Annotated in this window: 54 protein-coding genes (1 of these 54 running past the window's edge); 16 read left to right on the forward strand and 38 right to left on the reverse strand. The window is 30.4% G+C overall.

Annotation, left to right across the window (positions count from 1 at the left end; genetic code table 11):
- Positions 1-33 precede the first annotated feature (33 nt).
- From N5D46_RS04150 to N5D46_RS04160, 3 genes are all read right to left on the reverse strand, one after another.
- Positions 34-1,524 carry a RagB/SusD family nutrient uptake outer membrane protein gene (locus N5D46_RS04150; RefSeq protein WP_280049259.1) on the reverse strand — a complete coding sequence of 497 codons (1,491 nt, stop codon included), beginning with the start codon at positions 1,522-1,524 and terminating at the stop codon, positions 34-36.
- A 6-nt stretch (positions 1,525-1,530) separates the two neighbouring features.
- Positions 1,531-4,560 carry a SusC/RagA family TonB-linked outer membrane protein gene (locus tag N5D46_RS04155; RefSeq protein WP_280049260.1) on the reverse strand — a complete coding sequence of 1,010 codons (3,030 nt, stop codon included), beginning with the start codon at positions 4,558-4,560 and terminating at the stop codon, positions 1,531-1,533.
- A 604-nt stretch (positions 4,561-5,164) separates the two neighbouring features.
- Positions 5,165-5,884 (reverse strand): GLPGLI family protein, encoded by a 720-nt coding sequence (locus tag N5D46_RS04160; protein WP_125349305.1) that lies wholly within the window; start codon positions 5,882-5,884, stop codon positions 5,165-5,167.
- A gap of 327 nt (positions 5,885-6,211) precedes the next feature.
- Here N5D46_RS04160 and N5D46_RS04165 point away from each other — a divergent pair, with 327 nt between their 5' ends.
- From N5D46_RS04165 to N5D46_RS04175, 3 genes are all read left to right on the forward strand, one after another.
- Positions 6,212-6,838 carry a peroxiredoxin gene (locus N5D46_RS04165; RefSeq protein ID WP_125349304.1) on the forward strand — a complete coding sequence of 209 codons (627 nt, stop codon included), beginning with the start codon at positions 6,212-6,214 and terminating at the stop codon, positions 6,836-6,838.
- A 159-nt stretch (positions 6,839-6,997) separates the two neighbouring features.
- Positions 6,998-7,315: a thioredoxin family protein gene (locus N5D46_RS04170; protein WP_038336696.1), complete on the forward strand. Its 318-nt coding sequence runs from the start codon at positions 6,998-7,000 to the stop codon at positions 7,313-7,315.
- Positions 7,296-7,547, forward strand: a complete 252-nt coding sequence (locus N5D46_RS04175) for a hypothetical protein (RefSeq protein WP_038336694.1) — start codon at positions 7,296-7,298, stop codon at positions 7,545-7,547. Before N5D46_RS04170 ends, N5D46_RS04175 begins: the two co-directional genes overlap by 20 nt.
- A 76-nt stretch (positions 7,548-7,623) precedes the next feature.
- On the opposite strand, the gene N5D46_RS04180 is transcribed toward N5D46_RS04175, so the two are convergent.
- Both N5D46_RS04180 and N5D46_RS04185 read right to left on the reverse strand, forming a co-directional pair.
- On the reverse strand, positions 7,624-8,244 hold the full coding sequence (locus N5D46_RS04180; protein WP_219034359.1) for an L-threonylcarbamoyladenylate synthase: 621 nt from the start codon (positions 8,242-8,244) through the stop codon (positions 7,624-7,626).
- Positions 8,245-8,306: 62 nt separating this feature from the next.
- Positions 8,307-9,182, reverse strand: coding sequence for a DUF808 family protein (locus tag N5D46_RS04185; protein WP_115000953.1), 876 nt, complete (start codon positions 9,180-9,182; stop codon positions 8,307-8,309).
- Positions 9,183-9,379: 197 nt separating this feature from the next.
- On the opposite strand from N5D46_RS04185, the gene N5D46_RS04190 reads away from it, so the two are divergent.
- The 7 genes from N5D46_RS04190 (at position 9,380) to N5D46_RS04220 (ending at position 15,072) form a co-directional block, all read left to right on the forward strand.
- On the forward strand, positions 9,380-9,964 hold the full coding sequence (locus N5D46_RS04190; protein ID WP_115000954.1) for a Crp/Fnr family transcriptional regulator: 585 nt from the start codon (positions 9,380-9,382) through the stop codon (positions 9,962-9,964).
- Positions 9,965-10,018: 54 nt separating this feature from the next.
- Positions 10,019-10,453 (forward strand): carboxymuconolactone decarboxylase family protein, encoded by a 435-nt coding sequence (locus N5D46_RS04195; RefSeq protein WP_038335884.1) that lies wholly within the window; start codon positions 10,019-10,021, stop codon positions 10,451-10,453.
- A 93-nt stretch (positions 10,454-10,546) separates the two neighbouring features.
- The gene (locus tag N5D46_RS04200) at positions 10,547-11,260 is read left to right on the forward strand and encodes an ATP-binding protein (protein WP_280049261.1); all 714 of its coding nucleotides are present in this window, start codon (positions 10,547-10,549) and stop codon (positions 11,258-11,260) included.
- A gap of 74 nt (positions 11,261-11,334) precedes the next feature.
- A complete protein-coding gene (locus N5D46_RS04205; protein ID WP_260392513.1) occupies positions 11,335-11,757 on the forward strand; it encodes a GNAT family N-acetyltransferase in 423 nt (140 codons plus the stop codon).
- A gap of 79 nt (positions 11,758-11,836) precedes the next feature.
- Positions 11,837-12,874, forward strand: a complete 1,038-nt coding sequence (locus tag N5D46_RS04210; RefSeq protein WP_280036134.1) for a sulfite exporter TauE/SafE family protein — start codon at positions 11,837-11,839, stop codon at positions 12,872-12,874.
- 81 nt (positions 12,875-12,955) lie between these two features.
- Positions 12,956-14,239 (forward strand): MFS transporter, encoded by a 1,284-nt coding sequence (locus N5D46_RS04215; protein WP_280049262.1) that lies wholly within the window; start codon positions 12,956-12,958, stop codon positions 14,237-14,239.
- A gap of 68 nt (positions 14,240-14,307) precedes the next feature.
- Entirely contained in the window at positions 14,308-15,072 is a 765-nt protein-coding gene (locus N5D46_RS04220) for an Eco47II family restriction endonuclease (RefSeq protein ID WP_280049263.1), read from the forward strand.
- Here N5D46_RS04220 and dcm read toward each other — a convergent pair.
- Positions 15,048-16,292 (reverse strand): DNA (cytosine-5-)-methyltransferase, encoded by a 1,245-nt coding sequence (gene dcm, locus N5D46_RS04225; protein ID WP_221408243.1) that lies wholly within the window; start codon positions 16,290-16,292, stop codon positions 15,048-15,050. The two genes, N5D46_RS04220 and dcm, sit on opposite strands and share 25 nt — an antisense overlap.
- A 115-nt stretch (positions 16,293-16,407) precedes the next feature.
- Positions 16,408-18,792 (reverse strand): outer membrane beta-barrel family protein, encoded by a 2,385-nt coding sequence (locus tag N5D46_RS04230; RefSeq protein WP_280049264.1) that lies wholly within the window; start codon positions 18,790-18,792, stop codon positions 16,408-16,410.
- A gap of 164 nt (positions 18,793-18,956) precedes the next feature.
- Here N5D46_RS04230 and N5D46_RS04235 point away from each other — a divergent pair, with 164 nt between their 5' ends.
- Positions 18,957-19,511, forward strand: a complete 555-nt coding sequence (locus N5D46_RS04235; protein ID WP_219034351.1) for a DUF4303 domain-containing protein — start codon at positions 18,957-18,959, stop codon at positions 19,509-19,511.
- Between the two features lie 37 nt (positions 19,512-19,548).
- Here N5D46_RS04235 and rpoN read toward each other — a convergent pair whose 3' ends face one another.
- From rpoN to N5D46_RS04290, 11 genes are all read right to left on the reverse strand, one after another.
- Complete coding sequence (rpoN, locus tag N5D46_RS04240) at positions 19,549-21,021, reverse strand: RNA polymerase factor sigma-54 (RefSeq protein ID WP_280049266.1); 1,473 nt, start codon at positions 21,019-21,021, stop codon at positions 19,549-19,551.
- A gap of 82 nt (positions 21,022-21,103) precedes the next feature.
- Complete coding sequence (gene asnS, locus N5D46_RS04245; protein WP_219034349.1) at positions 21,104-22,552, reverse strand: asparagine--tRNA ligase; 1,449 nt, start codon at positions 22,550-22,552, stop codon at positions 21,104-21,106.
- Positions 22,553-22,711: 159 nt separating this feature from the next.
- A complete protein-coding gene (locus N5D46_RS04250) occupies positions 22,712-23,041 on the reverse strand; it encodes a hypothetical protein (RefSeq protein WP_280049267.1) in 330 nt (109 codons plus the stop codon).
- Positions 23,042-23,099: 58 nt separating this feature from the next.
- Entirely contained in the window at positions 23,100-25,511 is a 2,412-nt protein-coding gene (locus N5D46_RS04255) for a DUF5686 family protein (RefSeq protein WP_115000988.1), read from the reverse strand.
- Positions 25,512-25,587: 76 nt separating this feature from the next.
- On the reverse strand, positions 25,588-26,142 hold the full coding sequence (gene frr, locus N5D46_RS04260) for a ribosome recycling factor (RefSeq protein ID WP_115000990.1): 555 nt from the start codon (positions 26,140-26,142) through the stop codon (positions 25,588-25,590).
- A gap of 8 nt (positions 26,143-26,150) precedes the next feature.
- The gene (gene pyrH / locus N5D46_RS04265) at positions 26,151-26,861 is read right to left on the reverse strand and encodes a UMP kinase (protein ID WP_115000992.1); all 711 of its coding nucleotides are present in this window, start codon (positions 26,859-26,861) and stop codon (positions 26,151-26,153) included.
- A gap of 50 nt (positions 26,862-26,911) precedes the next feature.
- On the reverse strand, positions 26,912-27,679 hold the full coding sequence (locus N5D46_RS04270) for a TatD family hydrolase (RefSeq protein ID WP_280049268.1): 768 nt from the start codon (positions 27,677-27,679) through the stop codon (positions 26,912-26,914).
- Entirely contained in the window at positions 27,669-28,658 is a 990-nt protein-coding gene (locus N5D46_RS04275) for a GSCFA domain-containing protein (protein WP_280049269.1), read from the reverse strand. Before N5D46_RS04275 ends, N5D46_RS04270 begins: the two co-directional genes overlap by 11 nt.
- A 3-nt stretch (positions 28,659-28,661) precedes the next feature.
- Positions 28,662-29,633: a polyprenyl synthetase family protein gene (locus N5D46_RS04280; RefSeq protein WP_280036151.1), complete on the reverse strand. Its 972-nt coding sequence runs from the start codon at positions 29,631-29,633 to the stop codon at positions 28,662-28,664.
- Positions 29,634-29,672: 39 nt separating this feature from the next.
- Complete coding sequence (locus N5D46_RS04285) at positions 29,673-30,170, reverse strand: hypothetical protein (RefSeq protein WP_280049270.1); 498 nt, start codon at positions 30,168-30,170, stop codon at positions 29,673-29,675.
- On the reverse strand, positions 30,171-31,160 hold the full coding sequence (locus tag N5D46_RS04290; RefSeq protein WP_280049271.1) for an LLM class flavin-dependent oxidoreductase: 990 nt from the start codon (positions 31,158-31,160) through the stop codon (positions 30,171-30,173).
- Positions 31,161-31,521: 361 nt separating this feature from the next.
- Between N5D46_RS04290 and N5D46_RS04295 the strand changes: the two genes are divergently transcribed.
- A complete protein-coding gene (locus N5D46_RS04295) occupies positions 31,522-33,234 on the forward strand; it encodes a hypothetical protein (protein ID WP_280049272.1) in 1,713 nt (570 codons plus the stop codon).
- 54 nt (positions 33,235-33,288) lie between these two features.
- Here N5D46_RS04295 and tyrS read toward each other — a convergent pair whose 3' ends face one another.
- On the reverse strand, positions 33,289-34,491 hold the full coding sequence (gene tyrS, locus N5D46_RS04300) for a tyrosine--tRNA ligase (protein WP_125349288.1): 1,203 nt from the start codon (positions 34,489-34,491) through the stop codon (positions 33,289-33,291).
- 301 nt (positions 34,492-34,792) lie between these two features.
- On the opposite strand from tyrS, the gene ybaK reads away from it, so the two are divergent.
- Positions 34,793-35,284: a Cys-tRNA(Pro) deacylase gene (ybaK, locus tag N5D46_RS04305; protein WP_280049273.1), complete on the forward strand. Its 492-nt coding sequence runs from the start codon at positions 34,793-34,795 to the stop codon at positions 35,282-35,284.
- 1 nt (position 35,285) lies between these two features.
- On the opposite strand, the gene N5D46_RS04310 is transcribed toward ybaK, so the two are convergent.
- The gene (locus tag N5D46_RS04310; RefSeq protein WP_280049274.1) at positions 35,286-36,407 is read right to left on the reverse strand and encodes a redoxin family protein; all 1,122 of its coding nucleotides are present in this window, start codon (positions 36,405-36,407) and stop codon (positions 35,286-35,288) included.
- Positions 36,408-36,587: 180 nt separating this feature from the next.
- Here N5D46_RS04310 and N5D46_RS04315 point away from each other — a divergent pair, with 180 nt between their 5' ends.
- Positions 36,588-37,358, forward strand: coding sequence for a hypothetical protein (locus tag N5D46_RS04315; protein ID WP_125349286.1), 771 nt, complete (start codon positions 36,588-36,590; stop codon positions 37,356-37,358).
- 291 nt (positions 37,359-37,649) lie between these two features.
- Here the strand turns inward: N5D46_RS04315 and N5D46_RS04320 are convergent, their stop codons facing one another.
- The 7 genes from N5D46_RS04320 to N5D46_RS04350 form a co-directional block, all read right to left on the reverse strand.
- Positions 37,650-37,988 carry a cysteine-rich CWC family protein gene (locus tag N5D46_RS04320; RefSeq protein ID WP_038331257.1) on the reverse strand — a complete coding sequence of 113 codons (339 nt, stop codon included), beginning with the start codon at positions 37,986-37,988 and terminating at the stop codon, positions 37,650-37,652.
- 274 nt (positions 37,989-38,262) lie between these two features.
- Positions 38,263-39,552 carry a branched-chain amino acid transport system II carrier protein gene (brnQ, locus tag N5D46_RS04325; RefSeq protein ID WP_221856936.1) on the reverse strand — a complete coding sequence of 430 codons (1,290 nt, stop codon included), beginning with the start codon at positions 39,550-39,552 and terminating at the stop codon, positions 38,263-38,265.
- Positions 39,553-39,772: 220 nt separating this feature from the next.
- Entirely contained in the window at positions 39,773-39,973 is a 201-nt protein-coding gene (locus tag N5D46_RS04330) for a hypothetical protein (protein ID WP_125349284.1), read from the reverse strand.
- A gap of 592 nt (positions 39,974-40,565) precedes the next feature.
- Positions 40,566-41,969, reverse strand: a complete 1,404-nt coding sequence (gene creD / locus N5D46_RS04335) for a cell envelope integrity protein CreD (RefSeq protein WP_280036165.1) — start codon at positions 41,967-41,969, stop codon at positions 40,566-40,568.
- Between the two features lie 65 nt (positions 41,970-42,034).
- Positions 42,035-42,334 carry a transcriptional regulator gene (locus N5D46_RS04340; protein ID WP_280036166.1) on the reverse strand — a complete coding sequence of 100 codons (300 nt, stop codon included), beginning with the start codon at positions 42,332-42,334 and terminating at the stop codon, positions 42,035-42,037.
- A 9-nt stretch (positions 42,335-42,343) separates the two neighbouring features.
- Entirely contained in the window at positions 42,344-42,976 is a 633-nt protein-coding gene (locus tag N5D46_RS04345) for a hypothetical protein (RefSeq protein ID WP_280036168.1), read from the reverse strand.
- A 121-nt stretch (positions 42,977-43,097) separates the two neighbouring features.
- Positions 43,098-43,817, reverse strand: a complete 720-nt coding sequence (locus N5D46_RS04350; RefSeq protein WP_038331245.1) for a 3-ketoacyl-ACP reductase — start codon at positions 43,815-43,817, stop codon at positions 43,098-43,100.
- A gap of 146 nt (positions 43,818-43,963) precedes the next feature.
- Between N5D46_RS04350 and N5D46_RS04355 the strand changes: the two genes are divergently transcribed.
- Entirely contained in the window at positions 43,964-44,233 is a 270-nt protein-coding gene (locus N5D46_RS04355) for a DUF1294 domain-containing protein (RefSeq protein WP_125349280.1), read from the forward strand.
- 5 nt (positions 44,234-44,238) lie between these two features.
- Here the strand turns inward: N5D46_RS04355 and arfB are convergent, their stop codons facing one another.
- The 8 genes from arfB to N5D46_RS04395 form a co-directional block, all read right to left on the reverse strand.
- The gene (gene arfB, locus N5D46_RS04360; RefSeq protein WP_221856281.1) at positions 44,239-44,631 is read right to left on the reverse strand and encodes an alternative ribosome rescue aminoacyl-tRNA hydrolase ArfB; all 393 of its coding nucleotides are present in this window, start codon (positions 44,629-44,631) and stop codon (positions 44,239-44,241) included.
- Positions 44,631-45,812, reverse strand: a complete 1,182-nt coding sequence (locus N5D46_RS04365) for an MFS transporter (RefSeq protein ID WP_125349278.1) — start codon at positions 45,810-45,812, stop codon at positions 44,631-44,633. Before N5D46_RS04365 ends, arfB begins: the two co-directional genes overlap by 1 nt.
- 1 nt (position 45,813) lies before the next feature.
- Complete coding sequence (locus N5D46_RS04370) at positions 45,814-46,767, reverse strand: aldo/keto reductase (RefSeq protein WP_280049275.1); 954 nt, start codon at positions 46,765-46,767, stop codon at positions 45,814-45,816.
- A gap of 260 nt (positions 46,768-47,027) precedes the next feature.
- Positions 47,028-50,060 (reverse strand): histidine kinase, encoded by a 3,033-nt coding sequence (locus N5D46_RS04375; protein WP_280049276.1) that lies wholly within the window; start codon positions 50,058-50,060, stop codon positions 47,028-47,030.
- Positions 50,047-50,841, reverse strand: coding sequence for a LytTR family DNA-binding domain-containing protein (locus N5D46_RS04380; RefSeq protein ID WP_280049277.1), 795 nt, complete (start codon positions 50,839-50,841; stop codon positions 50,047-50,049). Before N5D46_RS04380 ends, N5D46_RS04375 begins: the two co-directional genes overlap by 14 nt.
- An 80-nt stretch (positions 50,842-50,921) precedes the next feature.
- A complete protein-coding gene (locus N5D46_RS04385) occupies positions 50,922-52,076 on the reverse strand; it encodes an MFS transporter (protein WP_115000887.1) in 1,155 nt (384 codons plus the stop codon).
- Positions 52,077-52,084: 8 nt separating this feature from the next.
- Positions 52,085-52,474, reverse strand: a complete 390-nt coding sequence (locus N5D46_RS04390; protein ID WP_125349274.1) for a VOC family protein — start codon at positions 52,472-52,474, stop codon at positions 52,085-52,087.
- Between the two features lie 3 nt (positions 52,475-52,477).
- Complete coding sequence (locus N5D46_RS04395; protein WP_280049278.1) at positions 52,478-53,557, reverse strand: NADH:flavin oxidoreductase/NADH oxidase; 1,080 nt, start codon at positions 53,555-53,557, stop codon at positions 52,478-52,480.
- A 297-nt stretch (positions 53,558-53,854) separates the two neighbouring features.
- Here N5D46_RS04395 and N5D46_RS04400 point away from each other — a divergent pair, with 297 nt between their 5' ends.
- Positions 53,855-55,189 (forward strand): NAD(P)/FAD-dependent oxidoreductase, encoded by a 1,335-nt coding sequence (locus tag N5D46_RS04400; RefSeq protein WP_115000890.1) that lies wholly within the window; start codon positions 53,855-53,857, stop codon positions 55,187-55,189.
- 71 nt (positions 55,190-55,260) lie between these two features.
- Here N5D46_RS04400 and N5D46_RS04405 read toward each other — a convergent pair whose 3' ends face one another.
- From N5D46_RS04405 to N5D46_RS04415, 3 genes are all read right to left on the reverse strand, one after another.
- Entirely contained in the window at positions 55,261-55,914 is a 654-nt protein-coding gene (locus tag N5D46_RS04405) for a hypothetical protein (RefSeq protein WP_219034331.1), read from the reverse strand.
- Between the two features lie 143 nt (positions 55,915-56,057).
- The gene (locus N5D46_RS04410) at positions 56,058-56,843 is read right to left on the reverse strand and encodes a hypothetical protein (protein ID WP_125349270.1); all 786 of its coding nucleotides are present in this window, start codon (positions 56,841-56,843) and stop codon (positions 56,058-56,060) included.
- 2 nt (positions 56,844-56,845) lie between these two features.
- Positions 56,846-57,671: the 3' portion of a Nif3-like dinuclear metal center hexameric protein gene (locus N5D46_RS04415; RefSeq protein WP_185144134.1), read on the reverse strand. The gene runs 269 nt beyond the window's last position; the window shows 826 of its 1,095 coding nt (coding positions 270-1,095); its start codon lies off the right edge, out of view; its stop codon occupies positions 56,846-56,848.

Consider the following 57,671-nt stretch of genomic DNA (forward strand, 5'->3'; position numbering starts at 1 on the left):
AAAAAGAACTTCAATTAAGAAGTTCTTTTTTAATTAATATCCTTTATTTTGAGTTAAGTTTTCATTTCTATTTATCGCTTCTTTCGGAATTGGTAATTGCCATCTATAATCTGATTCTTTCAATTCTAATTGGACAGGTGCCGTTCCACTTCCATCTGCTCTATAGCCATTTCCAGAACGTTTGATTCCTTTACTATATTTTAATGGAATGTTTTTTACTCCTAAAAGTCTTTTTAAAGTAAACCATCGATCTCCATTCTCAAAGGCTAACTCCTTTCTTCTTTCTGTAATAATTGCTTCAAATAATTCTTCTCCTTTTTCCTCTCCTTTAAAATTAGAATATCGCTGTGCTCTTTCTATGTTTAATGTTTGAAGAGACTGTACTAAATCACCTTTCAAATAATAAGCTTCTGCCAAATTAAAAATAACTTCCTCTACTCTCAAATACCTTGCATGATTGATATAATTTTTAATTTGACCCGGATAATATTTATTGATAACAATATTTGCATTATTCGCATCTCCCGCTAAATTATAAATCTTAAAATATGTATTTTTTCGTTCCGGTTCTGTTGATCCATTATACAAATCATACAAAGCTTTATCAGCAGAGAATTCCATCACCATATTATTTGCATTGGTTCCATAACCAAAATTAGAGCCTATTGACGGATCATTGGCTTGTAAATAAGGAATTTCAAATAAACTTCCTTGGCTTGTTTTTGACGACCAGAAACTCGCAATTTCATTTTTAGAAGTTGGCTGAATTTCATTTACAACTTTTTGTCCATACTTAATAACTTTATCATAGTTACCATTATACAAATAAACACGACTTAAGAAAGCACTTGCTGAATATTGATTCAAACGATTAATATCCTGATAATTACCTGGTAAATAATTGATAACACTTTCTATATCTTGAGTAATATTATCATAAACTTCTTTTATTGTTTTTGTACGACTTGACTGAAATTCAGGGTTATAAGTTGTTAGGTAAGGAATCCCTATCGAAGAAGCTGATGTTGCACTTTGAGTTGGAATTTCAGCATAATGTCTGGCGATTTCAAAATGTGCAATTGCCCGAATCAATATCGCTTCTGCTTTTATTCTATTTTTGAATTCTCCTTCTTTTAAATTATTAATTTTAGAAAGGATAAAGTTGGCATCTGAGATCATTCGATACGCGGCTACATAAATATCTGTAGGTGTTTGACTAGAATCATATGTCCAGTTATTTGCAGCTCGATTAGATCCTCTACCTCCATAATTGGACAATAAATTATCTGACAAGATATCTCCAACAACCACTAAATCTCTGGAATAGCCACTTCCTCCATAAAACCCGATTTGTTTAAAATCTTGGTACAATCCATAAATTGCTTTTGTAAAATCTTCTTCTGTCTTATAAAAACCATCAACCAATACATCGTTTGGTGATTCTTTTTTTATGTCATCATCTGAACAAGAATTAAATAGTGTCAACAGTCCTAAAACTGTAAGTAGAATTATATTTTTTTTCATAATTTCTTAAAATGTAATGTTAAAACCAAGTGAGTAAGTACGAACTTGAGGATATGTAAATAACGAATATGAGCCCGAAACATATCCCGCATCACCGACACTCATCATACTCTGAGAACCTGTAGCTGAAACCGGATCTCCATGATATTTTGTCCACAATGCTAAATTCTGTACTTGTGCATAAAGCCTCAGATTTTTAATAAACGTATTTTTCAACAACTCCGTGAATGTGTAACCAATAGAAAGATTTCTGAACATTACATAATTCGATTTCTCAAGATATTTTGTTGATTCTTGTTCGCCTAGAGTAGTTGGTCGACCAAACTTTGCATGATCTCCTGGATTTCTCCAAAAATCGTTTGCTTCCACTACCTGATTAAAATTCATAGGAGCATTTGTTAAATCTCTATATGTATAATTGTACATATACGCGCCTAAACTATACGTAAAATCTGCACTGATATCAAAACCGTAAAAGTGAGTATTTAATCCAAATCCTCCATACAATTTTGGAAGAGGAGTCTTTCCTGTTGCTACGGCATCTTCAGCTCTATACTCTTCTGTGATATGGCCATCTTTATCTAAATACAAGTTTTTTCCATTCTCAGGGTTAATACCTACATAGCGGACCAAACGAAACTGATAAGGCGATTGTCCTTTTACATGAATCATGCTTGGTGAAATCTCATCACCTGTGCCAATTAATAATTCATCTTTTCCATTTAATTCATTGATTTTATAATTTACCGAAGTTAAATTTCCATAAAATGATAATTTAAAATTCTTTTGAGAAATTGCTGCAATATTAAGATCCAATTCTATTCCTTTGGATGTTATTTCTCCTGCATTAACGGTTTTACTTAAATCTCCTGATTCTATTGGTAACAACGTTCTGAAAATAAAATTCTTTCTGTTGTCATTAAAATACGCGAAAGACCCTGTGACAATGTGTTTGAAAAAATCAAACTCGGCTCCTACATTTAATTTTCGATTGGTTTCCCATGTCATCTTAGGATCAATTGCATATCTCGGAGGAATTGCAGTTGTATTTCCGCCATAATTTCCTTTCAGATTAACATACGCCTGATTGATGTACCTTGCAATAGATGAATCATCTCCGACTTCTCCATAGGATGCTTTTAACTTAAGACCCGTTAAATATTGATTACCTTTCAAAAAATCTTCTCTTGCAACATCCCATGTTACCGAAGCTCCCCAAAAATTTCCATATTGTTTTTCTAGTCCTGCTAATGAAGACCCATCTCTTCTAAAATAAAAATCTAAAAAAAACTTTCTGTTGTAATCATAAGAAACAGCTCCTAAATAACCAAATCTCGCTTCTTCCCATCTATTTGTTAAAGAAGAATTCAAAATTCTATTGGCCAAAGATTGAACACTTTTATCTCCACTTGGATACCCCTCACTACGTAAAGTGACGTTATAGTTTTTTTCGTTGGAATATTCAGAAGCTAACGTAAAACGCAAAGTGTGTAAATCAAACTTATTTATATAATTGAATTCATTTCTCCAATTGTAAGCAAAACGATCGTCTCCTATATCAGCTTTACTTCCACCTGTACCACGGTTTTTAGAAACAAAAGCCAAAGGGGAAACGAAACTTTCAAACTGATTTCGGTTATATCTCGCTCCAAAAGTGGTTCTAAAAGTTAACTTTTCAGTTAAGTCTGCCTCTAAAAATCCAGAACCGAAAAGCCTAAAATTTCTATATTCTGCATCAGTATATTTCATTTGATCCAAAACTGGATTTTGTAAAATATTTACATTTGAATTGTATATAGGAGCGCCTGTTTCATCTAATTTCACATTTCCTGCTTCATCCAGCTCATAAACAGATGCGTATGGATAATTTAAATAGATATTGGTAAAAGGACTAGAAAAATTATACACGTCCGATGGTAAATCTCTTTTTGTATAAGCTCCATTAATATCAATACCGTATCGTAACCAATCTTTCATTTTTGATGAAATGTTAATGGAAGAAGTAATACGTTCAAAGCCTTTGTAAAACTCTACAGTACCATTGTCCTGATCATAACCTAATGAAAAAGATTGCGCTGTTTCGCCATCATTTTTATTGAAAGTCAAATAATGTGAACTAATTACACTTCTTTTAAAGATATCATCTTTCCAATTATGAGCATATTGAGACAATCGGTTAATTTCCTCTTGGCTTCTTGCTACACCTAAACCTAAACTACGCCCTGTTTCCAGATCTTTTAATTGACTTATTTCATTCTGAAAATTTAAAAACTGATGCCCATTCATTAGGTTGATGTTCTTAAATCCTAAATTTTCACCAAATCCTACACGTGAAGAATAAGAGATTACTCCTTCATTTTTTTTAGCGCGTTTTGTTGTGATTAGAATCACTCTATTTGCGCCTCGAGAACCATAAATAGCTACCTGAGAAGCATCTTTTAATACTTTTACTTCCTCTACATCATTAGGGTTTAAGGCAACAATATCCGCAGCAGACAAATAGGTTCCATCAACTACATAAAGTGGATTTTTAACACCACCATTCAAACCAATAGCTCCCCTTATCACAACATTTGCGTTACTGCCCGGCGCACCATTCTGTGCTTGAGAAGATAGTCCTGAAACTTTACCCGACAACAATTGATCTATCGAAGTTGAAGGATTTAAGTTTTTCAAATCATCACCTTTCAAGGTTGTTGTACCTGCAGATTGAGGTGCCTCGAAAATACTTTTTACAACAACTATATCCAAATCAATATTTTCTGATTTGGATTTCAAATCAATTATACCCAAATCATAGTGATCAACTTTATATTCTAAACCATTAATGATTAATATTGTTCCCAAAGGAAGATCGATTGAAAAATGACCATTTTCATCTGTATAAAATGTTTGGTCTTGATTTTTCACTTTTATTTCCACATCCTGTGATGGAAAACCTAATTCATCATTCACCTGTCCTTTGATCTGAGCATATGTTAGAGAACTTAACAGCAGCAGACCTATGAAACTTAACTTTTTTTGAGCTTTCTTCATTCATAAATTTTTATACTGCAAATCTCTATATTTAAAGAATATTATACTATAAAATATATTTTTAACACCTTGTTTTAGAATATATTTCTGTAAAATAAAAATATTTATTGTGTTAATAATCGTTAAAATATTAAATAATTATTAAAATTTTAACATAAAATATAACAAATTATAAAACAATACAGGAATCTAATTAATCAAATGAAATTATCAGGAAGTAATAGCGAATAGAAAAAAAATCCTATTTTATTAAAGTCTATGGAATTAATAGATTTTAAAAATATAAATAATAGAAATTTGTTAAAACCGATCATAAAAACACCTTACAAACTGTTAATCAATCACATAATTAAAAACGAAATAAATTAATGAATAAAACAATAATATATTAAAGATAATATTTTGGCGTATTTTAATAATTTTTAAAAAAAAATATTAATCACTCTCTTATCTGAGAATATAAATCTAATACATGTTTTTTAGCACAAAATCTCTTACCATTCTGTATAAATTTTATACTAATAGTAGAAAATTAAAAACTTTTGTTTCTAATTATCCTGACAAAAAAAGTTAGTGAATTCACTAACCTTTTTCGTTTTATCTCTTAATCTTTCTCTACACCTTGATTAATCATTCCTCCAGATTTCCCCATCGATTTCTCAATCTCCTTGTCATATTCTTCCTTGGTTACTTTCTTCGATTTATTTGGTATTTCTATTTTCCCTGCGTATGGTTTTAAATCAATTGCCGTAAAACTAACATTTGTATCCATATCACTTGTAAATGGTAATTTGAATTTAATTTTTAAAATTAAACCCGGTAATCCGTTAAAACGAGAAGGTCCGTCACGAAAAGGTAAATCTGGTGCATACCACGCTTCCACAGTTTGTGTAGAATTGGTATATATTGCTTTTTTTACTTTATATCCCAAAATCGTTGCTTCATCTTTACTCAAAATCCATGGAAAAGACTGAATTGAATCTTTAATAAACAACTTCGGTTTCATTATACTATTTTCATATAACTCTTTTGCATTGAAATCTTTAAAAATAGTTGCGCTTATATTAGTTGTCAATCCAAAAGAAGTTCCTCGATTTTGTTCATTATTGATCCGTTCAATTTCTGTAAAATTAGAATTTGTAGCATTTACAAATAACTCAAAATAATATCGTTTATTTTCTGAATTGACAAGCATTTCTTCCATTCTAGCAGATGTTTGTTTTAAATTACTTCTATCAAATTCTTGACGAACTTCATATTCTACACGAACAGCATCTTGGGCAAATCCAATTATTGGAAGTATTAAAAATAAATATTTTAGCATTCTATAGTGTTTATTATTCTACTAATATAGAAATAAAATTTAATTCATTTTAAATAATCATCAACATAAGGAATATCATTCTTTAAGGTAAATAATCTTCGTAAATTAGCGTAGAGGTAAGATAAAAAGGCTTGTTGTATTGAATTTCAATAAATTATTATTAATCATATATCATAAATATAATTTATAGTTTAATCTATATTTGAAATTGAAAATATATGGACAGTTTAAAATATCAATCTAAATTTGCATCAGTAAAAGAGATAAAAACTGTAACAAGTTTTATCAAATCGAGAAGTAAAAAACAAAATATAAAAAATTAAAATTATGTCATTAGTAGGAAAAAAAGCGCCTTTATTCACAGCGCCAGCAGTAATAGATGGAGACGAAATCGTTGAAAACTTTTCAATGCCAATCGGAGAGAAAAACATCGTTTTATTCTTCTATCCAAAAGATTTTACATTTGTTTGTCCAACAGAATTACACGCATTCCAAGCTAAATTAGCTGAATTCGAAAAAAGAGATGCTGTTGTAATCGCTGCTTCTTGTGATTCAGAAGAAACGCACTTAGCGTGGTTAAACACTGCAAAAGATAACGGAGGTATCGAAGGTGTTACTTACCCAATCGTTGCAGACTTTGCTAAAACTATCGCTATGGATTATGGTGTATTAGCAGGTGAATATGTTTACAACGAAGAAAACGATTCTTTAAAATTTGAAGGAGCTCCAGTTGCTTACCGTGGTACTTTCATCATCGACAAAAACGGTGTTGTTCGTCACGAAACAATCAACGATTTACCATTAGGACGTAACATCGATGAGTATGTACGTTTATTAGATGCAATTTTACACGTTGAGAAATATGGTGAAGTTTGTCCAGCAAACTGGGAAGAAGGAAAAGATGCTATGAACGCTACTAAAGATGGTGTAGCTTCTTACTTAGCTTCTCACTAAAAATAACTTGAAAATCTTTTGATTTTCAAAATTCACGAAGAGGCTGTCTAAAAAATTTGACAGGAGATTTTAACGAATTCATTTTCAATAAAAATCACTAAGCTCAACACTTAGACAGCCTTTTTTATACCCAATTTTTAACTTATAAAAATTAATAAAATGTTTGCAGAATTAGAACAAGATAACTTAGCACAAGTAGTTGCTGATAACAATATAGTAATTGTACAATATGGTGCTGGATGGTGTGGAAACTGCCGTTTAGTAAAACCAAAATTCAAAAAATTAGCGGCTGAATATGAAGGTCAAGCTGAGTTTTTATATGTTGATGCTGAAAAATTAGTAGAATCAAGAAAATTAGCTGAAGTTCCAAATTTACCAACTTTCGCGGTTTTCAAAGGAGGAGAAAATGTAGGACAAGTAACTGCGTCTAAAATTGATGCTGTAAAAGAATTGATCAATGAAGCTGCCGGTATTTAAGAATTTAGCAAAAAACGTTTCTATTGAAGCAATGGAAACAGCTTTAGAAGTTTTGGAAGTTTATGCTGATTCTCCAGCTGTAAAGGAGCCAGAACAAGAAGTAATTGGAGAAATGATTTCTAACATTTGTGGAGCTATGGAAATGAAGCAAATGATGGAAGAAGAAGGATTGGACGAGCGTACTGCTGCCAATACTTTTATGCAACGCGTAATGGGTTCGATTGATAAATAATTTTATCAATTAGTTAGTATAGAAAAAGGATTTCAATTGAAATCCTTTTTTGGTTTTATATAATTAATGTTGAATCTTATAAATAATCTTCAATATCACCCTTACCTTCACGTAAAACCTCTACTCCATCCGTCATATCAACAACAGTAGACGCAATATTATCTCCATAACCACTATCAATGACAGCATCTACAAGCTTCTCCCATTTTTCAAAAATCAATTCAGGATCTGTTGTATATTCTACAATTTCATCTTCATCATAAATAGAAGTTGAAGCAATAGGATTTCCTAATTTTTCGACAATCATTTGCGGAACAGCATGATCTGGAACACGAATACCAACCGTTTTTTTACCTTTGTAAGCGACAGGTAAATTGCGCGATGCATTCATGACAAATGTAAAAGGACCTGGTAAAGCGCGTTTCAAAATTTTGAACGTACTGTTATCAATCGGTAAAGTATATTGTGACAAATGGCTTAAATCATTACAAACAATAGAGAAATGAGATTTTTCAAGTTTAACACCTTTCAATCGAGCAAGTTTCTCCATTGCTTTAATATTCGTAATATCACATCCTAATCCATACACAGTATCGGAAGGATAAATAATTAAACCTCCATTTTGTAGAATCTTAACCACTTGATCAATCGCTTTTTCTTGTGGATTTTCTGGGTGAATTCTGATATAATCTGCCATTTGTAAATCTTTATTCAAAGATACGAAATAGTTAACAATTCTTTTCGAAATCTATCTATCTCCTAACCTTTAGCTAAACCTATTATTTTCTTAACTATTGTGACAAGTACCACAACCAATAATCCTGCAATCAAAGCAATCAAAGCTTCACTAATCATCATTGGAATTGCTGTAGGTAAATGGTGATGAATATAATCGATGTTATGAACAAATATCCCACCTGAAACCAATAAAAGTGCAACAGTCCCTACAAATCCTAAAATTTTGATCACATAAGGTAATGCGTCAACCAAAAAATGTCCTAATTTAGAAACAGCTCCTTTGTCATGTGATGCTTTTATAAGTTTAAAACCAGCATCATCCATACGAACAATTAAGGTTACAATCCCGTAAACACCAATGGTTGCTAAAATTGCAATAAACGAAACTGTAAAAACTTGTGTCAACATTGGTTGTTCCAAAACTGTACTCAATGCAATAATCACAATTTCTATCGAAAGAATAAAGTCCGTAATAATTGCAGATTTCACTTTTGATTTTTCCGAGACTTGCTTCTTATCTTCTACTTTATCTTCATGAATAACTTCTGAACCTTTTTTTGGACGGTGAAAAATAAACTCGATTATCTTCTCTACACCTTCAAAAGCTAAATAAAAACCTCCCAAAATCAAAACATATTTTATGACCTCTGGCATGTAATGATTTAGTGTCAAAACAATTGGAACAATGATCAATTTATTGATAAAAGAGCCTTTTGTAATTGCCCATAAAACTGGTATTTCGCGCGAAGATAAAAATCCCGTTGCTTTCTCAGCATTTACAGCCAAATCATCTCCTAAAATCCCTGCTGTTTTACTCGCTGCTACTTTACTTGTAACCGCTACATCATCCATCAATGCTGCAATATCATCTAAAATTGCAAATATTCCTGAAGCCATATTATTGTTATTTTTTGGTTCGTAAAAGTAAAAAATAATGTCAAATCTTTATAGATTATTTTTATGTTCTTTCGACGATTCATTTCAAGCAAATTGCACTCCAAATTCTGACTATAAACCTGATTAATTTTAAACTAAATTAAGTCCTTTCGGAAACTAATCATTAATTTTAAAGAGAAATATATTAAGCTTATAAAATGGAAAATTCTTTCGGTCAGTTAAAGAAACATATTCAAATTTTCACTTCAATTTCTGAAGAAGAATTTCACGATTCAGTCCAATATTTTGAAAAATTTTCGGTGAAGAAAAAAGAAATGATTCATAAAGCTGGAACAGTTTGTACGTACAATTATTTTATTATTTCTGGATGTATTCGATTATTTTTCATCAATGAAAAAGGTGTAGAACAAACCATTGATTTTGCTATCGAAAATTGGTGGTTGACAGATTCGTTTTCTTACATTAATCAACAAATTTCTGAGTTTTATATTCAAGCTCTAGAAAATGCAATTATTATGAAAATGAGTAAAACAAACGAAGAAATTTTATGCGAAAAACATCCTATTTTCAATTCGTATTTCAAACAAATTTATCAAAAAGCAAATGCTGCTGCTCAAATGCGTTCCAAATATTTGAAAGAGTTTTCGAAAGAGGAGTTTTATCTTCACTTCAAGAAAAATTTTCCTGAGTTTTTACAACGTGTTCCGCAATATTTATTAGCTTCTTATTTAGGTTTCACACCCGAATATTTAAGCGAAATCCGAAAGAAAGAGTTTTCTTAAACCAGTTTAATTTTTTTGAATAAATAATCGACGAACTTTGTTAAAAATTAAGAAATGAAATCACGATTAAACATTCAAAAATTAGAACCAAAAGCTTACGAAGCAATGTATGGTCTAGAGAATTATTTAGCAAATTCTGAATTAGATAAATTACATTTAGAACTTATTAAAATCAAAGCTTCACAAATCAATGGTTGTGCTTTTTGTATTAATATGCACACCAAAGACGCGATGAAATTAGGCGAAACAAATCAACGTATTTTTTTGTTGAATGCGTGGCGAGAAACGACACTTTTTACAGAAGAAGAGCGTGTGATATTGGCGATGACAGAAGAAATTACAAATATTAGTCAACATGGTTTATCAGAAGAAACTTATCAAAAAGCATTAACACTTTTTTCTGAAAATTATATTGCGATTATCATTATTGCAATTACCACGATTAATGCTTGGAATAGAATTGCAATCAGTTCTCATATGACGGTTTAAAATTTTAGCTTCAGAAATCTGAAGCTTTTTTTGTGCTAAAAATCGGCTTTCGGATTAAAATAGTTTATTTTTGAGTCTTGAAGTAAAATTGATATGAATATTTACGATTTAATTGTTGACGATAAGGAAGAAATTTCTTTGAATGATGTTTTTTTAGATGATCAAAATCTTGCTCAAGTAAAACAACTTATCAAAGAACATAGATATATAGAGGAATTGAGTAAATATAATTTACCTGTCAATAATAAAATTTTGTTGCATGGATTTTCAGGTTGTGGAAAAACAACATCTGCAAAAGCAATTGCAAATGAAATCGGAAAACCTATATTGATTTTGAATTTAAGTAATATTGTTTCATCAAGAATTGGTGAAACTTCGCAAAATATTCGAATGCTTTTTGATAAAGCTGCTCGTGAAAAAGCAATTCTATTTTTGGATGAGTTTGACCAAATCGGAAAAGCGCGTGGAAATGATGACAAAGATGTTGGCGAAATGCGTCGTTTAGTGAACACAGTAATTCAATTAATTGATTATTTGCCACAAAATTCGTTGTTGATAGCCGCAACAAATCATCCACATATTATTGATGTTGCATTATTGAGAAGATTTCAGTTAAAAATTGATTTCAAAATGCCAACATCTGAAATGTTAGATGTTTATTACGATAAACTTTTAAACGATTTACCAAAAGATATTCAATCTCTTAAACGAAAATACAACGTTTCATTTGCAGAAGCTAAAGATTATGCGCTTACAAATGCAAAAGCATTATTGATTGAAAAATTAGAACGTCAAGCAAATTCTTAAAACCAAAATATGGAAGACGAATTAATTTATTTCAGAGAACTTTTGGACACTGATGTAGCACACGGCTTTTCGAAATTTATTCGAATGCAAAAGCCATGAAATACCGCGAAACCGCATCAATGAAAACGATCAAAGATTCGTACAAAATGCTAGAAAGAGATAAAGAAAAAAAGAATTCTGGATATGAATTTCGCTTTGCTGTTATCGAAAAATCTTCTGAAACCTTGATTGGTACTGTAATGTTTCAACCTGTTCATGACAAAGCGATTATTGGCTATTCCATTGATGAACAATTTTGGAACAGAGGTTACGCAACACGAATCATCAATCTGATTTCGAAAGAGTTGAAATTGAGAAAATATATGCTGATTGAAGCTTGGGTGAAAAAAGAAAATATCGCCTCGTCTAAAGCCTTATTAAAAAATAATTTTCAGCAAATTTCGCAAACAATTTATCCGAAAAATCATCTTTTTCAATTAAGATTTACTTATTCTTAAGTTTTACTTAAGATAAGTCTTTAGACATTTATTTCTAAAATCATCGTCCTAATTTTGTAACAGAATAAAATTTCTGATCATGATTTTTACTATTTTTCTCCTATTTATTGGAGCAATTTTAGCATTTTGGATAAGTGCAATTTGTGGCGGTGGCGCAAGTTTAATCTTAATTCCAATCCTCAATCTTATTATTCCAACTTCGTTAGTCCCTTTTTCGTTAACAATCGGAACATTTACAAGTTCTGCCTCTCGAATAGCGGCTTTCAGAAAATCTGTACATTGGAAAATCTTCTTTTGGTTCGTGCCATTTTCGATTCCAGCAGTTTTAATGGGCGCTTATTTAATCAAATTTATCAACCCAATTTATTTACAAATTATTGTAGCTGTATTATTGATTTCAAATGTTCCACAATTATTTCTAAACAAAAAACAACAAGATAATGAAGAAAAACCTTCATCAAAATATATTTTAGCCATTGTTGGTTTTTTAGCTGGATTCGTTTCTGGAATAACAGGAGCAATAGGTTTATTATTCAATAGATTTTATTTAAAATATGGATTAACAAAAGAAGAAATTATTGCAACGCGAGCTGCCAACGAAATTATACTTCATATCATAAAATTAATCATTTATATTGTTCTTGGTTTATATTCAAAAAACGCGTTATTACTTGGATTGACGATTGCAGTTGCTTCAATTATTTCTTCTTATACGGTCAAATATATTTTACCTTATTTTAGCGATTTTATTTTCAGAAAAGTTGGTTATGCGGCGATGGTTATTTCTGGAATTACACTTTTTTATACAAGTTCCCAAAAAATCATTCAAGAAGATAAAGTTCAACTTACAACAACAAGTAAAGGTGACGAAAATAAAACAACTTTAAAATGGCGAAACAGCGATTTTGTGATGGAATATTCGTTAGATGGTGAATTTGAGATTGAACGTCCAATTCAACCGAATGAATTACCTGAAAATTTATTAAAGAAATACAATGAGATTTTACCTAATTACGATAAAATCCATCTCGAAAAAGTATTCAGAATTGGAGAAGATAGTTATGAGTTTTATTGTTACAAAGACAATAAACTGACCAAATTTGAACTGAAAGAATAGAAGATTGAACAATTAATTTTTACGAAACATTATTTTTGATAAATTATTCTTAAGTTTAACCAACATTACTATAAAAAATTTATGAATACAAAAGATAATCCCAAACTAATACGAGCTTGGATTTCTTACGATTGGGCGAATTCTGTTCATTCTTTAGTTATTGCCTCTGCTATTTTTCCGGTTTATTACACTTTAATGACCTATGATGCGAACGATCAACCAATTAAATTCTTAGGATTATTACCAGAATCCGCATTCAATTTTTCATTAGCAATTGCTTTCTTTTTTGTGATTGTTTTGTCGCCAGTTTTGTCTTCAATTGCAGATTTAATCGGAAATAAAATCAAATTTCTTCGCTTTTTTTGTTATTTAGGATCTTTCTCATGCATCGGAATGTTTTTCTTTACATCAAGCGATTTAGTTTGGTTAGCTTTATTACTCAATATCACCGCAAGCATAGGTTTTTGGGGAAGTTTAGTTTTTTACAACGCCTATTTACCAGAAATTGTCTCAGACGAAAAAATGGACAAAGTTTCCGCTCAAGGTTATATGTTTGGTTATATTGGTTCTGTCATTTTATTGACGATTTGTTTGGCAATGATACAATTCGCCCCAGAAGAACAACAAGCAATGTTTACCCGAATAAGTTTCTTATTAACAGGAATTTGGTGGTTAGGATTTGGACAAATTGCATTAAGTAAATTACCAAATCACAAATATGATCGCGAAATTCCGAAAGATATTATCAAATCGAGTTTTAGAAATTTAAAACATACCTTCAAAGATCTGAATCAATACAAAAATATTCGTGTTTTTTTGGCTGGATTTTTCTTCTACAGTTTAGCAATGCAAACTATCTTTTTGATGGCAGCAATGTTTGGAAGTTCAGAAATAGGAATGGAATCTTCAGAATTGATTATGACCATTTTATTGATCCAAATTGAAGCTGTTTTAGGTGCATGGTTATTCTCTTTTCTATCAGGAAAAATAGGAAATAAGAAAACTTTATTAATCGGGATTTTTATCTGGATTATTACATGTATTATTGGTTATTTAATTAATAAAAATGAACCTAATGTAAAAACTCAATTTTACGTAATGGCAGCAATGGTTGGTCTTGTAATGGGAGGTTTGCAAGCTTTATCACGTTCTACATACGCCAAATTATTACCAGAAACAGAAGACACAACAACCTATTTTAGCTTTTACGATGTGTTCGAAAAATTTGCCTTATTTTTAGGTTTAGTTATTTACGGATTATTGATTGAATATTCTGGCGGAATGAAAGCTTCTGCACTTGCAATGGGCGTTTCGTTTGCGATTAGTTTTGTGATTTTATTGTTCTATAAAATGGAAAAGAGGTAAAGTCATAATTACATTTTTTAAATAATCGAATAATTATTCTAACTTAGCAATATTATACAATACTGGTAATGAAAAATAAATATGTAGACTTTATTTCAGATGAGCATTTATTAAATTGCATTGAAAATTTATATAAATCTTATCAAAAAGCTAAAAGTAAGATTTCTAAAAAAAGTTTTTATACAAATAAAGTTGACACTATTAAATTAACTTTTGATTCAAAATTTAATAATATTGATGAAGAAGATTTGATACAATCTGAGATTCTTAGACAAATTGATAAATCTATAAACAATTCTATCGGAACTTTTCATGAACAAATTTTAGGTGGAATAAAAGGTTATGAAATTGGAAATTTAAGTGGATTTGATATAAAAGCAAATGATGACACGTTATTTGCAGATATCAAAAACAAACATAATACAATGAATAGCAGTTCTTCGGAAGCTCTTTTTCAAAAATTGGCTCGATATGCAGATGATTACAAGAAAGCTAAATGTTATTGGGTTCAGATTTTAGCGAAAAATAGTTTTAACGAAAATTGGAAAGGCGAAATTAATGGCAAAGAATATAGTCATTCAAGAGTTTTTAAAATCTCTGGAGATCAATTTTATGCTTTACTAACTGGAGAAGAAGATGCTTTCTATCAACTTTATAAAGCGCTTCCTATTGCAATAAATGATTTTTTAGAAACCACAAAAAAAGAACAAAACGAAAATGAAAATTCGGCTTTAGAAGAAATTACTTCAGAAACCGAAAATTCAAAACGTTCTATTCTTGATCAAATTTCCTTTGATAATTATTCTTATTATTCAGGTTTTAATAAACTATAATATTGGTTAAGAAAATTAATTATTGAATAACCAACCTCTTTTCCTAAATTAACGGGAACTGCATTACCAATTTGCTTATATTGTTGTGCCATAGGCCCTGAAAATTCCCATTCATCAGGAAAAGTCTGAATACGAGCATATTCTCTTACTGTAAAAGGGCGAGTTTCATCTGGATGACAACGCTCTGTTTGTTTTTGGGCAGGGCTACATGTTAAGGTTAAACAAGGTTCGTCCCAGCCTATTCTTCTTGCCATTCCTGTTTTTCCTCCACCTAAATAAAAACTTGCTCCCATAAATTCTTTCTGAATTTCAAGAGGTAAATCTCTCCAATAGCCTTTTGGAGGAACTAAATCTAATACACTTTTCTTGCTTTCAGGATATTTAGCTCCAGTAGATTTTGGAACATTACAATCAAACAATTCTCCTTTTTTCAATGCATCAGAAAGATTATATATTTTTTTGTACGGCGTTGGATAGTGATAATCTATTGGAATATCTTTACGAATTCCTACTAAAATTAATCGTTCTCTTTTTTGTGGAACATTATAATTAATTGCTTTCAAAACCTCTACTGGAACTACTTTATACCCAATTTCATCTAAAATTGAAATCATTCCACGTAAAGTATTACCATTATCATGATTCAATAAACCTTTTACATTTTCTCCAATACAAATAGGTGGATTAACTTCTTTTACAGCTCTTGCAAATTCATAAAATAAAGTTCCTCTTGCATCTTCTAAACCAAGTCTTTTTCCTGCGTAACTAAAAGCTTGACAAGGAAATCCTCCTGTTACAACATCAACTTTATTATAATATTCAGAAAAATTAAAATTCTTAATATCACCTTCTAAGACATTCCAATTTGGTCTATTTTTTCTTAAAGTTTCACAAGCGTGTTTATCAATTTCATTTAATGCAACACATTTCAACCCTGCTTTTTCCATACCAATTGCCAAACCTCCAGCTCCAGCAAATAATTCTAAGACATGAAAATCTTGCGTTGGCTTTACAAAATTTGAAACAGTTTCTTCAATATCTGTCTGCAAAAATTCAGCAAACAACGTCTCTACATCTCTTCTCCTATAAACTCTATAATTACTTATAGGTTCTCGAACAGCCGATAACTTCCCTTCTTCATCCCAACGACGAAGTGTTTTTGTACTTTTATTAAGTAATTTCGCTGTTTCTGAAATAGTTAAATATTCACTCATAACCAAATTATACAACATTAGACATTGGTTACAAAATAAAAGAAAAAAAATAGAATTTCAAAGAAAAAATTATAAAAAAACAACCCCAATATCATCGAATATTAGGGTTTAGTTTTAAAAATTATAACCTTCCTTTTTCCGAACTACTTTTTGATTGTTCTATTGTGAATGATTTTCCGAAATTGTATCGAATTCCAACACGATAATAACGAGCGGATTGTCCTGTATAAACAAATTTTGTATCGTTACTAAAACTTTGATCTTGCCAAGCTCTATCTTTAAATACATTGTTTACATTAAACGAAACTTCGAATTTTTTATCCAAAAATAACGCTCTCAAACCAAAAGCTGTACTCCAATTAGCGCGACTTCTTGACATAGCATCAATCGTTTTTGTTGTATAATTTGTGGTATGATTAAATAATAATGTTTTCGATTTATTCAATTCCAAATTATTTGTCAAACGAAATTCTCCATTAAATCCATCCAATACATAATTATATTCTGGAATAATTCCTTTCGTTTTTTTGTAATACAAATCAATCGCTCCATTGACTTTCCACCATTTTACAAGCTTAAAATTTACATTTTCACTAATCCCAAAACTCTCCGAATCAGCATAATTGTATGGAATCCAGTTTTGCGTATTTTCGCTCGGATTTACAACTACAATTTGATTGATTTCATCCGTAGAATTTCTGTAATATAATGTTGTAACTGCCAAATCTTTGTATGCATATTCTAACTCATAATTGTACGAATAAGACGGTTTTAACTTCGGATTTCCTTCGGCAAAAGAATAAGGCGAATAAATGGTACGAAACGGATTCAATTGTCCCATATAAGGTCGCTCAATACGGCGTCCCACATTTATACTTAACGAATGATTTTCAGCTGGTTTATACATCAAATAAGCCGTTGGGAATAGCCCATCATATTTATAGGTATCATGTTGATTTTCTTGCGGAGAAAAACCTTTTGCATCAGTATTTTCGTATCTCAAACCAATTTTTGCAGACCATTTTTCTGAAATATCTTTCTCGATACTCGCATAAAAAGCTAAAATATTTTCGTCATAATAAAAACCATTACTCAACTTTTTATCATAAACAGGCGTTCCAGAAGATGTGTTGTAAAATAAATTATCGCTATTATTTTTCGTCCAACTATAACGTCCACCATAATTTAGTTTCCAAGTATTAACGGGGTGTTCCATATCAATATTCAAACTATAATTATTTGCTTTTTGATCAGACAAACTTTTATTTCCTTGATATTCTGTTTTATTTTCAACATCTTCTGAATTAAAAAATCGGTTTGAAGCTACACTTGTATTATTGTTATTAAAATTAACCCAATCAAAATCAAATGTCAGTTTTTTTCCGATGGTATCCATTTTATAAATCACGTGATAATTTAAAGTATTGTATTTCGTGTTTCCTTTGCTCCCATTTCGATCATTCAAAATATAACTCAACAATTCGTTTTTATCCAAACTATTTATCGTTGTTTTCGTGCCACCAGTTCCTTTTCGATTTCCTGCATATAAATCAACCGTAAAACCAGTTGTCAACTTCTCCGAAATTTTATAATCTAAACCTAATTTTCCGCCAATATTTCTATTTTTACCACTATTTTTTTCCTTTTCTGTCCAAACTTCATTCGTTTTTGTGAAATAAATATCCGATTGTCCAATTCCGTCATATTCGCCAAAACCACCAAAAATATTCGAAACTAACGTCCATTTATTTTTTCGGTAATTAAACGATGCACTATTGTTCCAATATGGTTTGTTATAATGTTGCAATGATGACGACAAACTCCCATTCCACGAGTCTTTTTTACCAGATTTTAATACAATATTGAGAATTCCACTATTTCCTATTGCTTGATATTTTGCGGGTGGATTTGTAATTACTTCAATTTTCTCAATATCATCTGCGCGAAGCGTTTTTAAATAATTTATCAATTGATCACCAGACATTTCCAACAAACGATCGTCCACCATCACACGCAAATTACTTTTACCAATTATCGAAACTACATCATTATCAACCTTCACACGAGGCGCCAATTTTAGCAAATCTAATGCATCTCCACCTTTTGCTCCTTCCGCTAAATCAGCATTAAAAACAAGTCGATCAACTTTCTTTTCTATTAATTTTTTCTGACTCTTTACAACTGTTTCATTTAATGTAATATTTTCAGTTTTAGGAAGAATAATAACGCCTAAATCCTGATTTTTTCCACATAAAATCGTTTGAGTATGAAGCAAAACACCAGCTTCTTCTATTCGAAACATATAACTTCCTTCGGCTAAATCAACTGTAAAACTTCCTTTATCATCAGTTGAAATTTCATCGATAATTTGATCATCTTTCAGAATAATCACATCTGCTAGACTAACAGGTGTTTGATTCGTATATTGTAAACTTCCTTTATATTGTTGTTGCGCAAAAATAGAGGTCGACGCAAATAATAGAATTGGAATATATAATTTAGACATATTAGGTTTGTTTACTATATGACGTACGAATTACAGAAAAGTTACATGGAAAATGAAGAATAACAGAATTTGTCTTAAAAAAATAAATTAACAATGATTTAATATTTAAAGAATTTTACTACATTTCAAAAAATAATTATAACTGATTAAAAAAATATAAATGAATGGATTTTAATGTATTAAAAAACAAATTAGTGCAATCAACCAAACAAGCCTTTTTGAAAATTTATAACGAAAATCCTTCCCAAGACCTTTACGCTTTTGCCTTGTGCAATAACGACACGAAAATAGCTATTCATCCTTCGGCAAATTCTATCGAACATTTGGAAAAAGTATCGGATGAAGACGATTTTTGTTACTACAAATACGAGCCTTCTGAATGGAAATATGATTATTTAGGAGCTGAAAATTCTTTTCAAGAAATCAATCAAATGTGCAAACAAATAGTTGATGAACACGACGATGACGAAGATTGGTTTTATCAATTTCAGAATAAAATTAACGAAAAATGCATCGAAGTGTTGGAAGAATTAAAGAATGAAAATTTCTTTTCTAAATTAATCGGTAAAGATATTTTCTTAAACTTTTCTGTAATTGATGATGATTTGAACAAAGAAAAACAACAAAAAATTATTACGCAATTGAATGATAATTCATACAAAGAAGATTATTTTGAATGGATGACAACTTGGGGTAAAAATAAAAAAAGAGCTTTATAAAAAGCTCTTTTTTTGTTTGATTATATGTCTAAAAATTTTAGATTTCTTTTCTCAATCTTGCAACCGGAATATTTAGTTGTTCACGATATTTTGCAATTGTACGACGAGCAATTGGATAACCTTTTTCTTTTAAAATTTCAGTTAATTTTTCATCTGTCAAAGGTTTACGCTTATCTTCATCTGCAATTACATCTTGCAAAATTCGTTTGATTTCGCGCGTTGAAACTTCTTCACCTTCATCATTTGTTAACGATTCTGAGAACAAATCTTTAATCAAAAATGTTCCGTAAGGTGTTGTGACATATTTTGAATTCGCAACACGAGAAACTGTCGAAATATCCATTCCAATTCTGTCTGAAATATCTTTCAAAATCATCGGTTTGATTTTCGTTTCATCTCCTGTTAAGAAATATTCTTTTTGAAATTTCATAATCGCTTCCATCGTGTACAAAAGCGTATTACGACGTTGCTGAACCGCATCAATAAACCATATCGCAGAATCTAACTTTTGTTTGACAAACATCACAGCTTCTTTCTGTTGATTCGATTTATTTTCGGTTTTTTTGTATGTATCTAACATTTCTGCAAACGCACTCGAAATTTTCAATTCAGGTACATTACGTCCATTTAACGACAATTCTAAATCACCATCGTTGATATGAATTGTAAAATCTGGCGTTATTTGCTCTACAATTTTACTACTACTCGAAAATGATTTTCCTGGTTTTGGATTCAAACGTTCAATCTCCGAAATTGCATCACGCAATTCATCATCATCTGCATCATATTTTGCCATCAATTTCGAATAATGTTTTTTCGTAAATGCATCAAACGATTCTGAAATTAATTTTTCGGCTAATTCTACTGCTTCTGTTTGATTTTTATTTTCTAATTGAATCAATAAACATTCTTGCAAATCTCGCGCACCTACTCCAACTGGATCCATTCGTTGAATATAATTAATCAACAAATTTTCGACCTCTTCTGGCGAAGTGTAAATATTTTGCGAGAATGCTAAATCGTCTACCAACGATTTAATATCACGACGCATATAACCATCATCGTCAATATTTCCTAAAATAAATTCAGCAATTTGAAATTGTTCCGAAGTTAATCGATTCGTATATAATTGTGATGTCAAAAACTCGATAAAACTCTCTCCTTGTGCGTAAGGAACAGATTTATCTTCGTCATCATCACTATAATTATTCGTATACGTTTTATAATTTGGGATGTCATCATCGCTCAAATAATCATCAATATTGATGTCACTTGTATCAATCACTTGTTCGTCGCCAAAGTCATCACTCTGATTATCCCATTCTTCCTGCTCTCCTCCGTAATCTTCGTCATATTCAGAAGATTGATCATCCAAAGCAGGGTTTTCTTCCAACTCTTCCTTTACGCGTTGTTCAAAAGCAACCGTAGGAAGTTGAACCAACTTCATTAATTGGATTTGTTGTGGCGATAGTTTTTGTTGTAATTTTAAATTTAATTCCTGCTTTAACATATTTTGGGTTTTGGCTTATATAAAAAAACGGATTTAGCTTAAAGTTACAATTTTTAAGCATAAATCCGTAAAAATATTTTGATTAAAATTCAGCGTTATTCGGTGTTCTAGGGAAAGGAATCACGTCACGAATGTTACCCATTCCAGTAACGAATAATACCAAACGTTCTAAACCTAAACCGAAACCAGAATGTGGCACAGAACCGAAACGTCTTGTATCACGGTACCACCATAATTCTTCTTTATCGATTCCGAATTTTTCCATTTTTTCGTCTAAAACTTCTAAACGTTCTTCACGCTCAGAGCCTCCGATAATTTCTCCGATTCCAGGGAATAAAACGTCCATTGCGCGAACTGTTTTTCCATCGTCATTCATACGCATGTAGAATGCTTTGATTTCTGCTGGATAATCAAATAAAATAACTGGTGTTTTGAAGTGTTTTTCAACTAAATAACGTTCATGTTCAGATTGTAAATCTGCTCCCCAACCTTCAATTGGATATTTGAATTTACCTTTTTTATTTGGTTTAGATTCTTTTAAAATATCAATTGCTTCTGTATAAGTTAAACGAATGAATTTGTTATTTAAAACATATTCTAAACGCTCTATTAATCCTAATTCAGAACGTTCAGCTTCTGGTTTTTGTTTTTGTTCTTTGTCAAAACGTTCAGCTAAGAATTTCAAATCATCTTTACACGTTTCCATTGCATAAGTGATAACAGATTTCATGAAATCTTCAGCCAAATCCATATTTTGATCTAAACGGAAAAACGCAACTTCTGGCTCAATCATCCAGAATTCAGCTAAGTGACGAGAAGTATTCGAGTTTTCTGCGCGGAAAGTAGGTCCAAATGTATAAATTTTTCCTAATCCCATTGCTGCAGTTTCTCCTTCTAACTGTCCAGAAACCGTTAAGTTAGTCGATTTACCAAAGAAATCTTGTGTATAATCTACTTTACCTTCTTCATTTTTAGGTAAGTTTTCCATATCCAAGTTTGTGATATGAAACATCTCTCCTGCTCCTTCAGCATCAGATCCTGTAATAATTGGCGTGTTGATGTAAACGAATCCATTTTCGTTGAAATACTTGTGAATCCCGAACATTAACGCGTTACGAACACGCATAGTTGCAGCAAAAACATTAGTTCTGAAACGTAAATGTGCTTGCTCACGCAAAATCTCTAAACTGTGTTGTTTTGGTTGTAAAATTGTTCCTTTTAAATCATCAGATGGCGCAGTTCCTAAAATTTTGATTTCTTTCGCAACAATTTCAATCTCTTGACCAGCTCCTTCACTTTCTACCACTTCTCCTTTTACTTGTAAAGAAGCTGCTGTAGAAATTTGTTTTATAATTGATTCGTCAAAATTTTCGAAATCTACTACTACTTGAATATTATTAATTGTAGAACCGTCATTCAACGCGATGAAACGATTACTTCTGAACGATCTTACCCATCCATTTACAACTACTTCCTGTAGCAACAAATCCTTGCCTTTTTCTAATAAGGCTTTAATTCCGTACGATTGCATAATTTTTTAATTTATCCTTACAAATTTAGTTATTATTTAAAGTTATAAAAATTATAGGCATAATTTTTGCGAATATTTTTCAACCAACCTAAAAATCCTTTACAATTTCAATGAAAATGTAAAGGATTTTTGATTTTAGTTTATTTTTTTGAAGTAAAATTATTCTATTTTTCTAGATTCAAAACGCAAAAGAATTTCATTTATTCTTTGAATAAGATCTTTATCAGAATTATTATCTTGAACTAAATAATCTACATAATTTTTTAATTCATGGAATTGACTCTCTGTTTTGATAAAACCTTTTTCAACTAATTTTTTAATTCTTTTGAAATATGATTCAAAAATATCAATTTCATAATGTGTTGTTTGAATTTTTAAACGAATAAATTCATCTTTCATTTCATTATTAAACGCAAGATGAACAATATAATAATCTAAAGTCGCAAGTACTAAATCTCTATATTTTTTAAGATCAAACTCTTTATTCATAAATTTAAATCAATATATACGATTCTGAAACGAGTCCAGAATGACAAAATCTAAATACCTACAAAAAATTCAAATTTACAGTTAATTTTAAGTAGAAATTATCTTGGAATTTTTCTTCTGAATAAGCACCTAAACGGTAAAATACTCCCAATCCAAATGTCTTGAAAATTAAATTATTTACCTCAACACCTGTTTCGTGATAATAATGATTTAAGGTTTTGAACTCTAAATTTTGATGATCTGCTCTATCTTTCATATCACCCAAAACTCCACGGTAAACGAATTGTGGGAAAATAATTTTGTTTCCAACCTTAACGCCAGCAAAAATATGTTTCAACTGAAATGACACAAATCGATCAGAATAAAATTCACCTGGACGCATTGTTTCGAAATTCGTTAAACCTCCTACTCCAAAATTCAAAAAATCATTTCGCTTTGCATTTCCTTGTCCTTCGTACAAATTCATCAACGGCATTTTTCCTTCGACCCAACCCGCATTTACATTGAAATTTGTTTTACCAACTCGCGTATCAAACACATCAAAATAAGAAACATTGAAACGAAGCGGATCATAATCAGAATTGAAAATATCCCAATATTTCGTCAGTGTTGCATAGAAAACAGATTTCCCGCTATTCACCGTCACTTTTCCGTAAGGCGTGCGGATAAACTTGTCTTTTGGCGCAAAACGAATCGCTAATTGCGTGTTATACAAATCGTACCAACCAATATTATTCATGAAAGAATAATCAAATTCTGCTTGTTGTTTTTCGTAATTTGCCGAGATATTAAAGGTTACATTCTTGAAAATATCTTGCTCATATCCAAACGAATAACGTTTATAAGAAAAATATTCGTGGTTATAAATATTACTAAAAGCTCCAGAAATTAGACGTGTATAATTCGATTGTAATAAAATTGGCGTTTTCCCAGAAGCCGAAACATCTTGCGAGTATTTTGCAAAAATTCGACCCGAATAAGGTTTATTTACATAATAATCTCCACCAAATCCAAACTTGAATGTTTCATCTTTGAAACCATAAGCCGAATAAGCATTCAACGAATATTTATCGCTCCAATTTTCGTTTGTATTAAACGCAGCACCAAGTCTAAAACCTTCGTAATCGTTAAACGCTAAGATTTTTGTTAAATCTAAATCAACTTTTCCTAACGATAATTTTCCACCAGAATTGATGATTCGCGTCAATTTCATTTGACGTTCTAACTTATATTTATCGCCAATACTATCAATTGTCGTGTATGTATTTCGCTCTTTGTTCGATAATGACGAATCACGATAATCTTCCATCACATTGTCCCATTTCTTTTCGTTCATATTTTGAAAAGAAATTTCGTCTTCGTAACCTAAAAATTCGTTGCGTTTGAAATGAGCTGGATTCTGAATATCCTTGAAAGTTGTTTCGAGATTAATCCAAATTTTTTCTTTTTTATCAATAAAATCATCATCAGCTAGTTTCTCTGTAATCTTGAAATTACCAGCTTCCATGCGATATTTTTGTTGATTTGGAATCCAAGTTCCATTATTCAATTTCCAATCTGCTTCTAATTCGGCAACATAATTTGAAATCGTATTTTCTGCTTCAATTTTGATTAAAGCATACGTTCTATCATCAATCCAAAGTGTTCCTTTAATTTGTCTTTTATCTGTTTTGATTGATGGAAAAAAGCTAATAACAGCCGTTTTTCGTCCATCAATAAAAATATCTTCTTTGAAACCATAACGGTAATGCGAAAGACCTTCGCGACTTACTGGATTAATAATTCCTTTGAAGAAAAAATTGATTTTATCTTGATCAAAATTGAACGCAATTGGTTGCATCGCCAAATATTCGTACAAAGGCGAACGCATTCCAGAAATACGAGAAGATTGAACGATATTTTTTAGTCCAAAACGCTTCGAAACTTTGTGATCCATTGCACGTTCTCCCAAAAATAAATGACTATTGTCTAACAATTTTTTCCATTGATTATTGACAGAATCTTTGTGATTTTGAGGTTGAATGATAAACGGAATTGAATCGTTATTTACTGTACTCCAGAATTTTGTGTATGATTTTAGGAAAATATTTCCGCCATTTCTGATTGTATTTTTGGACTGATTGCGAATTGCTTTGATAATCAAATTACGACCAACGGAATCATTTGTCGTAAAACTAACCTCATCCAAACTAATGAAAGAAGGTTTCATCATAATTTCGACCAACTTTTTACCGTCAGTCTGAATACTTTCCGAGAAATATCCGTTTTTGATTACATCAATAAAATGAACAGAATCATTGATATCCAATTCTCCTAATTCGTCTGTTTGACCTAGGAATTGTTTGGTATCACTGTAAACATTGGCACCTGTTAAACGAAATTCGTCTTGAGCATCGAATACTCTTACTTTAATTTGAGCAAATGTGGCAATTGAGATACAGAAATTTAGCAGGAATATATAATTCTTCATCGTTTGAAATTGATTATGCAAATAAATAAAAAAAGCAGCGAAACGCTGCCTTAAAATATTTTTTTTTCAAGAAAGATTAAACTTTCATGATTTCAGCTTCTTTTTTCGTTAAAGCTTCTTCTAATTTCTTAGAAAACTTGTCTGTTAATCCTTGTACACGTGTTTCGTAATCTTTCACCATGTCTTCAGAAGCTTCTTTTACAGCTTTCAATGCTTTATTGGCATCTTGGCGTGCATTACGAAGTGAAATTTTTGCAGTTTCCATGTCCGATTTGGCCATTTTCACTAACTCTTTACGACGTTCTTCTGTTACTGGAGGAATACTGATAATGATTGTATCTCCATTGTTAGAAGGTGCAAAACCTAAATTAGCATTAATGATTGCTTTTTCGATTTCGTGAATTAAATTTCTCTCGTATGGTTGAATGCTCAATGTCATTGCATCTGGTGTATTAACATTTGCAATTTGAGTTAACGGAGATAAACTTCCGTAGTAATCAACACGAACTGAACTTAACATTGCAGGAGTAGCTTTACCTGCTCTTAATTTGTCGAATGCAACCTCTAAGTGACTTACAGTTCCCTGCATTTGCTCCTTAGCCGTTTCTAAAATAATATCTAATTCTTCCATTTCGGGATTTATTTATTTGTTACTAGAGTACCTACGTTATCTCCTAAAATTAATTTTTTCAAGTTACCATCTGTATTCATATCAAATACAATAATAGGTAAATTATTTTCTTCACTCAAAGTAAAAGCTGTCATATCCATTACTTTTAAGTTTTTATCATAAACTTCTTGATAAGAAATTGTTTCGAATTTCTCTGCTGTTGGATCTTTTTCTGGATCTGCAGTATAGATTCCATCAACACGAGTTCCTTTCAAAATAACATCAGCTTGTGTTTCAATTGCTCTCAAAACCGCTGCTGTATCTGTTGTAAAATATGGATTTCCTGTTCCTGCACCAAAAATTACGACACGACCTTTTTCTAAATGACGTGTTGCTCTTCTTTTGATAAATGGTTCTGCGATTTGCTCCATACGGATAGCCGTTTGTAAACGCGTATTAACGCCAGCATCTTCCAAAGCTCCTTGCAATGCCATACTGTTAATCACAGTTGCTAACATTCCCATATAATCTCCTTGTACACGATCCATACCAGAAGCAACACCTTGTACACCTCTAAAAATATTACCACCTCCGATTACGATTGCCACTTCGCAACCAAGTTCTGCAACTTCTCTAATTTGTTGCGCATATTGTTTCAGCATATTTGGATCGATACCATATTGTAAATCTCCCATTAATGCTTCACCACTCAATTTAAGTAATATTCTTTTGTATTTCATCTTGTCAAAGGTTTTCTTTTGCAAATATAATTTTTCTATTCTGATTTATCCTAACGTTCGAAAATGTCAAACGCATTTTTTGTTGTAATTGCTGCAATTTCAGCTGGTGTTTGATGGTAAATATCAACCAACTTATCGCAAACATGTGTCAAATAACTACTTTCATTTCGTTTTCCGCGAAACGGAACTGGAGCTAAATAAGGTGAATCTGTTTCGAGAACGATATGTTTGATATCAAAATCTCCTAAAAATTGATCTATTTTACCATTTTTGAAGGTTACAACTCCACCAATTCCTAATTTCAGATTGAAATCAATTGCGCGTTGTGCATCTTCTTTTGTTCCTGAAAAACAATGAAAAATTCCGAATAATTTTTCATCTTTTACTTCTTCTAACACTTCAAAAACTTCGTTGAAAGCATCTCGACAATGAATGACAATTGGTAAATTCTTTTCTTTTGCCCATTCAATTTGCATTTTGAAAGCATCTTGTTGCGTTTGTAAAAATTCTTTTTCCCAATACAAATCAATTCCAATTTCGCCAATCGCCTTAAATGGACGTTTATCAATCCATTCGCGCACATGTGCCAACTCCTCCTTTATTGTATCTGGATGAACCGAACACGGATGCAAACCCATCATCGCAAACATCGAATCTTGGTGTGCAGTTTCTAACGCCAACATTTTGTCCGTGTAACTTTTATCAATTGCAGGCAAATAAAATCGCTCTACTCCATTTTGCTTTGCTCGCGCAATTACTTCATCTATATCATTCTCAAATTGCTCCGAATATAGATGTGTATGTGTATCAATTAACATGTTTTATTTTTGATTTCAAAAGTTCTTTTTCAGCTAAAAAATCAAGTTGATTTCCTTTTTCTAATTCATTCATCAATGCAATCGTTTTTACTAAAAATTGTTGATGATTTTCTGATTCTTCATTAAAAGGGCGATGATTAATCGCTGAAATAACTTTGTTTATTTTTTGAATAATTGTTTGCGTTGATTGTTCGAAATACGTTTCTGAAAACTTTTCCCAAATGTAATCAACGGCTTGTTTCGATGGATGAATCAAATCTTCTTTGAAAAAACGATAATCTCTCAAATCATCCAAAACTAATTCATATGACGGGAAATATTCAACTTGATTATTTTGAAGACTTAATTGATATAAAGCATCCAACAATCTAGCTTTACTTACATTATTTTCGATCATTCCATCTTTTGTGTGACGAACTGGACTAACTGTTGTAATAATGCGAATAGTTGGATTAATATTCTTCAAATCTGAAACAATTAATTCCAATGATTTTAGATTTTCTTCTGTTGTTAATAATCGTTTTTCAAATTGTTTTGCGTCAACTTTATGACAATTCGCAACAACTTGATTAGATGTTTTCCATTCATAAATCCACGATGTTCCCAATGTAATCATTAACACATCACAAGAAAGAATGTAATCATGAACTTGATCTAAAGTCAAATTTAATTCCTCTAAAACAGCTTCTTTCGTCAACGCATTAAACGAAGAATGTACATCGAAACAGAAAAATTCTTCTCCGTTTTGATGTACATCTGCTGTTGTAAAATATTTTTTTTGAATGCTTCTTTCGATTAAATTTTGAATAGAATGTGAATTAAAAATTACTCCAAAAGGATTAATTAATCCATCAAACTTTAAATCTGTCAAACGTTTTCCAATTTCATCTGAAAAACAAGAGCCTATCGTCAATATTTTATGTTGATGATTGAGCTTAAAATCAGAAGATTGAATTTGAAAAGTCGTTCGAAATTGCATTTTTTATCCTTGTCGATCAATTAAAACCTCGCTTAATTCTCTCAAATAAGATTTACGTTCTTCTGGAACATCAATTTGATCCAAATAGCTGTGCGCTTTATTTGTATATTCTCTAATTAATGTAGAAAGTTTACGGTTAACATTCAGTTTTCTGAATAATTTTTCTACCGCATATACTTTATCGATATTATCTGTATTTGAACTATACCAATATAATAATTCCTCTTTTTCTTCTTCATTTGCCGCTTCTAAAGCAGAAATGTAAAGAATCGTTTTCTTATTCTCGAAAATATCTCCAGCATGTTTTTTACCTAAATGTTCAAGGCTACCAAAAACATCCAAATAATCATCTTTCAATTGATACGCGATTCCTAAATTCAAACCATATTGGTACAATTTATCCGAATCCTCTTCCGAAGCGTTTCCAATCATTGCACCTAATTTCAAAGCACAACCAAGTAAAACACTCGTTTTTAAAGAAATCATATTGATGTAATCATCGTACGAAACATTCAATTTTGTTTCATAATTCACGTCCAATTGTTGTCCTTCACAGACTTCTAAAGCAGTTTTAGAAAATAATTTTGTCGAACTTTTAAATAATTCTGGTTCTAAATCTTCTAAATATTGATACGCTTTTACCAACATTGCATCACCAGAAAGAATCGCTGTATTTAATCCAAATTTTTCGTGAACTGTTGGTTTACTTCTTCTTAATGAAGCATTATCCATAATATCATCGTGCATCAACGAAAAATTATGAAAAAACTCAATCGCTAACGAAGGTTTCAATGCTTTTTCAACTTCACCATCAAACAAATCAGTTCCCAATAAAGTCAAAATTGGACGAATTCTTTTACCACCAATATTCAAAATATAATCCATCGGTTCGTATAATTCTTCTGGATTTTTAGAAAATGGATTTTTATCGATTGTTTCGGCAATTAATTCGTGAAATTTATCAAATGAGTACATAGTTTGATTTTTGTAAAAATTAAGTTTTGGCAAATATAACTAAGAATGATTGATTTTGGGTTGTTTTCTTTTATTTTTGATTGAACCTAAAAATTCGTTTCCGACAATCAAATACAAAAGAATTTGACCAATAATCGCCGCAATAAAATAAGGATGACCTTTTTGTAAAACAATCTCAGCACTTTGCAACGAAGGAATTGTCCAAAAATAAGTGGAAACAATTACTAAAAGCAACGCATTAAGCCTAAAAATCCAGATTTTATTCATTTTATATGTTCCGAAATGGATAAATAAAGCGCCCAAAAAAGTATAAGCCAACACCTCGAAAAATTCGTTCAACACAAATTGTTCTCTAAATAAGCCAAAAATATCTTTGTGACTTACAAACAAAAACTCTTCTGGAACAAGGTAACTCCAATGGTTTGCAATAAAAAATAGAACAAGATTTAGCATCAAAACAATCGTCAATTGATCTTTGAATTGATCAACAAACATTGAATAATACTTGAACTTTGAGATTGACTTCTTTGATTTCATTTAACGAAACAATTCACTTACAATTTGATACGATTTTCGTTTTGCTTTTTGATCAAAAACATTCGTTGAAACCATCATTTCATCAATTTTAGATTCAAAAATAAATTCATCAAAACTCTGCGCCAATGCACCTTTACTTCCAATAAAAGACAAAGCTGTCATTCCTTTTAGCATATATTTTTGCTCAGGCGAAGCCAATTCTAACTGTGTTTTTTCGGGAGGAACAATTGGCTGACGTTTATCGGTAATAATATTCAAAAAACCTTGGTACATCGACATCGATAAATAATGTGCTTCTTCGTCTGTATTCGCCGCAATTACATTGACACAAGCAATCGTATATGGTTCTTGCAAAAATTCAGAAGGTTGAAATTGAGAGCGATAAATCTCTACCGCATTATAGAATTGTTGTGGCGCAAAATGACCTGCAAACGCATAAGGCAAACCTAATTTAGCCGCCAAAAAAGCCGAATCTGTACTTGATCCTAGAATATAAATCGGCACATTTGCTCCTTCTCCAGGAATTGCACGCACTTTACTTTCTTTATTATCTAAACTAAAATAGTTTTGTAGATTTTTGATTTCAGCTTCAAAATCATAATTCATAAAATTATCGCCTCTACGCAAAATAGACGCCGTTAATTGATCTGTTCCTGGCGCACGACCTAAACCTAAATCGATACGATTTGGATAAAGCGCATCTAATGTTCCAAACTGTTCTGCAACTGATAAAGCAGTATGATTAGGTAACATGATTCCTCCCGAACCAACTTTAATTCTTGAAGTTCCATTTGCTACATAACCTATTAATAAAGAAGTTGCCGCACTCGCAACATTTTGCATATTATGATGTTCGGATAGCCAATAACGACTATACCCTATTTCGTCGACAAATTTTGCGTTATCTAACGTGTTTTTGAACGTTTGATTTAATGTATCCCCTTCTCTCACATAAGCCAAATCTAACACCGAGTAATTTATTTTTCTCATCCGTTCTTCTCTAATTAAAATATGAAACTAAATTACAAAGAAAAAATTTAAAAAAAATTCCTCCATAATATACATTATAGAGGAGATAAATTTGATAATTGGATTTATAAATAGGTTTAAGTAGTTGAGAGCGTTTAGTTTTTAATTAATAGTTTGATGATAGATTAGTAATCTTTCGAAATACATAATTCAAAAATAGATAATTAAAAAAATAAATACTCAATTTAGAGGGGGACAACTGGGGGGACATTTCATATTTATCTAAATATCAATATTTTGAAAATAAAGTGAAACATAAAAATAATTCAATTTTTTGTTAAGATTTACAATTTTTTCGGTCTATATTTGAAAAAATAATATATTGAAAGTTTCTATTTTTTTTACGCTCCTACTCTTTCCTTTTTTATTTTTATCATCATTTAGTTCTATTAGTAAAAATGATGAACGTATTCTTATTGAAAAAATCATCGAACAGAATAAAAATGTGACAGATTCTATTCAATTGCAAAATAATTTCAAGAAATTAGATATCTCATCAACTTCTTTTTTATCAAAAAGTCTAAAATCAATTTATCAAGTTTATTTAGCTAATCTTTATGCACAAACCAACGATAAATTAAACAAAAAAAGTAATTCGTTATTTGAGTCTGCATTAAAAGTTTCAAAAAATGTTAACTCACCAGAATTACAAATTTGGGTGAACACACAATATAGGTATTACTATTATAATTTTAGCCAATATCAAAATGCTTATCCATATTTTATGGAAGCATCAAAACTTCTCGACTTAACAAAAGATGAGGATATTTTTTCTAAAAGTGATGTTTACAAAAAGAATGCATTTTACTTTATGAATGTAAAAGAATTTGATAAAAGTGAAAAATATCTTTTGTTAGCTTTAAAATATACCAACAAAAAGGACCACGAATATGGAACAATTCTGAATGCGATTGGTCATGTTTTTATGAATAAAAATAATATTAATAAAGCAAATAATTACTTCGAATTAACAAAAGAATATGCAATTCAAAATAAGGACGAAATTCGATATGCAAAAGCTTTAGGTGATATTGCCTCTATAAATATTCTCAACAAACATTACAATTTAGCGATTGATAATTTGAAAAAAGATATTAAAATTTCTAAAAAATTAAAAAACGCTCGAAATTTAATGTACGCTAATATTCAATTGGGAAAATTGTACTTGCAATTAAATCGAATTGATGATGCTAAAATAATTTTGAATGAAGCAAAAGAATATGCTTCTCAGAAAATTTATTTGAACAGTTTTGAATATGACATTTATAAAATCTTATTAGAAATTGCTGTAAAAAACAATAACACCAATGAGGAGTTAATTAGTCGAAGAAAACTAGATGAATTGGAGTTAGAGTTACAAAAAACTGATGGTCAAAATGTGATTAATGAAATTAATTGGAAAATTCAACAAGATAATTTCAACTTTAAATTTGAAGCAGAAAAAGCAGAACAAGAGAAAACAACCATCCTAAAAAATGCATTATTTCTTATTTCTTTTCTATTAATCATCATCATTTTATTTGTAATAATTTCTTATCGTCGAAAAATAAAAATACAAAATTCTACATACGATAATAAAATATTATCTATTCAAAATGAAAAACTTAAGTCTGAAAATAAATTAAATAAAACCGCTCAAACTTTAGAATCTTATAAAACTTATTTGTCTGAAAAGAATAAACAAATAGTTACATTAAAAAATGAAATCAATTCTATTTCCAATTCAAGTACCATAAACAAAGAAAAACAATATAATGAATTAGTTAATCTCTTAGATTCGCATTTAATGACAGACGAAAGTTGGGGAAATTTCAAAAATATTTTTGCTCATGAACAAAACGATTTTGTAAAATATCTTTCTCAAAATTTTCCATCTTTAACCGAATCTAATTTGAGAACTATTTATTTGTTAAAATTAGGCTTGAACAATTTAGAAATTTCGCAAATCTTAGGAATTTCGGCTGATTCAGTCAAAAAAGCGAAACAACGCTTAAAAAAGAAATATAAAAATTTTGATCAAATTTTTCAAGATTAAGAAAATAGGAGATAAAAAAGATGATTTACTAAATAGTAAATCATCTTTTCACTATTACTTCAACTCGAAGAAATCTCGTTTTCCTATTTTAATTTTAGTTTCGGTTTTTAATTCAAAATCATCAAAAGCATCCATTTTTTTCTCTCCATTAATTTGTACTGCACCGCTTTCTATCAAACGTCTGATTGCATTTCTCGATAAATCTTTCTTTAATTGATGACAAACATCTAACAATGTAATATTATCATTCTCAAAGTTTAAAGAACTAATTTTAACAACTTCGAAAACTCTATTTTCATCATTTCTTTTCTGAAATTGATTGTTAAAAAATTCTTCTGCTTGTTCAGCTTCATTTACAGAATGGTATTGAATAATAATATTTTTTGCAACTAATTTCTTAATTAACATTGGATTATCTGTTTTTAATCGCTCATTCAAATTCATTTTTTCTTCAATAGAAAAATCCGTTGCTAACGCAATATATTCTTCTAATAAATCATCTGGAATAGACATTGTTTTCCCAAACATTTCATTTGGTTCATCCGTCAAACCAATAATATTATTCAACGATTTACTCATCTTTTCTTTTCCATCGGTTCCTCTCAAAAGTGGCATACACATTACAATCTGAGCAGCTTCTCCATTGGTTTCTTGCAATTGTCGTCCCATTGTACAATTAAATAATTGATCCGTTCCTCCCATTTCGATATCAGCACTTATCTGAACAGAATCGTATGCTTGTAAAATCGGGTAAACCAACTCATGCATTGCAATCGGCGTATTTTCGGTGAAGCGTTTATTAAAATCATTTCGATGCATCAGTTGTGCAACCGTAACTTTTGACAACAACTGAATAATATCCGAAAAAGGTAAATGATCTAACCAGTCTGAATTAAACACAATTTCAGCCTTATTCACATCAATAATTTTTGACAATTGATTAATGTAGGTTTCCGCATTGTTCTGAACTTGTTCTGCATTCAGCGGTTGACGACTTTTATTTTTTCCTGTTGGATCTCCAATCTGAGCTGTAAAACTCCCAACCAAAATAACTATTTGATGTCCCAAATCTTGAAATTCTTTCAATTTCTTCAATACAACGGCGTGACCAAGATGTAAATCTGGTGCGGTAGGATCAAAACCTAATTTGATTCGTAATGGTCGATTTTCTTTTTCAGCTAATTTTAATTTTTCTTCCAATCCATTTTCTGGTAAAAAAATAGCTACATTTTCCTTTAAACTTTTTAAATTTTCCATGATTTTTTTTAAATAAAAAAAGCCCGAGCAAAACTGCTCGGGCTTGTAGATTATGATTAAATTTTTGACGTACAAAATTAATACGAAGTATACACATAGTCTACCCGAGCAAATATTGTACGATAATAAGTGCTAAAAAACGGTAAACGTAATATGTGTTGCAAAAACTTCATTTATAATGCAAAGGTAAGAATAGTTTTGAGAATAGAAATTTTCGTTCAAAAAATTATCTTAGACAATAATTCTATAGAAAAACCTTTATAAAAGTTTTTCGTTTTAACTTTGTGTAAATTATTATAGAATGAGTAATAAAACTGCTAAAACAAATGCAGTCCGAATTTTAGACACGCACAATATTTCATACGAATTGCGTGAATATGAAGTTGATGAAGAACATATTGATGCTTTGCATGTTGCAAAATCATTGGGTGTAAATCCAGAAGGAATTTATAAAACTTTGGTTTTAAAAGGAAATATAGAACCATTTTTAGTTGCCGTAATTCCTGCGAACACACATCTTGATATGAAAAAGTTTGCGAAAGTTTCTGGAAATAAAAACTGCGAAATGCTTCCTTTGAAAGATTTGCTGAATGTTACAGGTTATATTCGTGGTGGTTGCTCACCTATCGGAATGAAAAAGCAATTTCCTACTTACATAGAAGAACTGGCTGTTTTGCAAGATCAGATTTGTATTAGTGCAGGAAAAAGAGGTTTACAAATTATTCTAAACCCCGAAGATTTAAGAAATTTGATTGAGGCTAAATTTGAAGATATTACACAATTTGATTCATAATTTATTTACTATTCAGAATGATTTTTTCTAAAATAGTTGGAAATTTTGCTTCATCTTCAAACGTCAAATCTGGATTTGCATACACAATAATTCCATTTTTATCAATCACATAAGTTGCTCTATTATTGTAACCTAAACGATTATAAGAATTATACATCAACGAAATTGCATAATTCTCATCATTCAAATACGTAATATTATTTGTTCGCAAAGCTGATTTCCATAATTCTAACAACGGATTTGTAGAACTAGAAACTGCGTAATTTTTTACATTTTGTAACAATGGATTATGATCGATTAATTGAATTTGAGCAGCACAAGTCATTGCTGCTTTCGTATCAATTGACGTAAAATCAGGCAAAATTTGTCCACTAAACGCCGCAGGATAAAACGTTAAAACTTTAAAAGTCGATTTATCATTCAAAAATTTATCTGTCGAATTAGTCTTATAATTCGGTCCATTCAAAATAAAATCTGGTGCTTTATCACCTACTTTCAAGCTCTTATTTTGTGTAACATTTACTTCTATGTTATCAGTTTTGGATGTTCTTTTGATCAATCTTTCCAAAGATTTTAAATGTTCGCCTTGCGCACGATAATCATTGTCTCGCATCAAAATTTTATTGTTTTTATCCACTAAAAAAAGAATCGAACTCTCTACTAAAACATTGTTAGAATTAGAAGTTGGAATTATATTCGAAATTGAATTTTGCTTAAAAGGTTTCAAACCAATTGCATTATAGATTTTTCCAGATTCATCATAAAATACTTTTGTTCCATCTAACTTATTTTGATTCGAAGTTTCGCTAAAAGCAAACGCTTGTTGCGGTTCTTTACTCCATTTATCATCTTCATTTACGATATAAATCACATCAATTTTTGGAGAATTTTGAGACGAAAATGCCAAATTCTTCACAAAATAATAATTCAGCGATGTTGTCATCATGCTCGCATACGGATTCGTTTTGTATAAACTTGGCGTAAATACAATAATTTTCAAGTTTGAAGATTGATTGACATTTTCAATTTTATTAATCGGGAATTGAGCACCAACATTCAAATTTTGAGCTTTTGTAAAACAAAAACCACATATAATTAGTACTATCGAATAGATTCGTAACATAAAACGTTTATTTTAAATAAACTAATAAAAACTACCACAAGATAACTAAAATTCTACTTTCTCAAAAAAACTATTCATTAAATTCTCATTAGAATTGACGATTAACTTTTGAAATTATCAAGTTTTTTTTGCAGTAAATCAGTTACCTTTGTGTTGATTTTTAATTTAAAATTTACACAAATGGAATTCAATGTTAGCAATGCTTTGAAACAATTAAATAATGATTATTCAGAAGATAAGGCGTCAGAAATTATCGAAAATCTATTGTATAATTCAACTGATTTTTCTGATGAAGACCATGAAATAATCGATCAATTGGGTGATAAATTTCTACGAATTGCTGCACAAATTTTTGTGGAAGATTTGGCGTATGATTTCAATACTTTGGTGAATTATTGGGAAGCTTTTATTGGACAATTAACAGAAGAACAATCTCAAAGCTTATTGAATTTCGCTATTGAACAAACGGATACAGAATTTGTAGAAGATTTTATTATTGGATACCGAAAATTTTATTCAAATCCCAAAGAAAGTATTACATTTTTCAATAAACTGAATGAAGACGAATTTTACGAAATTAAATTCTTTAAAGCACGTTGTTATGAGGTTTTAGGTGAAAATGAAAAAGCTGTGGAAGCTTATAATAGTTACTTAAATTCTGCACATTTCAAAAAAGAAGAAAATACTGAACAAGCTGCTGTAAACGAGTTCTATATTAGTCATAGTATTGCGCCTTTATTGGTGAGTTTAAAAAAATATGATGAAGCCAAAACTTACTTTGATCGTGTTTTAGGTAATATCGATTTCGAAGATTATTTAGCTAATTTTGAAGGTTCTAATCAACAAGAAATCAAAAGTTTCTTAGACGATTATGTAACAACTTTGGAAGAAACTGGAGATAAAACAACTGCTGAAAAAATTTCAAAAAAAATAATGCAATATTTTTCTTAGAATTACAACATTCGGAAATATAGTATTGATTTTTTAGCAAATATTCATAAATAGGTAAATTTAATATTTTCTTAACATTAATATAAATCCTATCTATTTGAGTATAAAAAAATAAATGTAAATTTATTTATCAAATTAAGAAATCTACCTACCTTTGTACTATAAATAATTTATTCATAGTTGTTAAGGATAATGAAGTTGATTTTCTGAAGAAGAATATCCTTAATCAAATAGAGTTTTTTTATAGTATTTTTAGGTTGGTTAGTGGTTCAATGCATGTTGAACCATTTTTTATTTCTTATAACCATAAGCACAATGTCTGCAACCATTTTGGCAACATTTTCCTTTCTGATAATGGAAAAATTCTGTAAAAACCCAATACCCGTTTTCGATATAATAATGTATATGAGGAACAAACTCCGAAGGCATTGTTGGATGTGGATATTCTTGATCTAATTCTACAAAATAATTCAGTTTTTCTATACAAGAATTACACAAACATTTGTAATGCGTTTTCTTCAAAAACTCTTTTATTTCATCTTTTATAACAATTGTAGTACAAGCACAATTCGAAATATCATCTACCTTACACTCCATTGTTTCGTTACAACGCGAACAATTTTCGATCATTTTTTTAGATTATTTATTTGATTTTTCAAAATACGAAAAATTCATAAACTTATCTTAAATCATCTGATTGAAATTCTCTATAACCATCATAAATAAATAGTTATAAATTAATTCTATCTAGACATAAAAGAAATCATTTAAGAATAATAGATTTAAAGTCAAAACTTTAAGAAATTTGTAAAAGAATAAAAGATAGACATTATCATTATTCAATTAGTGTTTTTATAGTAGTTTTGATTGGTTAAAATCCTCGGAATAATTTTCCGAGGATTTTTTATTTTCTTAATCTATCAACTAATAAACCTATTACAAAACCGATAATCGAAGGTGCAATCCAACCTAAATCGTATTCGAAAAATGGAATTTTATTCAGATTTTCTATAGTCGATTCATCTAACTTTCCTAATAATTTCAATAATCCTAAAATTGCGATGATTGTAGACGCTATTAATGCAAAAATATAAGGTGTTTTGCTTTTAATTGTTTTTCCAAACAACACTATATAAATAACTAACGTGATTGTAATTGGATATACGAAAGCCAAAGGTGGATATGCAAAATTAATAATTTCGTCTACACCTTTTATTGATAAACCAAACGATATTACTGTACATAAAATCACTAAAGCAGTATAACTTACTTTTCCATTTGTTAAACGTCCAAAAAATGTACCTACCGCAGATGTTAATGCGATTGAAGTTGTAAGACAAGCAAACGCCATACATAACGCAATTGCAATTAACCCATACTGTCCTAATGTATTTCGAGAGATTTCTATTAATAATTCTGCACGAGAAATTTCTGTATTTGTAATTCCAGAAGTAGCACCTAAATAAATCAATCCACCATAAACAAATAACAAACAAGTTGTAGACAATAAACCTGATATAATTACAATTTGAGATTTACTTTTTGTATCAATATACCCTTTATCTCGTGCTGCTGAAATAATAATTCCAGCAAAAATAACAGAAGCCAAAACGTCTAATGTTTGATAACCTTCTATAAAACCTTTCGAAAAAGATTGCATCATCGTTAAGTCTGAAGGTAAGAAATCAGCGGTTGGGTATATAATTCCAATGACTATTAATAAGGTCAATAAAATCAATAATACTGGTGTTAAATAATTTCCAATAACGTCTACCACTTTTGAGGGACGAATCGCTAAAATAAGTGTTACTGCAAAAAATAGTAACGATCCCCACATCGGATCCAATGTTGGAAAAAATGGTTTTAATCCCACTTCGAATGTTGTTGCGGCAGTACGAGGAATCGCAATTAACGGTCCGATACAAATCATAATAATTGTACCTAAAATAGCCGCCAAATGTTTGTTCACACGATGCCCTAAATCATTAAAATTATCACCCGAAAAAACAACAGATAAAATACCAGTAAATGGCAATAAAATACCAGTTAACCCAAATGCAATCATCGCGACGAAATAATTTGAGCCCACTTCTAATCCTATCAAAGGAGGTAAAAGAAGGTTTCCTGCACCAAAAAACATCGCAAACAACGCAAATCCAAGTGTTAATACATTGGTTAACTTTTTACTTTTCATATATTTAATAATTCTATCTGTTTTAAAAAACGGTTCGCAAATTACTACAATTGCATTTTCAAGCCTTAAACTTAGTAGAATTATTCGATAATCACACAGCTAATTTATAAATTTGACAGATTTGAATAACAATTTTTATATTTATCAAAATTTAAACTTTATATATTATGAATGTTTTAATCATCGATATCATCAAATCTCAACTCATTTGAAATTTTATCTAAAGAGACAATTCGTCTTTGTAAAATAGATTGATTGAAATATAAACAATCGCTAAAACATAAAAAATAATAGAATAATTAGCTGTTTTCTTATTAAAATATTTTTTCACAACACCGTAAATAATGTAACCTATAATAATCAAAAATACAATGCTCGTTACTAAAATAAATAAGATGATAATTCCGAAGTAAACATTCATAATAGAATATTATTAAACTTTTGATTTTAAAATTTTTGCGATAATATTTATGAGATAAATATTAAACATCATAAAACAGATTGATATTGAAGGATACTCAAAAACAGCGAAAAATAGTATGACCGAACTAAAAAATAGTATTAAAACTACCGCTAAAAAAATCGAAAAATAATTAAGATAATTAAAACCTATCGTTTCTTCATCATCAAAATTAGTGTAGAATATTGCTGCAAAAAAATTGACTATAATTAAAAGAAACAATAAATAACCTAAAAGCGGCAAATAAAAACCTAAATCATAAAATCCTCGAATAATTGTTTCATCTAAAACAAAAGCTACTGAAATACAAAGCCATGTAATGTTGGTCCAAGTAAATATTTGTCCAGAATTAGAGAAAATTTCTCCTAAAAACAACTCCGAAATCTTATCAATTTTCAAATAAAATGACACTGCAAATAGGCAAATCACTAACTCTATAATAAAAATAGAAAAACTGAAAATTGTATCATTATTTTTAACCACAATATCTGTAAAGGAAATTGCCATCAGTACAAGACCGATGAAAAAATCCCAAAAAATAAGTGTGCAAATGTTATTTTGTTTTGTTCCATTCGATGTTTTTTGAATAGTACATTAGGATTGCAACAATAATAAATAATCCTATACTTCCTACTAATAACGCGTGTTCTTTGAGTTGTAAAACACTGTAAATAAATGTGTATAATAAAATTAACATTAATGTAATTTTGAATGTTAATCCAAAGGATTTTAGGAAAGAATTAACGAAAAATGTAATCAATAAAATAGTTGCACCAGATGAAATAAAGTAAGCGATGTCAAATCCTAAATATTCTGACAACGATAACAATAACACAAAATTGACACAGATTGCAAATCCAACTAACGCATATTGTACCAAGTGAATATTAAAATTATTTCGACTTTCGATAAAGAAAAATGCCACAAATGTTAATCCAATGAACAGAATCGCATATTTTGTCGAACGATATGTTTTGTCATAATGATCGTTCATCTGTAAGAAATTAACGCCAAAACTATAATCAGAAAAGTTAGAAGCGTCTTGCCAAATCTGTCCTTGCAAAGGATTTTGTTGATAAATAGACCATTTTACATTGGTTTTTCCATTCTTTGTTTCGGGATCAGAATTAGGTAAAAAATTCCCATCATATTTCAAATCTTTCCAATTTGTAGTCAAATCAACTTTTGTATTAATCGCCGATGGAATGATATTCAACATTTGCGAACCTTTCATCACCAAATTGATTGAAACTTGATTAAAATCGAATGTAGAAGGATCTATTTTTTGAGACATCATTTGCACAGGCATCACTTTTTTAGTGGCACTCGCTTGTTCCTGATATTCTCCATTTTCTACTCTAACTTCTGGTTGAATAGTAATTGTACTAGTCGAATTATCCATATTCAGCGGATAATTTTTGTCGTTAGATTGTACAATTACTTTGTTCTCATATCCTTTAGAATCGGAAATACCAAAAACAATTTTAGTCGAAACTATATTTTCTGCGTTTACTTCCATTTCTGCAAGCATATCCGAATAATTTTTAAATTTCGAATTGATATTTAGCTTAGAATTGTAAACTACTGCTTCATAAATACTACGACTTTTTAACTGCGTATCAATCGTTCCATTGATATTTAAATCATTAGCAGAAATATACTTTTTCACTTGTTGCTTCACAATTTTTCCTTGTCCATCATTTACATTTTCCATGTAAGTAACCTCGATAAAAGGACCATAAATCGTCTGTTTCCCACTCCATTTATCTGAAATTTCGGTAATTACTTTTTCCTTGTTTCCTTGTCGTTCTTCAATTAAATTTAAAATGAACGGAATCGGAATTAAAAGTCCTAAAACTAAAAGGCATACCAAAAATCCTTTTATCATTGTTTTGTTTTGTGAATAAACTGATTCATTTTCAGGTTGATATTCATTTTCTAAATCATTGTTTTCCATAAGTTTGAATTTTATTATTTATTTTAAAAAGTACTTTTTTTTTCAAAGTTTAAATGCAAAAAAAATTATTTTATATTCTTTATTAATTTTTCAAGATAGTTCAAATGCTCCTGAAAAGCTTGTTTTCCAAGTGCTGTTATCGAATAAGTTGTATTCGTTTTTCGACCTATAAATCCTTTGTGTACAGTAATATAATCGTTTTCTTCTAGTTTTTTTAAGTGCGAAGCCAAGTTACCATCAGTCAAATCTAAAAAGTCTTTCAAATCCTTAAAAGAAATTTCTTCATTCATGACCAAAGCACTCATAATTCCCACACGAATACGATTATCAAAGACTTTGTTTAATTTATTAAGATTAAAATCCATGTTGCAAATTTAAGCTTTGTAATCATATTTTCGCACCATCCAAATCCCAAAAATTAGATGTAAAAGCCCGAAACCGATAAACCAAAACAATAAACCATTGAAAATAAAATAGAAAGCCAATAACCCTAAAAAGATTTCGCACATTGCCAAATATTTTATTTCTACAATTGTGTCACGTTCTACCGTATACAAAGCTAAGCCGTAAAACAAAAGCGTTGCTGGAGCTACATAAGCAAAACTAAAATTATTGATAAAAATCAAACTTACTATTCCTCCAACGATTAAAACAAAAAGAAATTTACGCAATATTCGTTTTGTAACTGGATTTATAAATTTAACGCCATCTTTTGTCGATTTTCTGGTCATAAAAAAGAAACCTCCAATACATGCAACCATTAAGGTTATAATTCCTAAAATGAATAATTTAATTTCTAAATTTTTCATTAAAATAGGTGTCAATGTTCCTCTATAATTTACTTGAAGTGCATCTTGTAAAATTAAAACATAAGCGATAAAAGCAGAAATCATTCCCACTACTCCAACCCAAACACCACTCCATCCACTAATACTTGTGAATTTTGATGTGCGTTGCATCATTGATTTGATTTCGTTTAAACTTTCTACAGGATTATTTGTGCTCATATTAAAAGTACTTTGTAATTCAAAGTTAATATAAAAAATGATTCTGCAAAATATTTTTTCAAAAAAAATCCAATTTCTAAATGAAATTGGAATTAAAATATAATGAATGAATCAATTATTCTTAAGGATTTGTAGACCACAAAGAAGCTGATGCCAGCATTGCGCGTTTATCTAATTTTAATAAATCGACAATTAATTGAGCAAAATCTTCTGGCTGAAGCACTTTTTCTGGATTCCCGTCTGTGATTTTCAACACATCTTTTGACATCTCAGATGCAATTGTACTTGGAGTTAAAGTCGTAACACGAATGTTTTTCTTTCTCAATTCAAACATTAATGATTCTGATAAACCTATCAATCCCGCTTTTGAAGCTGAATAAGCAGAAGTTACTGCGTTTCCTTTTAATCCTGCTGTTGAAGATACATTGATAATATCACCACTTCCTAACTCTACCATCGAAGGAATTACTGCTTTAGAAACATAATATGGTCCAAATAAATTCGTACGCACAATCTCTTCCCAATCATTTTCTGGCATTTCCAAAAAACTTCCGAAAGCCGCAATACCGGCATTATTAATCAAAATATCAAACGCTCCAAAACTCTCAATTAATCGTTCAAGTTGCATTTTCACTTCAACTTTTTCGACTACATTAAAAATCGAATAATCCGCTTTTACTCCAAAACTTTTGATCTCTTCTACAGTTTCTTCTAATGTCTTTGTATTTCGTCCTGTCACAGCTACATTAACACCTTCTTTAGCCAATGCCAAAGCAACAGCTTTTCCTAAACCTCTACTACCTCCTGTGACTAAAGCATTTTTCCCTTTTAAATCTTGCATAATTATTTTATAATTAAAATTTTACAATTTATTTTTTTGAAGATTTTTTATGATTTTGAAGTACAAAGATAAACAACACAGATTTCTAAAAAAATATTTTTTATCTACTTAATTATAAGTATTTTTACTACTTAATCACACACTGAATGGATAAATATTTATTTTTTACTCTACTCCTTATCAACGTTCTCTCTTTTTTTTTATTTAAAATAGATAAAAAAAACTCAATTATTGGTAAAAGACGTGTATCTGAATTAGCACTTTGTTTTGTGACTTTGATTGGTGGAACAATTGGTTCTCTTATGTCAATGCAGATTTATCGTCATAAAACAAGAAAAAAGTCTTTTATTTTTAAAATAGTAATGATTATAGCAATACAATGTAGTTTATTATTTTTTTTAGTTGATCGAATTTAATTGTTCTAAAATTTAAATCTACGACCGTCTTTTTTCTCAGCTTGTTGTTTCTTTTGATTCAGTCTTTTTTGTTGAGAAGCTTTAGTAGGTTTAGTCTTTTTTCTAAACTTTGGAATAATCAATGCTTTTTCAACTAATTCTAACATTTTCTTTGTTGCAGATTCTTTATTGTCCAATTGAGAGCGAGATTCTTGCGAATTGATTTGTAAAAATCCTTCTGAATTAATCTTATTTTTTAGCTTTTCTGTGATTAATGCTTTTTCTTCATCAGAAAAAAATTGGGAATCTTCAACGTTCCATTTTGCTAAAACCATCGTTTCAACCTTGTTTACATTTTGCCCTCCTGCACCGCTACTTCTCGCTGTTTTATATGTTATTTCAGAAGAAAAATCTTTCATCACTTATTATTTTTATTGAATAAAATATGAGAAATCAAACAGATTAAAGTAAAAAAAACGCCAACAGCAACCACTCCATTCCATTGAAATTTATCCCACGCATTTGCTGCAATAAATGTTCCTAAAGATCCACCGATAAAATAGCTTGTCATGTAAACCGTATTCACTCGATTTCCTGCTTTGGCATCTAATCCAAAAATAATGGTTTGATTAGAAACATGCATTGCTTGTAAACCTAAATCGATCAAAATTACACCAACAATTAATCCCCAATATGTATAGCCAAATTCATAGAAAAATCCCCAAGAAATTAGCATAGTAATGATGGAATAAAAGATAATTTTTGATGTTGACAGAACTTTTGAAACTCTACCAACTAATGCAGCAGCTAATGCTCCTACTGCTCCAATTAATCCAAAAGCACCAGCAACATCGCTTCCGACAAAAAATGGTGCTTCTTCTAAGTGAAAAACCAATGTTGTCCAAAATGCACTAAATGCTGCAAAACCTGTAGCTCCTCGAAAAGAAGCTAATCTTAATTGCGGTTGATTTTTTACTAAATCGACAATCGATTTCATCAAATTACCATAAGTTCCTTTGAAATTTGGTTGTATTTCTGGTAAAAATATATAGATAAAAATCCATAGAACAAACATTAAAATTGCGCCTATCATATAAACTTCTCGCCATCCTAAATATTCACCAATAAAGCCACTAAAAACGCGAGAAAGTAGAATACCAACAAGCAAACCACTCATAACCATTCCGACAGCTTGCGCTTTTTTTTGAGGTTCAGCTAATTCAGCCGCCATTGGCACAAAAACTTGCGGAATAACTGAGGTGAAACCGATTAGAAAACTTAATGGAAAAAGCCAACTTACAGATGGTGCAAAATACATTCCCAAAAGAGCTACTATTATAAAAACAAAATCGATTAAGATCATTCGTTTTCGTTTCAGTAAATCTCCTAAAGGAATAATAAACAACAATCCACAAGCGTATCCAATTTGTGTTAACATTGCAATATTAGAAACTTTACTTTCGGAAACATTAAAATCTTTAGCGATTAATGACAATAATGGCTGATTGTAATAATTATTTGCCACAACCAAACCGCTCCCAATAATCATTATCCATAAAATGATTGGAGTTAATTTGGGTTTCATTTGTAAATTTTCCATTCTAATATTCACTTGCTTCAGTCAAAAGTTTAACATCATCATGAGATAATTGCACATTTACAGCTTCTACAAAAGCATCAAGATGTTGTTCCTTAGTTGCACTCGCAATGGGAGCTACAACAGTTTTCTGATCCATTAACCAAGCCAATGCAACTGCCGAATAAGAAATATTATATCGTGTAGAAATAGTTTGTAAAGCGTCCAAAATTTTGAATCCTCTTTCATTCAAATACTTTTTGATTCCATTACCGCGCAAACTTTGTTGTAAATCTTCTTCAGTTTTATATTTACCTGATAAAAAACCACTCGCTAAACTGTAATAAGGGATAACAGCTAAATTATATTTCTCTGCAACAGGTTGCAAAAATTCTTCAAAATGCTGACGATCATATAAATTATATTCAGGTTGCAAGGTTTTGTATTGCGGTAAATTATAAAGTTCTGATTTATCCAACGATTCAGTCAATCGCTCCGAAGAAAAATTAGAAGCTCCTATAAATCTCACTTTTCCTTCTTTTATCAATTGATTATAAGCGGATAAAGTTTCTTCTACAGGTGTATTTACATCATCATAATGAGTTTGATATAAGTCAATATAATCTGTTTGTAAACGGATAAGTGATTCTTCTACTTCTTTTAAGATATGAACTTTTGTAGTATTTGGCTTATCTTGAATCATATTTCGTCCACCTACTTTCGTTGCCAAAACGATTTGATCTCTCACCCCTCTCGATTTTAACCAATTTCCAATAATTCTCTCAGATTCTGTTCCAACATTGCCTTCAACCCAATACGAATAGTTATTTGCTGTATCTATCGCATTAAATCCTCGATCCAAAAATCCATCTAAAATTCGAAAAGATTCTTCTTCATTCAATGTCCAACCAAAAACATTTCCTCCGAAAAAAATTGGTTTTATCTCTAAATCTGTATTTCCTAATTGTACATTTTTCATGGGGATAAAGATAAAAAAAAGCTACTTTGCAGTAGCTTCTTGTTGTAAAATTTTTTGACTCACACGTCGAAAAATGTAACTTTTAAGATACTTTATGGTGTCTTCATAGGTTTAGAAAACAAAGCATCAAAGTTTAATACTTAGTTTGAAATCGATACCACAAATATATATACTGAATAATATCTATCATTAAAATAGAGTTCAGATTTCGTTAATTCACGTTTCAGCAAGGTGAATTGTGAATTTATTCAGGTGAAATTTTAATCAACTTTCAAAATCATTCGAACTTTTGTTCCTTTTTCATGAAAATTTATAAAAATATTTTCTTCAATATTACGATTAAGCAATTGTAAACGCTCATTAACTATCTTAAGTGCTTTCGAATCGTGAGTTTTATTTTGCGTAATTTGTGTTGTATTTCCTTTTCCGTTATCTTCAATAATTATTTCTAAATAATCAATTTTTATTCTAATAATCAATTTGATAATCGGTTGCAAATGGTTTTGATCAAATGCGTGAACAAAAGAATTTTCGATAATTGGCTGAATCAACATTGGCGGAATTTTGATACGATAAATATCCAATTGGCTATCAATTTGAACATCAAATTCTATTTTATTTTTCCATCTAAAATTCTCAACTTCAACATATAATTTCAAAAAATCAATTTCATCTTTCAAACTAATTTCATCTTTTGTTGAAAGATTTAACATCTGACGAATCAAATGAGAAAAACGTCCCAACGAATTTAACGCATTATCAATATCATTATCCAAAATATAAAACTGAATAGAATTCAACACATTGAAAATAAAATGCGGATTCATTTGCGATTGTAAAGCTGTTAACTTCGTTTCGGTTAATTGCCGCTCTAATTGCAAACGTTGATTTTCTTGAGTATTTTTTTCATTTAATTGACTAATTTTTAATTGATTAAATTTATTTAACGTCTTGATTTTATTTGTATTATAACGATAAATAATCAATCCTAAAGTTAAGACTGACAACAAAATAAAATAAATATTCAAGTAAAAAGGTTCGTCAACATTCAACGAAACCAAATCAATAATTTGTTTTTGTCCATTGCTTGTATCTGTTATTTCTAATTGAACACGATATTTACCATATGGTATATTCCGCAAATAAATAGATGGGTTATAAAAATACTCGTTCCACTTTTCATCAGGATTTACACGATATCTGTACTTATAACTTTGAGCAAAATTAGCATCAACCACAGCAAAATTTAATGTAATATTGTTCTCATTATTCTTTAAATTCAAATCTTTATCAATCAAATCAAACCACATAAATTTATCTATTCCAAAAGATTGATCATTAATTTTAAAACTTGTAATAATAATCTCTTTCGACTGATTTTTTTGCTTTAATAAATTCTCAAGATTTAACTTATAATATCCATTTTCTACACCAATTGTAGCCGTTTTTCCGTCAAAAATAGACGAATGTATATCCTTATTCACAAAACCTTGTTCGTTGCCAATCATATACGTTTTATTATTATTGAAAACGAGTAAATTACGATTGGTTCCAATCAGAATTGAGTTCCCAAAAATGTCAATTGAACTGATATTTTCCCCGCCAATTTCACGAATATTGATTACTTTTTTTGTGATTAATTCATCTCCTTTTACCTCTAAAATATAGACTTTCGCAAATTCTGTTGCAACCAACAACTGATTATCTCCAATGCATTTTATCATTTTAATTTTAGATTCATTAAACTGATTATTTTGCAAATAAGAAATAAAATTTCCATTTTCATACTTGAATAATCCATCCAAAGAAGAACCAAAAAATACAGCTTTTTTATTTTGACAAATCGAAACAACATCTTTCGGAACATTCGCTTGCGTAGCTGAATATGCGTAATATTTTAGATTATTCAGATCATCAAAAACCAAAATTCCTCCAAAAGGATTTGTCTGAATAAATTGATTATTAAAATATGTAAATTGACTTGTTCGATTAGGTAAATAATCTTTGAATTCTCCATTAAAATCTAACTCGAAAAGTCCTAAATTAGTTGCTATAATAAACGAATTATGACGAATAATCATTTTATAAAAACGAAGATTTTTTTCTTTCAAATCAAAATCAATTTCATAAAAATCTTTATTTGATTGACTTAAAAAATCTTTGAATTTTGACTTATTTCGAAGCATATATTGATAAAAAGCATTTCTCTTTATCTGCTTATTGAATACATTATTCTCTTGAAAATAAAGTCCTTCTGGTGTTAAAAAATATTGTGTATTCGCAACTTTTAGAATTTCAATGACTCTTTTATTATCAATCGTTGAAAAATCTAAAAAATGATTAAAATGAACTTCAAAAAGTCCTTTATCAGCACTTCCAACATAAATTAAATCATCCGTTTTACTACTAAAAACTCGATACGGATAATCCGAAGTGATTTTAAAATTTTCTGTTTGATCTGTTATTTTATTGTCCTTTAATTCGGCAACCATTCCATTTCCTGCACCCGTTTCGTAACCAGCTAATAAAAGAGAATGACGTTTATCTGAAATGTTGTGATTTCTAAAAACTGGAAAATCGTAGGTTTTAAAATTCAATTTTTTATTCAAAAAATCGTTTATCGAAATGATATTAAGACCTTTAGAAGATGACAAATACAAATCATTATTATTCAAAAAACTATAATTAATTCGATTGAAAGGATTGACCAACTTCAACTTATCGCGATGAACTTCATAAACACCATGATCTATTGTTGCAACATAAACCTTGTTTTGATATTCGAAAAAAGATACCGCTTCGAACACAATATTGTTATTTTTTTCAAAAGAAGGATTATAAATTTTCTTTGATTTTGTATCAATAATCGAAACACCACCTTGCGCAGCAACATATATTAAATCATCTAAATAAAATAAATTTCGAACACGATCCGAAACTAATCCTTTCGCTGTATTAATTTGTTCAAAACGTTGACCAGTAAATTTCAATATCCCTTGTCCGTAACTTCCGAACCAAACATTATATTGCCTATCTTCTATTATTGTCCAAACATTATTGTATTGTACTTTCTCGAAGCGTTTCATCATTTTGAAATTGTCCATGTCTTTCACAAATACGCCAAAACGAGTTCCAACCCACAAGATTTTACGAGAATCTTTGTAAACACTCAAAATCTCATTGGCAGGCAAGCCATTTTCGTACGTGTATTGTTTTGTCAGAACATATTGCGCAGAAAGTTGATGAGAACAAAGAAATAAAACAAGTAAAAAAATGAAGTTACGCAACCACATTCGATAAAATTTTATACCCCAAAGAAGTCACAGGAAGATTTAATTCACCATCTTTTGGATGACAATTCAGAATCAATAAATTGTTTCGTTTATCAAATTTTTTAGCAAAATTAATATTAACCAAATACGATCTATTGACACGGAAAAAATTGGTTTGATCAATTAAATTTTCTACTTCTTTCAACGTTTTAGTTACCATGTACGCCTCTTTTTCGGTAAAAATTGTACAATAACTATCATCTGCTTTACAATAAATAATATCTTCAATTTTCAGTACCAAAACCTCTGTTATAGATGGAATAAATATAATTCCATGCTCATTTTTGAAAACATCTTTCAGATTATCAGTTTCTACTTCATCTTCAAAATCATCTGCAATATTAATAATCTCTTTCGTTATTTTTGTTTGATTTTGACGCTCTACAAAACGATTCAATAATACTTTAAGATCAGAAATTGAAATAGGTTTCATCAAATAACCCAAACATCCCCATTGATTTACAGCTTCTAAAATATAGTCTGAATGAGCTGTTGTGAAAATGACATCAAACGTAATATCATCGAAATAATCAAATAATTTAAACCCAAATTCCTCTGGCATGTGAATATCCAAAAAAACGATATCTGGTTGATTTTCCTTAATTTTTTCAACGCCTTCTTTTACAGAATTTGCAGTATCAATGGAAACAAAAAAATCTGGCAAAGCATGTTGAATAATTTTCTTTAACCCTTGTTGAGCAAAGTGTTCATCATCTATAATAAGAGCTTTGTAATGATTCATTTGAGTTTAATTTGTTACAAATATAAACTAAAAAAGGATGCTCCGTAGAACATCCTTTGATTATGATTGAAGTAATATTTTTAAACTCTTTTCGATTTTAATTGTAAAAAGATTGCTGCAATTATTGATCCTACCGAAGCCATAATAAAGCCAACCCACAATTGCGAATTAAATCCTAACCCCATTGCAATCGGAATTCCTCCTAAAAATGCACCTAAAGCATTTCCGATATTAAAACTTGCTTGACCAGCTGCTGCGGCTAAAGTTTCGGATCCTTTTCCGTTATTAATCAACATCATTTGAATTGGCGAACCAATTGTAAACGCAATTAATCCTGTAATAAACGACATGATGTACGCCATAATTTGTATATGAGAAGTGAAATAAACAATCACTAAACAAACCGCCATCGACGCAAAAGAGATGATTGCAGCTTTATTTGGAGACATGGTGTCTGCCAATTTTCCACCTATAAAATTACCTACAAACATTCCTAGACCAATCAAAGTCATAATAATTGGAATTTTTGTTTTGGGTAAATCTGCTACGTTTGTCATTAACGGAGAAATGTAACTTATCCACGCAAATAATCCTGAAGTTCCGATAGAAATCATCACAATTAATACCCAAGCTTCCCATTTTTTGAAGAAACTTAATTGTTCTACCAAACTTCCTTTGTTTGTATTTTTAAGATTCGGAACCCAAAGAGAAATCGCTAACATCGTGATTAATCCTAAACTTGCAATAATCCCAAATGTTAATCGCCACGAAAAAACTTGTCCTAATTTCGTCCCTAATGGAACACCTACCAAATTCGCAAACGTTAATCCTGCAAACATAATCGAAATGGCTTGCGCTTCTTTTCCTTTTGTTGCTAATTGTGCAGCCACTACAGACCCTACACCGAAGAATGCTCCATGAGGTAAACCAGACATAAAACGAGCAATTAATAAGGTATTGTAACTTGGTGCAATAACAAAAAGTGAATTAAAAATGGTAAACAATAACATAAAAAAGATTAAAACTTTTTTAGGCGAATATTTACTTGTAGCCATGATCAATGTTGGAGCTCCAACCATTACGCCCATTGCATACATTGATATAAAATTCCCTGCTGTTGGAATTGAAATATTCAAATCTTTTGCAAAATCTTCTAAAACTCCCATCATCGAAAATTCCGTCATTCCGATGGCTAAACCTCCCATTGCTAAGGCAAGTAAACTCTTTTTTACCATTTATTCTTCTATTCTTCGTATAATTCTATCGGCAAACCGTCGGGATCTTCAAAAAAAGTAAACTTCTTTTGCGTGTATTCATCCACACGAATTGGCTCTACCATCACATTCAACTGCGTTAATTTTTCTACTTCATTTTCTATATTTTCCACAGCAAAAGCAATATGTCTCAATCCAGAAGCTTCTGGTCGAGAAACACGTTTTGGTGGATTAGGAAAAGAAAATAATTCGATGCAGTAATAATTTTGCAAAGCTAAATCTAATTTATAAGAATCACGTTCTTTTCGGTAAACTTCTTGCACAATTTCGAATCCTAAAATTTCTGTGTAAAAATGTTTTGATTTTTGATAATCCGAACAAATGATTGCAATATGATGAATTTTTTTTAATGCTAACATAATTTATGCGTAATGATTATTTTTTGCTCTTTCATATTGTGGCAACCACTTTATATCTTCTTCTAACTCTTTTGCAGCACGTAATGCGAAATATGGATCGCGTAATAATTCTCTTCCTAAAAAGATTAAATCTGCTTTTTCATTTTGAAGAATTTCTTCGGCTTGTTTTGGCTCAAAAATTAATCCAACAGCTCCAGTAATGATTTCGACTTGGTTTTTAATTTCATTTGCGAATGGAACTTGATAATTTTTTTTGACATCAATTTTTTGATGACTCACTCCTCCTCCAGACGAAACATCAATCACTTCTACTCCATTTTGTTTTAAAATTTTACACAATTCGATTGTTTCTTCTAAATTCCAACCATTTTCTGCCCAATCCGAAGCTGACAAACGAACCCAAAGCGATTGAGTTGTAATGTATTTTTGCATTTCAGCAACAATTTCCAACACAAAACGAATTCTATTTTCGAAACTTCCACCATATTCATCTGTTCTATTATTAATTAAAGGTGACAAAAACTGATGAACCAAATAACCATGCGCGCCATGAATTTCTAAAATTTCAAAACCAGATTTTATAGCACGCTCTGTTGCTTTTCCCCATTCTTTTACAATATTTTCAATTTCTGAAACTGATAATTCATGTGGGGTTTCATCCAATTCATTAAAAGGTAAACTAGAACTCGAAACCGTTTTCCAACCATTTTTTTCGTCAGATTTTATTTGATTGTGTCCCAACCAAGGTTTTTCTGTACTTGCTTTTCGTCCTGCATGCGCTAACTGAATCCCAGGAACGCAATTGTATTTTTTGATTTCAGAAGTTAATTTTTGATACGCTTCGATATGTTCATCTTTCCAAATTCCTAAATCACCATATGAAATTCGACCTTCTACAACAACCGCGGTAGCTTCTTGTATAATCGCCGAAACATTACCTACTGCACGCGAAACATAATGTTGAAAATGCCAATCATTTGGAAAACCATCTTCCGAAGAATATTGGCACATTGGCGACATAATAATTCTATTTTTTAATGAAATAGATTCATTTATATTGATTGATTCAAATAATTTGCTCATTACTTGTTTTTTTGACTTGATTAATTTGGAATAAAATTCGTGAATTTGATTGATTTCTTAAAATGATTAAGCTTAAAAATTGTTTAAATTCTAATCTTTCATAAAAATTAAAAAAGCTTGAAAATACGTGAAATCACAAATAATTTTAACAATTTATTTAAAACTGACAAAAAACATAAATTTAAAAAAATCTAATAATCAATCCGATATCATAGTAAATATCTAAGGTTCAGAATAATTTTTAATAAATCTTTCATTGTTTCTTAGTTTGTTCGTAATTTTACAAAAAAGTGAATTTTGGAAAAGAAAAAGATTGTCATTTTAGGTGCTGGATTTGCCGGACTTAAATTAGCCCGTAAATTAAATAATAACCCACACTTTTCTGTTACACTTATTGACCGCTATAATTACCACCAATTTCAACCCTTATTTTATCAGGTTGCAACTGCAGCGATTAACGCAAGTGATATTTCGTTCCCTATTCGAAAAGTATTTCAAGGGAGTAAAAATGTTAGCGTTCGTTTAGCCGAAGTTACAGCAATTAAGAAAGATCAAAATATTGTTGAAACCACAATCGGGGATTTTTCCTACGACTATTTGGTTGTTGCCATGGGATGTACCACAAATTTCTTCGGGAACAAACAAATTGAGGAATTATCTTTCCCAATGAAATCGACAAATGAAGCTTTAACGCTTAAAAATCGATTATTAACAAACTTCGAGAGTGCATATTCTGCAGAATCTCCAGAAGAATTGGAAGAAATTATGAATATTGTCGTTGTAGGTGGAGGACCAACAGGAGTTGAGCTTTCAGGTGCAATTGCGCAAATGAAAAAATTCATTCTTCCGAAAGATTATCCAGATTTAGATTTCTCTAAATTGAATATTTATTTGATTGAAGGAGGTCCAAATTTATTAGGTCCAATGTCTGAATTGGCGCACAAAAAGTCTTATGAATATTTGACAAATATGGGCGTAAATGTTTGGACAGAAGGTCGCGTAACTGACTACGATGGAAAAACAATTTCTTTGGCTGATGGTCGTACAATCAATACTCGAAATTTGATTTGGGCTGCTGGAGTTATGGGAAATGTGCCTGAAGGAGCAGTAAAACAAGAAGATTTGCAACGAGGAAATCGTTTGAAAGTAGATCGTACTTCTAAAGTTTTAGGAACTGAAAACATTTATGCAATTGGAGATATTTCTTCGATGGAAACACCGAAGTATCCTCATGGACATCCACAATTAGCACGTGTTGCAGGAGATCAAGCTGAACAATTGGCGAAAAACTTTGACAAATTAGGACAAGGTTTATCTGAAGATAAATTGACATTGTTCGAATACAAAGATCCAGGTTCTATGGCAACAATTGGTAAACGCAAAGCAGTTGTCGATTTACCTAAATTCTCTTTCTCTGGACGTTTGGCATGGTTTACATGGATGTTTTTGCACTTGATGTTAATCTTGACTGTACGTAACAAATTAGCTATTTTCTTAAACTGGGCACAAACTTATTTTACAAATGATTCATCATTACGTATTATTGTTCGTCCAACGAAAAAAGATTTTAGATTTAATTTGAAAGGTTATCGCCGTTTCCCAAAGAATCGTGATAAAGAAGTAGAAGCTTAATCAAAAAAGTATATCAATAAAAAACACCGCTAAAAATTTAGCGGAGTTTTTTTTATCTATAAATTGAAATTTTATTTTCTTGCAGAAGGTCTTCTCACTCCTGTTTTTACTCTTTCTGTTGTTGCTGATTTTGCATTTACAGCACCTTTTGCAGATTTGTTGTATAATTGAATGAAATCAAACAATCCGTCAAAATCACCCGTCAATGTTTTACCATTCGAAACTCTCAAAGCAAAGTTTGTAGACAATAAACTTCTGTTATAAGGATCAAAATAATTTTTTAAGTTAATAGATCCTGAAGAGAAATCTGTATCTAATAATGCAAATGTTCCTGAATTAAGAACTGGTACATAATTTTGCATAATAGGATCTTCGTAATATTCGATATAATCCAATCCTCTATCATTATTTTCTGTTACGTAAGTTCCATTAAAATTTAAATCACCTCTTTGAAAGATTTCTAAATACAAATAAGAGCCATATAATTTTCCATTTTTAGGAACCGGATTCGTCGATAACTCTACACTATAATAATATCCTCCATCTGCTTTTTCAATATCAGCTACAACTGCATTTCGAAGCGGAAAAGAAACGCCATCATAATTGATTTGTCCAACATTTACAATTTCTGGTCCGTTGTCATAGTATCCATCATCATTATTCACACAAGATGTTAATGATATAGACGAGACCGTTAACATTGCTAAAAATATAATTTTTTTCATAATTTCTAAATTTTCAAACTAATTATAATGCCAATATTACAAATAGCGTGCTAAAAAATAACAACAACCAGTTTTGGCATAAAAAAAGTGTCACACAAACGTGCAACACTTTGATATTAAATAAAATATTTTTTAACAGAAAATTATCCTTTGATAACGATTTCCATTTTTTCTTGCTCTTCTAAAGCCAATTCCAAATCAACCAAGATACGTCCTGAATGTTCATCAGCGATAATTTTTTTACGTTGAGCGATATCCATCTGTCTTTGTGGTGGAATTGTAAAGAAAGATCCCGCAGAAGCTCCACGTTGTACAGGAACAACAGCTAAACCATTTTTCACAGAATTTCTGATACGGCTGTAAGCATCTAATAATCTTTGTTCGATTTTAGCAGAATATTCAGAAGATAATTTCAATAAATTACTTTCTTCTTTTTCTGTATCTTTTACAATTGTATCCAACTCAGCTTGTTTGTGAGATAAATGCTCTTTCATTGAATTTAATTTTGCATTAAATTCTTCAACTTGTGCATTTTTTTGAGAAATTTTAACTGTAAACTCGCGAATACGTTTTTCAGATAACTCAATTTCCAAACCTTGATACTCAACTTCTTTAGCTAAAGCATCAAATTCTCTGTTATTTCGTACGTTATCTTGTTGTTTCGTGTATTTTTTAATTAAAGCTTCAGCATTTTTGATTGCTTCTTTCTTCAATTTAATTTCTTCATCCAAACCTTTAGTTTCGTCAACTATTTTTTGGATTCTCGTTTCTAATTGTGCAACATCGTCGCTCAAATCTTCAACTTCTAAAGGTAATTCACCTCTTGTGTTTCTGATTTCATCTAAACGTGAATCAATTAATTGCAAGTCGTATAACGCGCGAAGTTTTTCTTCTACGCTTAGTTCTTTGATATTTTTTGTTTCAGACATAGTTAACAATAATTAACAGGATTGGTATTAATTCCAGAATTAAAGACCACAAAATTAGTAAATTTTTCTTTAAGATACGAAGTTATTAAGTTTTTTGTAAACTGTTCCGATTCAAAATGTCCAATATCTGCCAAAACAAGCTTATTTTCAGCTGTAAAAAAATCGTGATATTTCAAATCAGCCGTGATATAAATGTCCGCTCCAGCCGAAATTGCATTTTTTATTCCAAATGCGCCAGAACCTCCAAGTACAGCAACCTTCTTTATTTTTTTGTTTAATAATTTCGAGTGACGAATAACGGGTGTATTCATTTGAGTTTTTAGATAATTGAAAAAATCGAGTTCTTCCATTTCATTTTCCAACTCTCCAATCATTCCAATTCCAATATAATTATTTTGATTATTCAACGAAATAACAGAATAAGCAACTTCTTCGTACGGATGATTTTTGAATAAAGCATTCATCACATCACCTTCCAAATGTTGCGGAACAATAACCTCTATTCGCGTTTCGTTTACTGCTTCCAATTTCCCTATTTCGCCAATAAACGGATTTGCACCAGCAGTTGGTCGATAATTTCCTTCGCCTTCTATCGCAAAACCACACGAATCATAATTCCCAATTTTTCCTGCACCCGCTTCATACAACGCAAATTTCAATTGGTCAGCATGTTCTGTTGGTACATAGGTAATTAATTGTTTGATAGTTTGCAATTTTGGAATAAGAATTTTCGTATTCAATAAAGCTAATTGTTCAGAAATTTTGAAATTAACTCCAACTTTCGAATTATCTAAAGCTGTATGCGTTGCATAAATATTAATTCCATTT

It is taken from the genome of Empedobacter sp. GD03865, from assembly GCF_029840775.1.
Taxonomy (GTDB): Bacteria; Bacteroidota; Bacteroidia; order Flavobacteriales; family Weeksellaceae; genus Empedobacter; species Empedobacter falsenii_B.

What these genes read in the sequence shown, in the direction of transcription:
- N5D46_RS04155 (WP_280049260.1), bottom strand. Translation starts at nt 4,560, where the DNA reads ATGAAGAAAGCTCAAAAAAAGTTAAGTTTCATAGGTCTGCTGCTGTTA.
- N5D46_RS04190 (WP_115000954.1), top strand. Translation starts at nt 9,380, where the DNA reads ATGGAAAATTCTTTCGGTCAGTTAAAGAAACATATTCAAATTTTCACT.
- N5D46_RS04235 (WP_219034351.1), top strand. Translation starts at nt 18,957, where the DNA reads ATGGATTTTAATGTATTAAAAAACAAATTAGTGCAATCAACCAAACAA.
- N5D46_RS04345 (WP_280036168.1), bottom strand. Translation starts at nt 42,976, where the DNA reads ATGAGCACAAATAATCCTGTAGAAAGTTTAAACGAAATCAAATCAATG.
- N5D46_RS04210 (WP_280036134.1), top strand. Translation starts at nt 11,837, where the DNA reads ATGATTTTTACTATTTTTCTCCTATTTATTGGAGCAATTTTAGCATTT.
- tyrS (WP_125349288.1), bottom strand. Translation starts at nt 34,491, where the DNA reads ATGGAAAATTTAAAAAGTTTAAAGGAAAATGTAGCTATTTTTTTACCA.
- N5D46_RS04310 (WP_280049274.1), bottom strand. Translation starts at nt 36,407, where the DNA reads ATGTTACGAATCTATTCGATAGTACTAATTATATGTGGTTTTTGTTTT.
- N5D46_RS04315 (WP_125349286.1), top strand. Translation starts at nt 36,588, where the DNA reads ATGGAATTCAATGTTAGCAATGCTTTGAAACAATTAAATAATGATTAT.
- asnS (WP_219034349.1), bottom strand. Translation starts at nt 22,552, where the DNA reads ATGCAATCGTACGGAATTAAAGCCTTATTAGAAAAAGGCAAGGATTTG.
- N5D46_RS04395 (WP_280049278.1), bottom strand. Translation starts at nt 53,557, where the DNA reads ATGAGCAAATTATTTGAATCAATCAATATAAATGAATCTATTTCATTA.
- pyrH (WP_115000992.1), bottom strand. Translation starts at nt 26,861, where the DNA reads ATGAAATACAAAAGAATATTACTTAAATTGAGTGGTGAAGCATTAATG.
- N5D46_RS04355 (WP_125349280.1), top strand. Translation starts at nt 43,964, where the DNA reads ATGGATAAATATTTATTTTTTACTCTACTCCTTATCAACGTTCTCTCT.
- N5D46_RS04365 (WP_125349278.1), bottom strand. Translation starts at nt 45,812, where the DNA reads ATGGAAAATTTACAAATGAAACCCAAATTAACTCCAATCATTTTATGG.
- N5D46_RS04385 (WP_115000887.1), bottom strand. Translation starts at nt 52,076, where the DNA reads ATGGTAAAAAAGAGTTTACTTGCCTTAGCAATGGGAGGTTTAGCCATC.
- N5D46_RS04180 (WP_219034359.1), bottom strand. Translation starts at nt 8,244, where the DNA reads ATGGCAGATTATATCAGAATTCACCCAGAAAATCCACAAGAAAAAGCG.
- N5D46_RS04185 (WP_115000953.1), bottom strand. Translation starts at nt 9,182, where the DNA reads ATGGCTTCAGGAATATTTGCAATTTTAGATGATATTGCAGCATTGATG.
- brnQ (WP_221856936.1), bottom strand. Translation starts at nt 39,552, where the DNA reads ATGAAAAGTAAAAAGTTAACCAATGTATTAACACTTGGATTTGCGTTG.
- N5D46_RS04390 (WP_125349274.1), bottom strand. Translation starts at nt 52,474, where the DNA reads ATGTTAGCATTAAAAAAAATTCATCATATTGCAATCATTTGTTCGGAT.
- rpoN (WP_280049266.1), bottom strand. Translation starts at nt 21,021, where the DNA reads ATGTTAAAGCAGGAATTAAATTTAAAATTACAACAAAAACTATCGCCA.
- N5D46_RS04220 (WP_280049263.1), top strand. Translation starts at nt 14,308, where the DNA reads ATGAAAAATAAATATGTAGACTTTATTTCAGATGAGCATTTATTAAAT.
- N5D46_RS04320 (WP_038331257.1), bottom strand. Translation starts at nt 37,988, where the DNA reads ATGATCGAAAATTGTTCGCGTTGTAACGAAACAATGGAGTGTAAGGTA.
- N5D46_RS04350 (WP_038331245.1), bottom strand. Translation starts at nt 43,817, where the DNA reads ATGCAAGATTTAAAAGGGAAAAATGCTTTAGTCACAGGAGGTAGTAGA.
- N5D46_RS04160 (WP_125349305.1), bottom strand. Translation starts at nt 5,884, where the DNA reads ATGCTAAAATATTTATTTTTAATACTTCCAATAATTGGATTTGCCCAA.
- N5D46_RS04275 (WP_280049269.1), bottom strand. Translation starts at nt 28,658, where the DNA reads ATGCAATTTCGAACGACTTTTCAAATTCAATCTTCTGATTTTAAGCTC.
- creD (WP_280036165.1), bottom strand. Translation starts at nt 41,969, where the DNA reads ATGGAAAACAATGATTTAGAAAATGAATATCAACCTGAAAATGAATCA.
- N5D46_RS04150 (WP_280049259.1), bottom strand. Translation starts at nt 1,524, where the DNA reads ATGAAAAAAAATATAATTCTACTTACAGTTTTAGGACTGTTGACACTA.
- ybaK (WP_280049273.1), top strand. Translation starts at nt 34,793, where the DNA reads ATGAGTAATAAAACTGCTAAAACAAATGCAGTCCGAATTTTAGACACG.
- N5D46_RS04255 (WP_115000988.1), bottom strand. Translation starts at nt 25,511, where the DNA reads ATGAAGAATTATATATTCCTGCTAAATTTCTGTATCTCAATTGCCACA.
- N5D46_RS04405 (WP_219034331.1), bottom strand. Translation starts at nt 55,914, where the DNA reads ATGAAAAAAATTATATTTTTAGCAATGTTAACGGTCTCGTCTATATCA.
- N5D46_RS04195 (WP_038335884.1), top strand. Translation starts at nt 10,019, where the DNA reads ATGAAATCACGATTAAACATTCAAAAATTAGAACCAAAAGCTTACGAA.
- N5D46_RS04270 (WP_280049268.1), bottom strand. Translation starts at nt 27,679, where the DNA reads ATGTTAATTGATACACATACACATCTATATTCGGAGCAATTTGAGAAT.
- N5D46_RS04370 (WP_280049275.1), bottom strand. Translation starts at nt 46,767, where the DNA reads ATGAAAAATGTACAATTAGGAAATACAGATTTAGAGATAAAACCAATT.
- N5D46_RS04170 (WP_038336696.1), top strand. Translation starts at nt 6,998, where the DNA reads ATGTTTGCAGAATTAGAACAAGATAACTTAGCACAAGTAGTTGCTGAT.
- N5D46_RS04280 (WP_280036151.1), bottom strand. Translation starts at nt 29,633, where the DNA reads ATGTACTCATTTGATAAATTTCACGAATTAATTGCCGAAACAATCGAT.
- N5D46_RS04200 (WP_280049261.1), top strand. Translation starts at nt 10,547, where the DNA reads ATGAATATTTACGATTTAATTGTTGACGATAAGGAAGAAATTTCTTTG.
- N5D46_RS04215 (WP_280049262.1), top strand. Translation starts at nt 12,956, where the DNA reads ATGAATACAAAAGATAATCCCAAACTAATACGAGCTTGGATTTCTTAC.
- N5D46_RS04375 (WP_280049276.1), bottom strand. Translation starts at nt 50,060, where the DNA reads ATGTGGTTGCGTAACTTCATTTTTTTACTTGTTTTATTTCTTTGTTCT.
- N5D46_RS04330 (WP_125349284.1), bottom strand. Translation starts at nt 39,973, where the DNA reads ATGAATGTTTACTTCGGAATTATCATCTTATTTATTTTAGTAACGAGC.
- N5D46_RS04380 (WP_280049277.1), bottom strand. Translation starts at nt 50,841, where the DNA reads ATGAATCATTACAAAGCTCTTATTATAGATGATGAACACTTTGCTCAA.
- N5D46_RS04290 (WP_280049271.1), bottom strand. Translation starts at nt 31,160, where the DNA reads ATGAGAAAAATAAATTACTCGGTGTTAGATTTGGCTTATGTGAGAGAA.
- N5D46_RS04175 (WP_038336694.1), top strand. Translation starts at nt 7,296, where the DNA reads ATGAAGCTGCCGGTATTTAAGAATTTAGCAAAAAACGTTTCTATTGAA.
- N5D46_RS04340 (WP_280036166.1), bottom strand. Translation starts at nt 42,334, where the DNA reads ATGGATTTTAATCTTAATAAATTAAACAAAGTCTTTGATAATCGTATT.
- frr (WP_115000990.1), bottom strand. Translation starts at nt 26,142, where the DNA reads ATGGAAGAATTAGATATTATTTTAGAAACGGCTAAGGAGCAAATGCAG.
- N5D46_RS04250 (WP_280049267.1), bottom strand. Translation starts at nt 23,041, where the DNA reads ATGAATAAAGAGTTTGATCTTAAAAAATATAGAGATTTAGTACTTGCG.
- N5D46_RS04165 (WP_125349304.1), top strand. Translation starts at nt 6,212, where the DNA reads ATGTCATTAGTAGGAAAAAAAGCGCCTTTATTCACAGCGCCAGCAGTA.
- N5D46_RS04230 (WP_280049264.1), bottom strand. Translation starts at nt 18,792, where the DNA reads ATGTCTAAATTATATATTCCAATTCTATTATTTGCGTCGACCTCTATT.
- N5D46_RS04410 (WP_125349270.1), bottom strand. Translation starts at nt 56,843, where the DNA reads ATGTCTGAAACAAAAAATATCAAAGAACTAAGCGTAGAAGAAAAACTT.
- N5D46_RS04285 (WP_280049270.1), bottom strand. Translation starts at nt 30,170, where the DNA reads ATGAAATCAAAGAAGTCAATCTCAAAGTTCAAGTATTATTCAATGTTT.
- arfB (WP_221856281.1), bottom strand. Translation starts at nt 44,631, where the DNA reads ATGAAAGATTTTTCTTCTGAAATAACATATAAAACAGCGAGAAGTAGC.